The sequence below is a fragment of the Brachybacterium sp. AOP43-C2-M15 genome (genome assembly GCF_052446295.1).
Lineage (GTDB): Bacteria > Actinomycetota > Actinomycetes > Actinomycetales > Dermabacteraceae > Brachybacterium.
This window is the reverse complement of the sequence record NZ_JBQSWB010000016.1, coordinates 1-57671: the sequence shown is the minus strand read 5'-3', so window position 1 is coordinate 57671 and position 57671 is coordinate 1. Positions and strand designations below refer to the sequence as shown.

Below are 57671 nucleotides of genomic sequence, written 5' to 3'. Positions count from 1 at the left end.
GCCGTAGGTCTCGACGTCGAGATCCGGGTGATGGCGCACCTTGTACTGCAGCGGATCGGTGTCCGCCATCAGGTGCCCGCGCACGCGGTAGGCGTGGATCATGTCCATCACCCGGGCGAGCCGCTCGGAGTGGGTGTGCTTCAGGGGGTTGTCCGGCACCCAGCGCACCGGCTGGTAGGGCAGGCGCAGCGAGGCGAAGACCCGGTCGTAGAAGCCGTCCTTGCCCAGCAGCTTGTCGCCCATCTTCTTCAGGAACTCGCCGGAGGCGGCGCCCTGGATGATGCGATGGTCGTAGGTCGAGGTCAGGGTCATGACCTTCGAGATCGCCAGGTCGGCCAGGGTCTGGGAGCTGGCACCCTGGAACTGCGCGGGGTAGTCCATCGCGCCGACGCCGACGATCACGCCCTGGCCCTGCATGAGCCGGGGGATCGAGTGGACGGTGCCGATCCCGCCGGGATTGGTCAGCGACACGGTGGTGTGCGAGAAGTCGTCCATCGTGAGCTTGCCCGCGCGGGCCTTCCTCACGACCTCCTCGTACGCCTTCCAGAACCCGTGGAAGTCGAAGCGCTGGGCGGCCTTGATGTTGGGGACCACGAGGCCGCGCGATCCGTCCGGGCGCGGCATGTCGATGGCGAGGCCGAAGTTCACGTCCTCCCGCTTGAGCAGGAGGGGCTTGTCCTTCTCGTCGACGTCGAAGCCGTTGTTCAGATCCGGGACCTCGGTGATCGCCTCGATCATCGCCCAGCCGATGAGGTGGGTGAAGGACACCTTGCCGGCGCGGTGGCGCTGGAGGTGGTTGTTGATGACGATGCGGTTGTCGAACAGAAGCTTCACCGGCACGTCGCGCACCGAGGTGGCGGTGGGGACGGCGAGCGACTCGCCCATGTTGCGGACCACGGCGGCGGCCGGACCGCGCAGCTTGACCGCCTCGGGCTCCCTCAGCTCCACCGCCGGGATCTGCGCCGTCGTGGTGGGGACCTTCGCGGGGCGGTCGGAGGTGGTCGAGACGGCCGGCGCCCTGCCGGAGGAGGAGCTCCCGGCGGCGTCGGCGGAGCCCTTCGAGGAGCCGCTCTTCGAGGAACCGTTCTTCCCGGACCCGGAGGAGCTCTTCGCGGGAGCGGAGCTCTCCTTCTCGGGAGCAGGGGAGTCCTTCTCGGGGTCGGCGTTCACGGCAGAGGATTCCTTCGCGGGCTGGGAGTCGGCGGCAGGGGCGTCGGCCGACGAGGGGGAGGGGGAGGAGGCGGTGGAGGTCCCGTCATCCGCGGGCGTCGCCGTCGACGTCGCGGGGGGAGCCGTGGATGCCTCGGAGGAGGACGAGGAGGACGAGGAGGACGAGGAGGACGAGGAGGACGAGGAGGACGAGGAGGATGAGGCGGCCGAGGAGGCCTCGGAGGTCACCGCGCCGTCGGCGGAGAAGAACTCCGCCCAGCTGGGGTCGACGCTCCCAGGGTCCTCGCGCCACTGCTCGCGGAGTGCGTCCACGAGCCACTGATTCGGGCCGAACTCCGTGGAGTCGGAGTCCTGTGTCTGCTGTGACACTCTGAGATCGCCAGCCTTCTCACGGTCGAGAGATACGGAATGACCACAGCCTAGCGGCAGGACGTTCCGGGCGTGGGCGCTCGCCCGCGCCTCGACCTGTGAAGATGTCGTGAGGTGGGGGACGTCACGCCGAGCTCGGGGCCCCCGGCAGCACCACTCGGATGAGGGAGGAGCGCCCCGACTGCGCGTGCTCGCTGCGAGGGTCGTCCAGCACTTCGATGGTGCCCCCGTGCAGGCCCACGGCCCAGCGTGCGATCGCGAGCCCGAGTCCGGTGCCTCCGGAGGTGTCGGCGTAGCCGCCGCGCTGGAACCTCTCGAACACCCGCGAGCGGTCCTCGCGGGCGATTCCCGGCCCCTCGTCGTGCACGTCGATGCGCACCCCCTCGCCCTCCGCCGTGCTCGAGGCGGAGATGTGGATGCGCCCTCCCTGCGGGGAGTGACGGGCGGCGTTCTCGAGCAGGTTGTGGATGACCTGCTGGAGACGGGCGGCATCCGCGGGCACGGACAGGTCGGGGGGATCGACCTCGACGATCCAGCGCACGTCCCGGCCCCCGGAGGACAGCGCCGCGGCGTCGACCACCTCGTGGAGGAAGGGGGTGAGCTCGACCGGCTCGAGGTCCAGCTCGATCACTCCGGCGTCGAGCCTCGAGAGGTCCAGCAGATGGTCCACCAGCTGGGAGAGCCGCTCGGTCTCGGTGAGTGCGACCTCGAGAGCCGCCGGGTCCGGCTCGGTGACCCCGTCCACCAGGTTCTCGAGCTGGGCGCGCAGCCCGGCCACCGGGGTCCGCAGCTCATGGGAGACGTTCGCGACGAGGTCGCGGCGCATCCGGTCGGTCTGCTCGAGCTCGGAGGCCATGGTCGAGAAGGCCGACGCCAGCTGGCCCACCTCGTCCCGGCTGCTCGTGCGCACCGGGCGGCCGTAGTCTCCGCGGGCCATCGCGCGCGCGGCGCCGGTCATCTCCCGCAGAGGGGAGGTCATGCCGCGCGCCAGCAGCTGGGTGAAGACCAGCGCCGCGATCACGACCAGGGGCAGCGCCAGCAGCGGCTCGACGCCGGCCCGGATGCTCACCTGCGTCAGCAGGGCGGCGACCGCGACGCTCGCGGCGACCAGGATCCCGAGCTTGACCTTGAAGGAGCGGAAGCGGTCCAGCGGCCGGACATCGAGACGTTCGGGGACGCGCCGACGCGCCCCGGCCTGGCTGGCCGGGGAGGAGCTCACGAGTCCTCGGTCGGCAGGTTCGGGGTGGGCATCGAGGAGATCTCCGTCCCGTCAGGGACGGAGCCGTCGGTCTCCTCGTCGGGGTCCTCCGGGATCTCCAGCGCGTAGCCCACGCCGTGGACGGTGCGCACGAGGTCCGCGCCGAGCTTGCGGCGCAGAGCCTTGACGTGGGAGTCGACGGTGCGGGTGCCGGTCGCGTCCACCCAGTCCCAGACGTCGGCCAGCAGCTGCTCGCGCGTGAGCACGGTGCCGGGGGCGTTGGCGAGGCACAGCAGCAGGTCGAACTCGGTGGGTGTGAGGTGGGCCGGGACGCCCGCGCGCATCACCCGGCGACCCGCGCGGTCGATCAGCAGGTCACCGATCTGGAGCGCCTCCTGCTTCTCGGCCTCGCTGGGCGCGGGGACGCCCGTGCGCCGCACCCGTCGCAGCAGCGCCTTGAGGCGGGCGACCAGCTCGCGGATGGAGAAGGGCTTGGTCATGTAGTCGTCCGCCCCCACCCCCAGACCGACCAGCATGTCGGTCTCGTCGTCCCGGGCGGTGAGCATGAGCACCGGCACCGGCTCGTCGGCCTGGATGCGCCGGCACACCTCGAGGCCGTCGAAGCCGGGGAGCATCACGTCCAGGACCACGACGTCGGGACGGACCTCCGCGACCGTGCGCACGCCGGACGGGCCGTCGAGCGCGGTGGCGACCTCCCAGCCCTCGGCGGTGAGCCGGTCGGCGATCGCGCGGGTGATCGTCAGCTCGTCCTCGATCACCACCACGCGCACGGGCGGGGTGCCGGGGACTGCGTTCTGGTCCGGAGTCGACATGGCGCCACTCTAGACGTCGGTTCCTGGATCCTCCGGCGGCATGCCGTGGCCCGCCGCGGCGTCCGTGGGCGCGGCGGATGTGATCTGCGAGTCGTCCCCCGCCCCTCGGGCGTGACCTGGACCCCGCTGACGGGGCGCGCTCGTCAAGACCGAGCAACCTTTTGGGCAACTCGGCAAAAACTTGGCAATGACCCGGTGTGTGCCCTCGTCGTGCCTGGTGGCAGGCACATAGGTTGATCCAGGTTGTTCGGCGACGCGTACTTCCCCTGTCCTGCGTCGCGCTAGGACAGACGCATGGACGAGAACTACGCAGTCGCAATGGAAGAGGTCAGAACGTGGCGAATCATCGCTCTGGAGGACGTGCCGTCGTGCGCAAGCACCGCGCCGTCGGAGGCACCCACCGCGACTCCGCCGTCACCTCCGGTGCGCTGAAGGTCGGCGTCCTGGGCGTCCTCGCCACCGCGACGATCGCCGCCCCGCTCGCCGCCGCCGCGGCGGGTGTCGACGAGTCCGTCCCGCAGGGCGAGACTCTCGCCCAGGCCCAGCCCGCCGCGGCTCCGCAGCCGGCGGCCGCCCCCGCCCCCGTCGCGCTCCCGGCCGCCGAGGTCACGGACGAGGCCGAGCAGGCGTCCGAGACCCGCACCGACGACGACGCGAGCCGCTCGGAGGAGCGCACCTCGCCCGGCGACGCGAAGGACGCCGACGAGGCCGACGCGAAGGACGCCGACGCGAAGGGTGACGAGCAGGCCGAGGTCAACGAGCTCGAGGTCTCCGTCGAGGAGCCCGAGCCCGCTCCCGCCGCCGAGGGCGCGGAGAGCGCGGACGGCGAGGCCGCGCCCGCCGGCTCCTCCTCCGGCTACCTGCGCCCGGTCAGCGGACCCATCACCTCCGGCTTCGGCGGGCGCGTCCACCCCGTCCTCGGCTACTTCAAGGGGCACGACGGCGTGGACTTCGGCGCCGCCTGCGGCACCCCTGTGGCCGCCGCGCAGTCCGGCACCGTCGTCGCCGTCGAGTACAACAGCGCCTCCGGCAATCGGGTGAAGGTCGACCACGGCAACGGGGTCATCACCGGCTACTACCACCTGCAGAGCTTCAACACCTCGGTGGGCGCGACCGTCTCCCAGGGCGACACCGTCGGCTACGTCGGCACCACCGGCCGCTCCACCGGCTGCCACCTGCACTTCGCGAAGATGGACGAGGCGGGCAACTACTCCGACCCGATGTCGATCCTGCGGTGACGAGCTCGCGGACCCCGGTCGTCCTCGGGGTCGAGTCCTCCTGCGACGAGACGGGGTTCGGCCTCGTCTCCGAGGGCGTGCTGCTCGGGCAGGGCCTCGCCTCGAGCGCCTCGCAGCACGCCCAGTTCGGGGGAGTGGTCCCCGAGATCGCCGCACGCGCCCACCTCGAGGCCGTCGTCCCCACCCTGCGGATCGCCCTCGACGACGCCGGGGTGGCGCTTCCGGACATCACCCACGTCGCAGTCACCTCCGGTCCCGGGCTGGCCACCGCCGTCCACGTCGGCCTCGCCGCCGCGAAGTCGATCGCCTGGTCGCTGGACACGCCGCTCTACGGCGTCCACCACCTCGCCGGCCACGCCGCCGCCGACACCCTCGAGCACGGCCCGCTCCCCGACCGCAGCATCGTGCTGATCGTCTCGGGCGGCCACACCTCGATCCTCGCCGTGGGAGACCTCGTGCAGGACCCGATCGAGCATCTCGGGGACACTCTCGACGACGCCGCCGGAGAGGCCTTCGACAAGGTCTCCCGCCTGCTGGGTCTCGGCTACCCGGGCGGTCCGGCCATCTCCCGTGCGGCAGCGGACGGCGACCCCGCCGCCTTCACGTTCCCGCGTGCCATGCTGCGTCCCGGCGATGCGCCGTACACCTTCTCCTTCTCGGGACTCAAGACCGCCGTGGCCCGCACCGTGGAGACCCTCGAGCGGGCCGGCGAGCCGGTCCCCGTCGCGGACATCGCCGCCTCCTTCGAGCAGGCCGTGGTGGACGTGCTGGTCACCAAGGCGCTGCGCGCGGTGCGCGAGCGATCGCTGGACACGCTGGTGATCGTCGGCGGCGTCGCCGCCAACGCGAGGCTGCGCGAGCAGGCGCAGCGGAGGTGCGACGAGGCGGGCATCGCGCTGCGGGTCCCCCCGCCGCGGCTGTGCACGGACAACGGAGCGATGATCGCCGCGGTCGGTGACCTGCTGGTGCGCTCCGGCGCCGGGCCCAGCGGCCTGGGCATCGCGGCGGACCCCTCGGCAGTCCTCCACGGGGCTCAGCTGCCGCTGCCGCGGTGAGGTCCCGCTCACACCGGGCGTCCGCTCGCCCGTCGGGGGCGACCACCGCGCCGAGGTGTTGCTAGACTTCCGTGGTCGGCCCGCGTAGCTCAGTGGATAGAGCGTCTGCCTCCGGAGCAGAAGGTCGTAGGTTCGAATCCTGTCGCGGGCACCAATTACGAGGAAGCCCCTGGTCCACTGACCAGGGGTTTTCTCGTTCCTGCACGACACGTTCAACTTTCAATGGACTGTTACTACTGCTCTGTGGCCACACTCTGGCCATGCGAGCCACCGAGAGCCGCTTCTAGGGACGCTCCCAACTCGTCGATCTCGTCGTCATAGAGGTGGCCGTACCGGTCGATGGTCGTCGCGATCTCCCGATGACCGAGCACCTTCTGAAGCACATAGATGTCAGCACCGGATCGGCGGACCAAAGAGGCGTAGGTGTGACGCAGATCGTGCAACCTGACACGGCCAAGACCCAACGCATCGAGAGCAGCCTTCCACCCGGCATCACGCCGCCAGTTGTTCGGATTGAACCGAGCACCACGACGCGGACCCAACACCAACGGCGCATACGGGTGACGGTCCTCCTCGGGACGCTCAGCGATTCGCCGCTCAATGACCGACCTCGCTGCACCGATCACCGGAACGGTTCGCTTCCCTGCTTCCGTCTTCGGCTCACCAACCACAGCGCCACCACGAGGCCAGGAGACCGCCCGAATCACCGACAGACGCGACCGGGCAGCGTTATAGTCCCGAACCTCCAGACCTGCAAGCTCCCCAACCCTCAGGCCGGTGAAGGCCAGCAGCTCGACAACATCCCCATGCAAAGGGCCGATCTGAGCCGCAAGCGCCTGCACCTCCTCAACACTCAAAGCGCGCTGAGCGGTCTCAGGAGGCCGAGGAGACGGCATAGACACCGTGGCAGGCACAACCTCGTAGCCCAGCGACCGCGCATGCTTCACAGCCCCCTTCACAGCGTTCACAGCCTGCCGAGCCACATACGGACTCAACGACTCCACTGCCTCCCTAACTACCTCTGGAGTCAGACGATCCACCCGGACGGTAGCAATGCAGGCCAGTCGATCCGCCGCAGAAGCATTAACCACAGCAGTCTTCGACCGCCACCGATCTGCGTTGACCTCCTGCCAGAACCCCAGCGCCATGCCGAGCGTGAGGCGATCACCGGCACCACGAGGCCGACCCGCAGCACCCATCGCCTCAACCTTGGCACGGTACGCCCGAGCCTCACGCTGAGTTCCGAATGACCGGCTCCGCAGCTTCCCGGCAACGTCGTACCAGCGCACCTGCCACGACACACCCGAACGCAACTCACGCCGCCTCACCGATGCCATCACTGACCCCGCTTCTGCTCGATCCAGGCCACCACATCCGCCTTCGCCCAGACACGCTTACGGGGCGAGAGCTGGATATGCGGAGGACCGAACGCTGACCGACCACGATCCGCATCAGCAGCCCAGTTAGCCAGCGTCGACTTCGGCACCCGAGTAATCTCCGAGACTTCCTCGACGGTCAACAGCTCCGGTACTTCAACACGCACCACCGTCACAGCAGACCACCTCCTGTACTGTCGCCTACGGCGGGGCCACCCGGCAAAATACTCGTTCCTCGCATTTCACCGGCTATCGAGGAATGTCGCGCCACTAAAACGATGTCCAGAGACGACTCAGCCCTATGAAGCAACCGTTCGACTCGCACACGGTCGTCCTCCTCAACACATGCAGCCACCCACTCCCGCAGCGCAGCCACAACGTCACCCGCTTCCAAGTGCGTCAACGGGCAATAGTCATAATTTGATTCAGGCAGCAACACGATGCTTCACCCTTTCCAGATAAGTTTCGTAACTCGTGTAGTCGGCCCTGTAACGACGTTGACCGAAACCTGGGCGCTCAATGAGTCCCTGACCCGGCTCGAACGCCGCGACGATAGGTGCCCACTCTGTGCCGTTGTCGTGGAGCATCGAGACCGCATCCGCGTTGTCCACGCGCAAGGTATGACGGACACCAAAATTAGAGCGGCTATCGGTATCGAGTGCCTTTGAGGACAATCGCTGCCCCAGGAGAATGACCCGAATCCCAGATTTCGCGCCCTCAGCGACCAAACGGCCGACAGCAGCCTCGATCTTCGGGCCTACCCGCTCCGCTGCCTTACGGTTCTCAGCAGCGTCCTCAGATACAGCAGCCCTACTGATGCCAGGCCACTCCTCCAGCACGGTGACGAGGCACGGCAGCTCCGAGGAGAAGTCACCAGCATCGAGCTTGTCCTTACCATCAGCAGCCAGCTGCAATGTTCGCCGGTCCATTTCCGAGACAATGCCGGTCAATACGTCGAGAAAGTGCCTGTAGATCGGAGAATCGCCCGCATTCCCGGGGACACCAATGCGCCGGTTCCCCGCAGAGACAAATGGCCCGAGCAGAACGCCGGTCGGATCCAGGCCGCACACTTCCACATCCTCGCGGGCAGCGATCCCGGAAAGACGGGTGTACTCCTGAATGGACTTCCCGCTCCTCGTCATGCCTTGGACAGCCGTATGAGTCGCGTCGAACGGATCCCACATCACATCCTCGCCACGTTCATCGAGTCCGATTTGGACCGGAGAACGATCACCAGTCGGCTCCCGCGACGACCGTGAACCCGACAACGGGTCAGACCACAGCAGCCGGAAGATGGTGTGAGGCCCATCCACCTCTGAACGCAGGATCAGCGACCATGCACCAGTCAGTTCCTTGAACGTCTGGGCGAATCTCTGAACAGAATCAACTGAACCTACGTCCTCCGCCGTTGTACCCGCCTTACCACGCCGAACGCGCAACGTCATCGACGTAGTTGTTACCGACCAGGCCACGAGGCGAGGCGTATCGAAATAGCGCTCCGCGCGCTCCGCCCTAACAAGACCAGCGAGGAACAGCCCATACCGGACAAGACCGGTCCATGCGTCGTCGTCATCCTCAGTCAAATTCGGATTGCGCTCCAACCGTGCACGGCGCACTTCGTCCTCCGACTGCCCGTGGCCACTCCTCCAGGCGATATAGGGCCAGAGCGTCGAGATGCGAACCGCTGCCGATGCGACGTGCCACGGGACCCCAGTCAGCAACTTGACGTACAGGATGTGAACCACGGTCCGCATGGGCAGCGCTGCGAAGGCCCCAATCACCCAGAGCACCCATAGAAGTAAAGACAACGCAGAGGAGTCCACCAGACCAACGATGATCCCGGTGACCACCGCCGCAACCAGGCCGCGAGCCGCCCACGCGATCCACCGTGCAACTCGACGTAAACTGATCATGGTGCATCACCTCGGGCCGCTTGAAACTGCTCAGAGTGATGAACCTCCGGCGAGGGGCAGGCATGCTTACCAGGCTGAAGACCTGCCCCTCGCTCCTGAGATACCTGCATCCGTCTACGGGCACCGCCTCGGCGCGATCCCAGCGCGAACATGGACCACAACGCACCAATGACCGTTGCGCCAGCGATAAACCCTACGATCACGCAGTCCCACGCCCAGGGGGAGTTGAACAGCGTCATCAAGAGCTGATGCCCCGACGAACCTCCGGGAAGCATCGTCACTCACGACCCTTCGCGCTCTCCTGCTGCGGAGCTGCCTGGACCTTACTGGTAGTTCCCACAGGCTCCACCTCAGAAGCGCTCAGCGACACGCCGGATCGACCGCCTTCCATGGACCAGGCCATTGCAAGGAGCCCCTTAGGGAACCGAACTTCAGTGAACACCGGGATAGTCGGAGGGCTTGAAGTCGCCAGCTTGATCTTCGCCGTCGTGCCTTCGGCATTCTCGTCTGCCGGTTTGACGTAGCACTGAATCTCGTACACTGGGGTGTTATTTCGGTCGACACGCTGCACTCCATCTCTGTCGACTCTCGGGGCCGGGCCTTCAGTTAGGAAGAAGGCGCCTGTGCCTGCTTGATCCAGCATGAATCGGTTAAGCATTGTTACTCCTTAGAAAGATGTTTCGATCAGTCGGAACACATTCGTGTGCGATCCAGGGGCGACAACTCGCACCTGCTCCAGGTCTCCCGCAAGGAGAAGGTTCTGCACCGCCTCGACCGCGTCTACGCGCCTCATATCGCAGCCGCGCGCTAGAGCGCTGAGATTCACGGCTGTGAACTCCTCGGCATTGACATCGCTCCACATCTTCAGTTCGTCCAGAACCTTTGTCTCGTTCACTTGCCCTCCTCCGTTTCGGCAGCGATAGAGAGGAATTCCTCTGAGTAGCCTGCATAGTTGACTGGACGGCCTTCACGCACGACTTGCACCTTGATGACGCCGAATGCTGACAACCGATCCAGGCTATTGCGGGTCGTGATCCGCGACAGGCCGGATTCCCTTGCAATCTGGCTGAGATTTATCGCAGTCATATCTCCGGATGCGAGTAAGTAACCGGCCAGCACGTTCAGCAATCTCGTAGCTTGTCCCTCAACTGGCAGCGAGTCGTGTTTCTTCTCAAATTGCCGCAGGGTTCTCCATGCGGTGCCTACTGAAAGTCTCTTGGATTCCATCGGCTCAAACCTTTCGCTAGGTGGCGATCGCCCCCTATTGAGTGACGATGGTTCCACCGTAGCCAACTGGTACGAACCTTGTCAATAGGTACGATGCATATGATCCTTAGGGGTAGGAGCGTATCGGAGGGCCAGCTCACTCCCTCACCTCGTCCACCGATCGAGCCCGCTCAGGTGGCTCATCACCAGGCAGCAGAGCCTGCACGACCGGCCAGTTCTCACCCGCAGCAGCATCGAGGACTAGCGCCAGCAGCTCCGGGTCAGACCGCCTCAGCGCGTCATACGAGCGCCCGTCAGCCACCCACCGGACCGGCGCAGCCTCGGTCTCCTCGATGACCTCCTCATCCGACTTCTCGCCCACGTCATAACGTGCCTTCAGGCCGCGAGACCAGGTGATCGCCCGCCGGCCCTTGGTGCCTGTGTAGTACTCCACCCATAGCCGGCGGCGCTGGGGGAGGGGCAACGGGTGATCGAAGTCGAGCAGCTCGAACGGCACGAAGTTGTCACCACGGCCCCGCTTCACATCAGCACGAGCAAGCTCCGCCGCCGAATCCCACTTCTCCGTCTTACTGTTCCCCTCGTCTTGCACCTTCGCCAGGTACTTACCGAGCACCTGACCATTCTCATCAACCTGCTGCGCATCCGTCCCATGCTCACGAGTCGGCAACTTCCCGGTCGCCTTATGCGAGAACCGCGCCCAGCGGGTATGGAGTTCATCCCCAAAAGCCGCCACCTCAGTGCCAGATAGCTTGTCATCGGTGAAGAACAGCGCGTGAATGTGCGGATGCCACCCATTCGACCCATAAGTCACTTCGGTGCTGCGGATATAGCCCGAGACCCGGTAGCGATCCCGCGCCCCCTGCTTCGACTTCGAGCCGACCCAGGCGCTTCCCTGCAACAGCTTCCGCCACGACCCCAACACTGCATCCATGCTCTGCTTCAGCGAGTCAGCACGATCATGTCGAATCGTCAGAGTCACGAATAGGATCGACCCACCCGCTGCATGATGAGCCTCCACCGCTTGTGAAATCTCCCGAGCGCGCTCCGCCCGGATCACGGCTGAACACACTGGGCACGCCCACACAGACGAACACCGCTCAGTCCCCGAGAAGTGAGCAAACTGCCCATCCGAGTGCACAGCCACGTTCTCGCCAATCCGCCAACCGCACCGAGCCGGACGAGGCGGACGCACCCAATCCGAATCCAGCACCTCCCCGCTCGCGGTATCCACGAATAGACCATCACCTAGCTCCTCAATGGTCGAAGAGTCCACCGCGTCGGCAATGAGCCACTTCGAGGATCGGGAACGACGACCAAAACGCGACCGACGCAGCCCGTCAGATGTATGCCGTTGACCAGTGGGGAAACTCTGTCCGCGATGTACCAAGGGCGCCGCCTCTGGCGGCGCCTGCGGGCCAGCCGGGCGTGCGGCCTTCGGCCGTTCCGGGCCGGTCCTCAGCGCAGCCGACGTCGGCGCGTGGCCTCCGGCCACAGTGACCCCACCGGAGCCGGGCTGACTTAGAACTGCTTGACGGGTATGATTTACGGACACGAATCCCTCCCAGGGTTCCAACCGCCTCATGGGTCACTACCCCAGGGGCGGTTATTCGTGTCGTGGCCACAATCGGGCCATGCCAGCTCGTCAGATGTAGCTCTGACAACCGGATTTGAGCCTCAACTGACCCGTAGCTCCGTGGTAATCTGGGCACGTATGGGCCCGTCGCTATCTCCGGAGCAGAAGGTCGTAGGTTCGAATCCTGTCGCGGGCACCGAAGAGAATCCCCGGTCAGAGGCTCCAGGAGCCGCTGGCCGGGGATTCCGCCGTCGGGGTGACCTCTCGGTGAGACCTCTGCGGTCGGCCCGCTCAGCTCTGTTCGCCGCGCAGCTCGAGCAGCTGCTGCAGCACCTCGCGCACCGCGTCGGTGTCCGTGATCCGGTGGCCGGCCGCCGTGTCCCCGCCGCCCACCTTGAAGCCGAGGTCGTGCTCGCCCAGCTGGGCGAAGACCGACTCATCGGTCACATCGTCGCCCAGGTAGAGCGAGGCGTCGGCGGCGCTCGCCCGCGCCAGCGCGTCCATGGCGACGCCCTTCGAGGTGCGCACCACGGCGAACTCGACGACCTCCTTGCCCGGGGTCACCGTGACGTCCGGCAGGGTCCGGGCGAACTCCAGGGCGGACTCGGTCGCGTTGATCCCGCCGCGCCCCTTGGCGCTGCGGGTGTGCAGCACCGCCGCCGTCGGCTTGGTCTCGACCTCCGTGCCGGGGTGGGCCCGGGCGATCTTGCGCAGGGTCGCGGTGATCGAGGCGAGCAGCTCCTCCTTCTCGGGCGACATCACCAGAGCGGACTTGTCCAGCACCTCCGCCTGCATCCACGGCGGCAGCGCGCCGACCTCCGCGCCGTGCGAGCCCACCAGCACCACCGAGCTCGGCATCCGGGTGTGGGCGTCGAGGTCCGCGAGCGCGCGGCCCGAGACCAGGGCGACGGCCACGCCCGGCAGCTCCGAGAGCTCGCGCAGCGCGGCGAGCGCGGGAGCATCGGGCTCCACCGCATCGCGGTCCTCGACGATCGGGGCGAGCACCCCGTCGAAGTCCGAGGCGACCAGCAGGCGCGGCACCTCGCTGAAGCTGCGCAGCGCCTCGCGGACCTCGTCGGCATCGCTGGGCCGGTCCCCGGACAGGCGCACCGCGGGGGCGCCCTCGCCCTCGGGCGTTCCCGTGGACTCGAGGTGCTGCAGGAAGTCGTGCGCCCAGCTCTGCACGTCGTGCTCCATCACCTGGTGGCGCAGCGAGCGCATCGCGTCCTCCTGCTCCTCGACGGTCATCGCGAGAGCGCGCAGGATCGCGGCCTTGAGCTCGTCGATGTCGTGGGGGTTCACCAGCACCGCGGCGCGCAGCTCGTCGGCGGCGCCGGCGAACTCGCTGAGCACCAGCACGCCCTGCAGATCGGGGCGGGAGGCCACGTACTCCTTGGCGACCAGGTTCATGCCGTCGCGCAGCGCCGTCACCAGCACCACGTCGGCCGCCATGAACAGGGCGGTCATGTCTCGACGATCGAAGGAGTGGTGCTGGTAGGAGACGGCAGGGCGACCGATCGGGGCATGCTCGCCGTTGATGCGGCCGACGGTCAGCTCGACCTCGTCCCGCAGCTGCCGGTAGGCCTCCACCCGCTCCCGGGAGGGGGTCGCGACCTGGATCATCACCGCGTCGTGCGGATCGATCGAGCCGTCGTTCAGCAGCTCGCCCCAGGCCTTCAGCCGGTGCCGGATCCCCTTGGTGTAGTCCAGACGGTCCACGCCCAGCACGACCTTGTCCGGATCGCCCAGATCGCGGCGCAGCTGCGCCGCGCGCTCCCGGATCTCGGGATCCTCGGTGAGGGCGGAGACGGCGGCCGAGTCGATCGAGATCGGGAAGGTCCTCACCTCCACCTCGCGCACCGGCGCCGCGCCCAGCCCCGGCACCGAGATCGTCATCCCGTCCACGTGGTACCCCAGCAGCTTCCGCACCGCGGAGACGAAGTTCAGCGAGTCGCTCTCGCGCTGGAACCCGACCAGGTCGGAGCCCAGCAGACCCCGCAGGATCGAGTTGCGCTTGGGCAGCTGGGAGAACAGCTCGACGGAGGGGAAGGGGATGTGGTTGAAGAACCCGATCCGCACGTCGCTGCGCTTGTCCCGGATCATCTGCGGGACCAGCTGCAGCTGGTAGTCGTGCACCCAGATCGTCCCTCCGGCGGCGGCGACCGGGGCCGCGGCCTCGGCGAAGCGCCGGTTGGTGGCGAGATAGCTGTCCCACCATGTGCGGTGGAACTCCGGATCCACGATCACGTCGTGGTACAGGGGCCACAGGGTGGCGTTCGAGAATCCCTCGTAATAGCGTTCGACGTCCTCCGCCTCGAGCTTCACGGGATACAGGCTCATGCCGTCGGCGTCGAAGGGCGAGGGAGCCTCGCCGGGCGATCCGGCCCAGCCCACCCAGGCGCCCGAGTCGACGGTGCGCATCACCGATTCCATCGCGGTGACCAGGCCGCCGGGGCTGGTGACCCACTCGGTCGCGCCGTCGGGCAGCGTGCGGGAGTCCACCGGCAGGCGGTTGGCGACCACCACCAGCTCGTGCTCGCGGGAACCGTCCTGGGACGAGGATGCAGTGGGCACCGGATCTCCTTCACGTCGGGGTCAGCTCGGCGGCGTCGGGGAGCCTGCCCCTCGAGGGCGGGGGCGGTGGCCCGCGGCTCCCGCGCCGATACCTCGAGACTATCAAGTGCGATCGCTCACCCCGGTGCCGTCGGATCTCGGCACGGGCACTGAGCAGCACATCTGACCTGCGAGGACGGTCGTCGACCGGGTGGACGGGCGATGCGCGGCCCGACGTTCACGGGCCGGACGGGCCTGCGCCCCGCGCACCGCCCCGCCTACCCTCGGAGGGCGCCGCCGGCGCGACCGCCCGGCACCTGCGCCGGTGCGGCACGGTGCGAGACCAGGAGCACGACATGCGAGCCCACGAGGCCGGAGCACTCCACGGCAACGACGCGGCCCCGACCTGGCTGCCCTACCCCGCCGACGTCAACACCCTGATCGACGGGCTGTGGTCCCGGACCACCGCCCGCAACGCCGAGGGTGCCGTCGAGGTGGGCGGGGTGGACGTGCGCCGCATCGCCGAGGAGGTGGGCACGCCCGCCTTCGTCCTGGACGAGGCCGACTTCCGCCATCGCGCCCGCTCCTTCCGCGACGCGTTCGCCGCGGCCTTCGCGCCCCACGCCGGGGCCGAGGTGTACTACGCCGGCAAGGCCTTCCTGTGCGGCGCGGTGGCCCGCTGGGTCGAGGAGGACGGGCTGGGTCTGGACGTGTGCACCGGGGGCGAGCTCGCCGTGGCGCTGCGCGCCGGCTTCCCGGCCCCGCGCATCGCGCTGCACGGCAACAACAAGTCCGCCGGCGAGATCCGGCGCGCGCTCGAGGCCGGGGTGGGGCGCATCGTCATCGATGCGCTCGACGAGATCCCCCTGGTCGACGAGGTCGCCGCCGACCTCGGCCTGCGCGCCGCCGTCATGCTGCGCGTGACCACCGGCGTGGAGGCGCACACCCACGAGTTCATCGCCACCGCTCACGAGGACCAGAAGTTCGGGCTCTCCCTCACCGGCGGCGACGCGCTCGAGGCGGTGCGCGGCGTGCTCGAGGCCGAGCACCTCGACCTCGTCGGTCTCCACTCCCACATCGGGTCCCAGATCTTCGACACCGGCGGCTTCGAGGTCGCGGCCCGCCGGGTGCTGGGGCTCGTCGCGGACATCCGCGACGAGCTCGGCCACATCGTCGACCAGCTCGACCTCGGCGGCGGCTTCGGCGTCATGTACAACACCCAGCACACCCCGGCCACGCCCGAGGCGCTCGCGAGCGGCATCGCCGAGATCGTCGCGCGCCAGTGCCATGAGCTCGGCATCGACGTGCCGCACCTGTCCTTCGAGCCCGGCCGCGCGATCGCGGGCCCCTCCACCCAGACCCTCTACACCGTCGGCACCGTCAAGGACGTCCGCCTGGGCGGCCCCCATCACCGCGTCTACGTCTCGGTGGACGGCGGCATGAGCGACAACGTGCGCACGGCGCTGTACGACGCCGACTACTCCTGCCTGCTCACCGGTCGCGTCTCCGACGTCGCCCCCGAGGTGGTGCGCGTGGTCGGCAAGCACTGCGAGAGCGGCGACATCGTCGTCAAGGACGAGTACCTCCCCGGCGACGTGCGCCGCGGCGACCTGGTCTCGGTGCCCGTGACCGGCGCCTACTGCTACTCGCTGGCCTCGAACTACAACCACGTCCCGCGCCCCCCGGTGGTCGCGGTCCGCGACGGCGCGATCCGCACCCTGATCCGGCGCGAGACGGAGGAGGACCTGCTCGGCCTGGACCTCGGCTGACGCACTCCGGCGCCCCCGCGTCGCATTCGTTCATGCAGGGTCACACGGTGCCCTCACCCTCGGATACAGTGCGAGGGCCCGCCTCCGCCCGCTTCCTCGGACCATGTGGAAGGACCGCCTCGCACATGTCACAGCAGCACCCCGGCAGCCCGGTGCCCGCCGAGCGCACGGCGCTCACCGACCTGCCCTCCCTCCGCATCGCCGTGCTCGGGGCCGGGACCGTCGGCACCGAGGTCCTGCGCCTGATCTCCCAGCAGGGGGACGAGCTCGCCCACCGGGTGGGGGCGCGGCTCGAGGTGACCGGCGTGGCCGTCCGGGACCTCTCCCGCGACCGCGGGGAGCACGTGCCGGCCCCCCTGCTCACGGAGGACGCCGCCTCCCTGGTCCGCGAGGCGGATCTGGTGATCGAGGTGATGGGCGGCATCGAGCCCGCCCGCACCCTCCTGCTGGACGCGATGGCGCACGGCGCCGGCGTGGTGACGGCCAACAAGGCGCTGCTGGCCCAGGACGGCGTCGCGCTCTACGAGGCGGCCGATGCCCACGGCGTGGACCTCTCCTTCGAGGCCGCCGTCGCCGGGGCGATCCCGCTGGTGCGCCCGGTGCGCGAGTCCCTGGCCGGTGACCGCATCCAGCGCGTGCTCGGGATCGTCAACGGCACCACCAACTACATCCTCGACGCCATGACCCGCACCGGGGCGAGCTTCGAGGACGCGCTCGCCACGGCGCAGGAGCTCGGCTACGCCGAGGCGGACCCGACGGCCGACGTCGAGGGGCACGACGCCGCCGCCAAGGCCTCGATCCTGGCCTCCCTCGCCTTCCACAGCCGGGTGCGCCTGGCCGATGTGCACTGCGAGGGCATCACCGCCGTCTCCGCGCAGGACATCGCCGCGGCCGGTCGCATGGGGCGCACCATCAAGCTGCTCTCGATCGTCGAGCGCATCGAGGAGGAGGGCGGGGAGCGGATCTCCGCCCGCGTGTACCCGGCGCTGATCCCCGAGTCCCACCCGCTGGCCTCCGTCTCCGAGGCGTACAACGCCGTGTTCATCGAGGCCGACGCCGCGGGATCCCTCATGTTCTACGGGCAGGGCGCCGGCGGCGCCCCCACCGCTTCCGCGATCCTCGGCGACGTCGTCTCCGCCGCTCGCGCGCGCGTGCGCGGAGGGTTCGGTCCCCGCGAGTCGCGCTATGCCGAGCTCGAGTCGATCCCGCTCGAGGAGCTGCGCAGCGCCTTCTACGTCTCGCTGACCGTGCAGGACCGCCCCGGCGTTCTCGCCGAGATCGCCGGCACCCTCTCCGGGTACGGCATCTCCATCTCCACCATCCATCAGGAGCTCATCGACCAGGAGGGCGAGGAGGGGGAGCGGGCCCGTGCGCACATCGGGATCAGCACCCACCGCGCGCTGGAGTCCGCGATGACCGCCTCCCTGGACGTCTTCTCCGCCACCGCCACGGTGCTGAGCATCGATTCCGTCCTCCGCATCGAAGGAGAATGACCCATGGCCCATCAGTGGCGCGGCGTCCTCGCCGAGTACCGCGAGCACCTGCCCTTCGCCGAGTCCGACACCCTCCTGACGCTGGGGGAGGGCGGCACACCCCTCGTGCCCGCCCCCGCCCTGTCGCAGATCGTCGGCGCCGAGGTGCACATCAAGGTGGAGGGCATGAACCCCACCGGCTCGTTCAAGGACCGCGGCATGGTCTCGGCCATGACGAAGGCGAAGAACGACGGGGCCACCGCAGTGGTCTGCGCCTCCACGGGCAACACCAGCGCCTCCGCCGCGGCCTACGCCACCGCCGCGGGACTGACCTGCGCGGTGCTGCTGCCGCAGGGCAGGATCGCGGCGGGCAAGCTCGCCCAGGCCGTGGTGCACGGTGCGAAGCTGATCCAGGTCGACGGCAACTTCGACGACTGCCTCGAGATCGCGCGCAAGCTCGATGCGGAGCATCCCATCGAACTCGTGAACTCGGTGAACCCCTACCGCCTGCAGGGGCAGAAGACCGCCGCCTTCGAGGTGAGCGACGCGCTGGGCGGCGCCCCGGACATCCACGTGCTGCCCGTCGGCAACGCGGGGAACATCTCCGCCTACTGGATGGGCTATCGCGAGTACCGCGACGCGGGGGTCACCGACTCCCTGCCGCAGATGTGGGGTTTCCAGGCCGCGGGCGCCGCACCGTTCGTCGCGGGCCACCCGATCAAGGACCCCGAGACGGTCGCGACCGCGATCCGCATCGGCGCCCCCGCCTCCTGGCACCTCGCGATCGAAGCGCGCGACGAGTCCGGGGGCCTCATCGACGCCGTCACCGATCAGCAGATCCTCGATGCGCAGAAGCTGCTGGCGGGCGAGGTCGGGATCTTCGTCGAGCCGGCCTCCGCGGCCGGCGTGGCCGGTCTGCTCCAGCAGGCCGAGCGCGGGGCCGTCCCCGCCGGAGCGACGATCGCGATCACCGTCACGGGCAACGGGCTCAAGGACATCGACACCGCCCTGACCCAGCACGACCTCACCCCCACGGTGGTGCCCGTGGACATCGCGGCGGCGGCGGAGGCCATCGGCCTGTGAGGATCCAGAACACGCGGGTCTCCGTCCAGGTCCCCGCGACCTCCGCGAACCTCGGCCCGGGCTTCGACACCCTCGGCATGGCGCTGGACCTCTGCGACGAGCTGAGCGTCGAGGCGACCACCGGCGCGGTCGAGATCGAGGTCAGCGGCGAGGGCGCGGGCGCCGTGCCCACGGGGGAGGAGCATCTCGTGGTGCGCGCTCTGCGCCGCGGACTCGATCATGCCGGCGCGCCGCAGACGGGTCTGCGTCTGCAGGCCGCCAACCGCATCCCGCACGGCCGGGGCCTCGGCTCGAGCGCCGCGGCCACGGTCGCCGGCCTGCTGCTCGCCCGCGGCATGCTCTCGGACCCCCAGGCGCTGGACGACCGCGCCGTGCTGCAGCTGGCCACCGAGTTCGAGGGACATCCGGACAACGCCGCCCCGGCCCTGCTGGGCGGCGCCGTGCTGTCCTGGATGCAGGGCGGGCGGGCGCGCGCGGCGACGCTGACCCGTGCCGAGGGGGTGCTCGCCCCCGTGGTGCTGCTGCCGCGGGCGACGCTGTCCACCCACCGGGCCCGCGGCCTGCTGTCCGAGCAGGTGCCGCACGGGGACGCGGTCTTCAACGCCGGGCGCGCGGCCCTGCTGGTCCACGCCCTCGCCGGTGCGCCCGAGCTCCTGCTCGAGGCGACCGAGGACCGTCTCCACCAGGAGCAGCGTGCTCCCGGCATGCCCGAGAGCGTCGAGCTGATGCGGGTCCTGCGCCGTGAGGGGCATCCCGCGGTCGTCTCCGGCGCAGGGCCGTCGGTGCTGGTCCTGTCGGGTCGGCGCGGAGAGCTCGCCCCGCTGGTGCGGCGCTTCGTCACCGACCCCTCCGCGTGGCGGATCGCCGAGGTGCCGGTGCGCGAGATCCCTTCGGCCCCTGTGGTAGGTTGAGCCTGCGTCCAGGCGACATCGCACGACGCTGAACCCTGCAGCAGATCCCTGTGGATGCTGTGTGCAGAACTCCGCGTCCCGTTGTGCGCTCTGATCAGCGCCCCGCACGATCCTCACGCACCGTTCGACGTGCCCAGCAGGTCGATGTGCCCCGCAGGATCGAGCGCCGCCGCTGGCGCACCCCGAATCACACCGGCAGGCCCACCGCGGATGCCCTGCATCGTGGGGGAGAACCCTGCTCGGACCAGTCGCTGCAGCACCCGGAGACACGACGTTCCCGGTGCTGTGCGGCACCCAGACCAGAACAGAGCCGGCACTGCCGGCTCGACAGGAAGGAACCCGGGTGAACGACACCACCTCCGGCGCGGATCTCGCGGCGAAGAAGCTCCCCGAGCTGCAGGCCATCGCGGCCGAGCGCGGCATCAAAGGAGCCCGTCGGCTGCGCAAGGGCGAGCTGATCGAGGCGATCCGCGGGGGCGGATCGGTCTCCTCCTCCGACGCATCGTCGGCGGGCGGCGACGCCCCGGCGCGCACCGAGCGTCCCTCGCGCCAGAAGGCCGCTCGCGAGGACGCTCCTGCGCAGGATGCTCCGCAGAGCGCCACCACCGAGCAGCCGGCGCAGCAGTCCGCGCCGTCCGAGGGCGCGCCCGAGGGCCGTTCCCGCTCCCGTTCCCGCTCCCGCAGCGGCGGCGCCTCCGGTGCGCGTCAGGACGAGGCTGCGCCGGACCTGGGCATCGAGCTGCCCGATCGCGGTGGCGAGGCGCAGCAGGACGACGCCGGCCGTCCGGGCGGCGACTCCCGGGAGGGCGACGACTCGCGCGAAGGCGGCGGACGGCAGGAGGGCGGCCGCGGCCAGAACCGCGGCACCCGCGAGAGCCGGAACCGCGACGGACAGAACCGCGACGGACAGAGCCGCGACGGGCAGAACCGCGACGGACAGAACCGCGGGGATCAGGGGCGCGGCGGGGACAAGCGCCGCCGCCTGGAGGACATCGAGCTCCCGGACCGCTCCGGGGAGTCCGACGACGACCGTCAGGGCGGCGACTACGACGATGACCGTCGCGGCCGCTCCCGCAGCCGCAACCGCTCGCGCGATCGCAAGCGTCGAGGCCGTGGGGGCCAGAACGACCAGGGCGGTCAGGGCGGCCAGAACGACCAGGGCGGTCAGCAGCAGGACGATGGCGACGTCCGCGAGGGCGAGGAGCTGATGACCATCGCGGGCATCCTCGACATCCGCGACAACAACGCCTACGTGCGCACCACCGGCTATCTGCCCGGCCCCAGCGACGTGTACGTGACCATGAACCAGGTCAAGCGCGCTGGTCTCCGCAAGGGCGATGCCATCACCGGTCAGGTCAAGGCCCCGCGCGACGGCGAGGACCGCCACGTCGAGCAGCAGCACCACGGCGGCGGCGGTCGCAACCGGCGCGGCAAGGGCGGCGGCGGCAACCAGAACAAGTACGCCGCCCTGGTGCAGGTCGACACCGTCAACGGCATGCCCCAGGACCGTGCCCGGCAGCGGGTCGACTTCAGCAAGCTCACCCCGCTCTACCCGGACGACCGTCTGCGCCTGGAGACGGCGCCCACCGCCATCGCGCCGCGCGTGATCGACCTCGTCTCGCCGATCGGCAAGGGCCAGCGCGGCCTCATCGTCGCGCCCCCGAAGGCCGGCAAGACGATCATCATGCAGCAGATCGCCAACGCGATCACCACCAACAACCCCGAGGTCCACCTCATGGTCGTGCTCGTCGACGAGCGCCCCGAGGAGGTCACGGACATGCAGCGCACGGTGAAGGGCGAGGTCATCGCCTCGACCTTCGACCGTCCCGCCTCGGATCACACCATCGTCGCCGAGCTCGCCATCGAGCGCGCCAAGCGCCTGGTGGAGATGGGCCGGGACGTGGTCGTGCTGCTGGACTCGCTCACCCGGCTGTCCCGTGCGTACAACCTCGCAGCCCCGGCCTCCGGTCGCATCCTCTCCGGTGGCGTCGATGCGTCGGCCCTGTACCCGCCCAAGCGGTTCTTCGGCGCCGCCCGCAACATCGAGCACGGCGGTTCGCTGACGATCCTCGCCTCGGCGCTGGTGGAGACCGGCTCCAAGATGGACGAGGTCATCTTCGAGGAGTTCAAGGGCACCGGCAACATGGAGCTGCGCCTCTCGCGCCACCTCGCGGACAAGCGCATCTTCCCGGCCGTGGACGTCAACGCCTCCGGCACCCGCCGTGAGGAGGCGCTCATGGGCAAGGAGGAGCTGGCCATCATGTGGAAGCTCCGCCGGGTCCTGGGCTCCCTCGAGCAGCAGCAGGCGCTCGAGATGCTCATGGAGCGGGTCAAGAAGACCCAGTCGAACCCCGAGTTCCTGATGACGGTGCAGAAGAACACGCCGAGCGTGTCCGGACGTCCCGCCGACTGACTCCGTGCACCGCACCCGGTGACGGGCCGCTCCGCTCCATCTCTCGATGGGTGGGCGGCCCGTCCGGCTGTCGGACCGGTCTGGTCGCGGATCCTCAGCCCTTGATCGCCCCGGCGGCGATGTTCGCGATGAAGTGTCTCGATCCGATGATGAACACCCCGACCAGCGGGACCACGCTGATCAGTGCTCCCGCCATGACCATCCCGTAGTCCGTGAGGTACAGGGAGTTGAGGTTCTGCAGCGCGGTCTGCAGCGTCTGGCGCTCAGGATTCACCAGCACGATCAGCGGCCACACGTAGTCGTTCCAGGCGGTGATGAACGTGAAGATGCCCAGGAACGCCAGTCCGCCCCGCAGCAGCGGCACACCGACCCTCCAATAGGTGGTGAAGAACCCCGCTCCGTCGATGCGGGCGGACTCGATGAGCTCGTCGGGAATCGATCCCGCCGCCATCTGCCGCAGCAGGAAGATGCCGAAGGCGTTCGCCGCCCCGGGCACGATGAGCGCCTGCAGCGTCCCCACCCAGCCGATCTCGGACATGAGGATGAAGCTCGGCACCAGGGAGAGGCTTCCCGGGACCAGCATCGTGGCGATGAGCAGGACGAACAGGGCCTTCTTTCCCGGGAAGTCGAACTTCGCGAAGGCGAAGGCCGCCAGGGAGTCGAAGAACATCACCAGCACCGCACAGCTTCCCGAGACGATGATGGTGTTCAGCAGCGCCTGCAGCAGGTCGACGCTCTGGACGACGTTCCGCACGTTCTCGACGAAGCTGTTCCCGAAGGTCAGCTTCGGGGGGTACCCGAAGATCTCGGCGGTGGTCGACGTCGACATGACGATCAGCCAGTAGAACGGGAAGATCGACAGCAGGACGCCGATGAGCACGCACAGATGGGTGATGAGCTTCGAGAGCAGCGAGCGTGCCCCGTAGTGCTCCGAGATCGCGCGCTCGGGCGGCCGATCGGCCCGGGAAGCGGTGTCGGGCAGGGGAGGTGCGGTGGTCATCGGCGACCCTCCGTCCGTGCGGTGCGGCGACGTCGAGGCTGGTCGCCGCGTCCGGAGACGAGGCGCCAGTTGATGATGGCGAAGACTGCGGCGATGAGGAACAGTGCCCAGGCGATGGCCGATCCGTAGCCGAAGTCGAACTGGGTGAACGCCTGGTTGTACTGGTAGAGGACGATCGTCATGCCGGCCTCCCCGGCGCCGCCGCTGTCGCCGAGCAGCACCTGGGGTTCGGTGAACAGGCTCAGTCCGCCGATGGTCGACGTGATCACCGTGAACAGGATGATGGGACGCATCAGCGGGATCGTGATCCGGAAGAAGACCTGCACCAGGCTCGCGCCGTCCACCTTCGCGGCGTCGTACAGGTCCGTCGGGATCGACTGCAGACCGGCGAGGTAGATGATCGCGTTGTAGCCGGTGAATCGCCAGATCACCATCGCCGCGATGGTGACCTTGATGCCCCAGCTGCTGGAGAGCCAGGGCACCGCGTCGAGGCCCAGCGCGGTGAGCGCGGAGTTCACCAGGCCGAAGGTGTCGGAGAAGACGGAGCCGAACACGATCGCCATGGCGACCATCGAGGTGACGTTGGGCAGGAAGATCGCGACCCGGTAGAACCGCGTGAACCGGATGTTCTGATGCAGCAGGAACGCGATCACCATCGCGAGGAAGAGCATCGGGACGGTGGAGAGGAACCAGATGATGAACGTGTTCCCGACGGCGTTCCAGAACCGGCCGTCGGAGAGCAGGAACTCGTACTGGGCGAGCCCGACGAAGGAGACGTCGCCCATCCCGTCCCAGTCCGTGAAGGACAGCACGATGGAGAACAGGATCGGGAACAGCCCGAAGACCGCGAAGAGCACGTAGAACGGGGAGATCGCGAGATAGAGGGGCAGCGTCTCGCGCCGCCTGCGCCGGCGACGGGCACGGGGATCACGTGCTGCGGGCCCTGCATGGACGTCGGTGACCGGAGGTGCGGAGGTGGGACCGGTATCGGTCGTGGTCATGAGTCGACCCCCCGCTTGGTGAGCACGCGCTCCGCCTGGTCGAGGGCGTCGTTCCACGCGCGTTCGGGATCCTTGCCGCCGGTCTCGACGTTGGTGATCTCCAAGGTGAAGGAGCCGCCGATGACGGTCTCCCAGGTGCTGATGAAGGAGGTCGGAACCGATTCCGCGGCGGTGGAGAAGAAGTCCAGCGGGTCCTGGTCCCCGTAGAAGCTCCCCGAGTAGCTCAGGTCCGCGAAGGAGTCGGGGGTCGAGGGGAACAGCTGAACGTCCTGATAGGCGAGCGCCTGGTTCTCCGGGGAGGTGACCCAGGTGAGGAAGGCGATCGCTGCCTCGGGGTCCTTGCAGGTGTGGGGGAGTGCGGCGAAGGATCCGCCGTTGTTGCCCGCTCGCACGGGCTGGGACGCCAGCCGCCAGGCGCCGGCGGTGTCCGGGGCGGATTCCTCGAGGATCTGGGTCCACCACGCCGCGCCGATGTGTCCCGCGGTGCGTCCGCTGGACCAGGCCGCGTTCTGATCGGTGGAGCGATCCTGGGGGATCCTGGCGGTGATCCCCGCCTCGATCGCCGCGACCGCGACGTCCCAGGCCTCGCGCACCGCACTGCCCTGCGCGGTGTACAGCGCGTTGTCGTCGCTGTCGAAGTACCGTTCGGGGCTCGAGTTGAGGACGCCCTCGAACACCGTCTGGGCATCGTTCACCATGAACGCCTCCGCGCTCCCCTTGAGCTCGATCCCCAGATCGGTCCAGTCCTTCCAGGTGGTGATCGCGGCGGAGACCTCCTCGGGACTGCTGGGGAGTCCGGCCTGCTCGAACACGTCCTGGCGATAGAAGTAGCCGGTGGGGCCGATGTCCAGGGGGAAGAAGCAGAACCGGCCCGACGGCGTCGACCCGAGGTTCCACTTCCATTCGTAGAAGTCGCCCTTGACGGAGTCCGCGCCGAGCTCGCCGAGGTCGAGGAAGAGGTCCTCGTTGGTGAAGTAGAGGGCGTTGTTGGAGTTGATGTACGTGATGTCGGGGATGTAGGCGTTGCCGGCCAGGCTGGTGCGCAGCTTGGTGTCGAAGCTGGTGCCGATCACATCGGCCCTGAGGTGCCGACCGGTCCCGGGAATCTCCGCCGTGGCCTGCTCCAGGAGCTCGGGACTCGCCGACCGGTCCCAATACCACAGCACGAGCTCGTCGGGATCCTCGGAGATGCTGGCATCGGACCCGCACCCGGCCAGCGCGAGAGGGAGCAGTCCCGCGGCGCCCAGCATCAGGTGGCGGCGAGAGGGCGAGGCGTGCGCCGTTCTCGACAGAAGGCCTGGTCGTGGCGGCGACGGAGGCCTTCCATCGGGGCGTCGGGCGGTCCGAGCGGTCATGCGCACCCTCCTCGTCGAGCGGCGTTCCATGACCCGTGAACGTTCACGGGTGACGCAGATCATGACAGGGTGATGCGGAGTCGTCAACGGCTGCCGGTCCCGTCGAGCGCTCCCGCGGTGATCTCGCCGTGCGCGGCATCGTCGCCGAGACCACGCGCGGAGGAGGCGCCGCGGGAGGCGTGGTGCTTGTGAGCGGGAGACGAACGGGATAGCGTGACTCCTGCCGTGAACGTTCACGGATTCCGTCGGTCCCGACCTGAAGGACGAACCTCCCCATGAGCTCCTCCGCCACGCCGTTCCGCTGGGCCGTCCTCGGTCCCGGCGCGATCGCCCGCCGCTTCGCCTCCCAGCTGCCGGACTCCCAGGACGGCGTGCTGGTCGCCGTGGGCAGCAGCTCCGCGCAGCGCGCGCAGGACTTCGCCGACGAGTTCCCGCTGGACGGCCCCGCGCTGGTGGGGGACTACACGCAGGTCCTCGCCTCGGACCAGGTGGATGCCGTCTACATCTCCACCGTCCACACCGGCCACGCCCGCCTCGCCGCGCAGGCCCTCGACGCGGGCAAGCACGTGCTGTGCGAGAAGCCGCTGACCCCGAACTCCGGGACCTCGATGGCGCTGATCGACCTCGCGGCCCGCTCCGAGGGCGTGCTGCTCGAGGCCTACATGTACCGCTTCCACCCGCAGACCGCACGGGTCCTGGAGCTCGTGGCCGACGGCGCGATCGGCGAGGTCGCGCACGTCGACGCCTCCTTCGCCTTCGACACCGGCGGACGCAGCGGACGCCTCTTCGACACGTCGACCGCCGGGGGCGGCATCCTCGACGTGGGCTGCTACCCGATGTCGCTCGCACGCTTCGTCGCGGGTGCCGCTCAGGAGAAGGCCTTCGCCGATCCGCTCACGGTGCGCGGGAGCGGCACGCTGGGGGAGACCGGTGTCGACGAATGGGCGACCGCTCACCTCACCCTCCCGGGCGGCATCACCGCGAGCCTGCGCACCGGGGTGCGCCTGGCCGATCCGCAGTCCGCGACGATCACGGGCTCGCACGGCGTGATCCGGCTCGCGGATCCGTGGAGTCTCGGTCAGGAGCCCCAGGTCATCGAGCTCGACGTGGTCGGCCAGGAGCCCCAGCGCCTCACGGTCCCGGCCGCCTCGGCCTATGCGCTCGAGGCCGATGCCCTCGCCCGTGCGGCCCGCGAGGGCACCGAGGTCCCGGAGCTGACCGGCGAGAACTCCCTCGGCCAGGCCCGCGCCCTGGACCAGTGGCGCGAGCAGATCGGGCTGCGCTACCCCTTCGAGGCCGATGACACGGACATCCCGACCCTCACCGGCCGCCCCCTGACCGCGGGCGGCGTGCAGACCGGGCCGGCCATGACCTACGGCAGCATCCCCGGCGTCGACAAGCGGGTCTCCCGCCTGGTCATGGGCTGTGACAACCAGATGAACCTGGCGCACGCCTCAGCGATGTTCGACGCCTTCTACGAGATCGGCGGCACCACCTTCGACACCGCCTACATCTACGGCGGCGGCTACATCGAGAAGCTCTTCGGGCAGTGGGTCCGCAACCGCGGGGTGCGGGAGGACATCGTGGTGATCACGAAGGGCGCCCACACCCCCCACTGCGACCCGGAGTCCATCACCCGCCAGCTCGAGGAGTCGCTCGAGCGGCAGGGCACCGACCACGCGGACCTCTACATGATGCATCGCGACAACCCCGAGATCCCCGTCGGGGAGTTCGTCGACGTGATGGACGAGCACCTCCGCGCCGGGCGGATCAGCGCCTACGGCGGCTCCAACTGGACCCCCGCCAGGGTCGACGAGGCCAACGCCTATGCGCGGGCCAACGGCCGCACCGGATTCACCATCCTCTCCAACCACTTCGGCCTCGCCGAAGCGCTGGACGTGCCGTGGGCCGGCTGCGTCCATGCCACGGACCCGGACTCCAAGGCGTGGCTCGAGGAGCGCGGGATCGCCCTGCTGCCCTGGTCCTCCCAGGCCCGGGGCTTCTTCACCGGCCGCGCGCATCCCGAGGACCGCTCGGACGCCGAGCTCGTGCGCTGCTACTACAGCGACGAGAACTTCGAGCGCCTCGCCCGCGCGACGGAGCTCGGCGCAGAGCGGGGCGTGCCCGCCACCGCGATCGCCCTCGCCTTCGTGCTGCACCAGAAGTTCCCGACCTTCGCCCTGTTCGGTCCCCGCAGCATCGGCGAGATGAGGTCCTCGACGCTGGGCCTCGGAATCGAGCTCACCGAGGCCGAGATGGCGTGGCTGGATCTCAGGGCCTCTGCGCGATGAGCACCTCCGCGCGACGGGCGACGATCATCGACGTGGCCGCGCAGGCCGGGGTCTCCCGGCAGACCGTCTCGCGGGCGATGAACGATCTGCCCGGCATCAGCTCCGCGACCCGCGAGAGGGTGCTGGAGGCGGCGCGGCAGCTCAACTATCGTCCCTCCCGCTTCGGCCGCGGACTGGTCGAGCAGGGACCGATCACCCTCGGCCTGGTCGTGGTGGATCTGTCGAACACCTACTTCGCCGAGCTCGGAGCGGCCGTGGTGCGCGCCTGTGCGCAGCACGGCTGGAACGTGGTGCTCGCCGAGGCAGGGAACGCGCCGGACCCGGACCGGGTGGCCGAGGACCTCGCCCGGAGGGTCGATGCGATCGTCGGCTACGACGTGCTCACCGGGGACATCCGCGGTGGGCTCGGCATGCCGGTCGTCCAGCTGGACGGGAGCTCGGACCAGCTGGTCTCCGGCGGTGTCGTCGAGCTCGCGCGCCGCGAGGCCATGGACGACCTCGCCGCGCACCTGCGCGCCTCCGGCACCCGCCGGCCCGTCGTGCTCGACCTCGTCGGCAACGGCTCCTCGGCCCGCAGCCGCGTGCTCACGGAGGCGCTGGCCCCGCTGGTCGAGGACGGGCACGTGCCGGTGCGTGCGGTGGAGGGCCGCACCGGGCATGCGGAGGCGCTCGCCGAGATCCTGGCCGACGGTGCCGATGCGCTCATCGCCTTCAACGACGAGCTCGCCGTGCGCCTGCTGCGCGCCCTGCGCGAGATCGGCGTCGCGGTCCCCGAGCAGGTGCGCCTGGTCGGCGTCGACGGCCTCGAGATCGGCACCCTGGTCACCCCCGAGCTCACCACCCTCGCGATCGACATCGAGGCAGTGGCCCGTGAGACGGTCGAGCTCGTGGCGGGGATGCTCGACGGCTCCGTCCCGCTCACGGGGGAGGGGGCGCACCGCACGGTGCCCTACCGGCTCGAGGTGCGCGCCTCGAGCTGAGCCCGCAATCGCCGCAGCGCGATGTTGCGCACGCCGCACCGGGATCCCTCGCCGGGGACACCGGCGGCGTGGCAGACTGTGACGTCGGTTCTGGTTCACGGCGCCCGCCGGGCGCCGACCCAGCGACCCCGAGCAAGGAGAGACATGAAGGCTGAGATCCACCCCACCTACGTCGAGACCCAGGTGTCCTGCACCTGCGGCAACTCGTTCACCACTCGCAGCACCCAGTCCAGCGGCGCGATCCGCACCGAGGTCTGCTCCGAGTGCCACCCCTTCTACACCGGCAAGCAGAAGATCCTGGACACCGGCGGCCGCGTGGCCCGCTTCCAGGCCCGCTACGGCAAGAAGAGCGCCTGACCCTCTGCCTCCGACGCCGGTGCGCGCCCCAGGGCGTGCACCGGCGTCGTCGCATGTGAGGGTGCGGAGCAGGGTGCGGAGGAGGGAACTGCGATGAGCGAGCACGACGAGCACGACGGGGGAGACCGCCTCGCGCCGCTGCGTCGCGAGCATGCAGACCTGCAGGAGTCGATGGCGGACCCTACGCTGCACGACGACCCGGCCCGCGCGCGCCGGGTGGGGCGGCGCTACGCCGAGCTCGAGGGCGTGCTGGCCGCGGCCGCCCGTCGGGACTCCACCGCCGCGGACCTCGAGACCGCCCGCGAGCTCATCGCGCTCGGCGAGGCCGATGAGGAGCTGGCCGCCGAGGCCGAGCAGCTCGCCGCCCGGCTCGGCGCCGAGCGCGAGCACCTCGAGGACCTGCTGGCGCCGCGCGACCCCGATGATGCCCGCGACGTGATCCTCGAGATCAAGGCAGGTGCGGGCGGCGAGGAGTCCGCCCTCTTCGCCGCAGAGATGCTGCGCATGTACCGGGCCTTCGCCGAGGCCCGGGGCTGGCGCCTCGAGGTGCTCACCTCCGCCGAGTCCGACCTCGGCGGTCTGAAGGACGTCACCGTGGCGATCTCCGCCCGCGCCGCGACCGGCCCCGGCGAGGGCGTGTACGCCCACCTCAAGCACGAGGCCGGGGTGCACCGGGTCCAGCGGGTGCCGGTGACGGAGTCCCAGGGCCGCATCCACACCTCCGCCGTGGGTGTGCTGGTGCTCCCCGAGGCGGACGAGGCGGACGAGTCCGAGGTGCTGGCGGAGGCGATGGCGCCGTCGAACCTGCGCATCGACGTCTTCCGTTCGAGCGGACCGGGCGGGCAGAGCGTGAACACCACCGACTCGGCCGTGCGGATCACGCATCTGCCCACGGGGGTGGTGGTCTCCTGCCAGGACCAGAAGAGCCAGCTGCAGAACCGCGAGCAGGCCCTGCGGATCCTGCGCACGCGACTGCTCGACGCCCGCCGCGCCGAGCAGGAGGCGCAGTCCTCCGCCGCCCGTCGCTCGCAGGTGCGCACCGTGGACCGCAGCGAGCGCATCCGCACCTACAACTTCCCCGAGTCCCGCGTCGCCGATCACCGCACCGGGTACAAGGCCGGCAACCTCGCCCAGGTGCTCGCCGGCGATCTCGAGGAGCTCATCGCCTCCTCTCGGGACGTCGAGCGCGCGGCGCGCCTCGCCGACGCCGAGGCCGGGACCGCGCAGGAGGGCTCCTGATGGACGTCCCCGAGGTCCGTGTCCGGCTGCGGGAGTCTCTCGCCGCGACCACGCGCCGACTGGGGGAGGCCGGGGTGGCCTCCCCGAGCGTCGACGCCCGGGCCCTGATCGCCCGCGCCGCAGGGACCGAGGGCCCGCTGGTGATGCTCGACGACCTGCCTGCGCAGTTCGGGGCGCGGCTCGAGGAGCTCACGGTCCGGCGCGAACGCCACGAGCCGCTCCAGCTGATCCTCGGCCGGGCGCCGTTCCGCCGGCTCGAGCTGAGGATCCGTCCCGGCGTCTTCATCCCGCGCCCCGAGACCGAGCTGGCGCTGGACCTCCTGCGCGAGCGCTCGGAGGGGCCGCTCGCGAGCGTGGTCGATCTCTGCGCGGGCTCCGGCGCCCTGGGGGCCTCCGTGCTCGACGAGATCCCCGACGCCCGGGTGCTCGCCGTCGAGATCGACGCGGACGCCGCCGCGCTGACCGCGGAGAACCTCGAGCTCGCCGGGCGCGGTCGCGGCCGGGTGCTGCAGGCGGACCTGCGCGGCGAGGTGCCCGACCTGGCCGCCGCCGCCCCGGTGGACGCGATCCTCTCGAACCCTCCCTACATCCCCCTCGACGCCCGACCCCGGGAGCTCGAGGTGATCGAGCACGATCCGCACCGCGCCCTCTTCGGCGGCGGCGCCGACGGCCTCGAGGTCCCGCGCGCGGTCATCGCCTGGGCGGCGGTGCTGCTGCGGCCCGGGGGAGTGCTGATCATGGAGCACGCGGACGTCCAGGGCGCGGCGACCCGCGGTGCCGCGGCCGAGCACGGAGGCTTCGACCGGATCGAGACCGCCCCCGACCTCACCGGACGCGACCGCTTCCTGCTCGCGCGCCGAGTCCCGGGAGCACCCGCCCACGGAGATGAGAGACTGTCCCGGTGACCGTGCACGACACCCAGAACCCTGAGACCCGCGAGGACGCCCTCGCCGCCGCCGTCGACGCCGTGAGGGGCGGTCGACTGATCGTCCTGCCGACGGACACCGTCTACGGCATCGGTGCGGACGCCTTCACCCCGGACGCCGTCCAGGCGCTGCTCGAGGCGAAGGGGCGCGGCCGCGACACCCCGCCGCCCGTGCTGATCGGCGACCATGCGGTGCTGCTGGCGCTGGCCACGGACGTCCCGGACTACGTCGAGGACCTCACCGACGAGCTCTGGCCGGGCGCGCTCACCCTGATCCTCACCGCGCAGCCGTCCCTGACCTGGGACCTGGGGGAGACCCGCGGCACCGTCGCGCTGCGCATGCCCGACGACGAGGTCGCCCTCGAGCTGCTGCGCAGCACCGGCCCGCTGGCCGTCTCGAGCGCCAATCGCCACGCCCGCCCCGCAGCGCTGAGCGTGCTGGACGCCGCGACCCAGCTCGGCGACTCCGTCGAGATCTACCTCGACGGGGGACCGGCCCCCCTCGGGGAGAGCTCCACGATCCTGGACACCACGGTCACCCCGGCGGAGATCGTCCGGGAGGGCGCCATCTCCAAGGAGCGGATCATCGAGGTGGTGGGCGACATCTTCACCGCGCCCGAACCCGAGCCCGCCGAGGAGGACGACGAGTCCGCGGCCGACAGCGATACCGCCGACGACAGCACGGCCGGTGACGGCACGGCCGACGACAGCACGGATGACGGCAGCACGGCCGACGACAGCGCCGCCGGGGACACGGCAGTCGACGTCCGCAGCCCGGCCGACGACAGCGTCACCGACGGCACCGCCGAGGTCGCCGCCGCCGGAGGGGAGGGCGCGCACCTGCCCACCGCCCCGGACACCACGCAGGACTCGGCCCCGGAGCCCACGGCGACGCCCGCCGCGGAGGATCCGGCGGCGACCGCGCCCGTGCTCGATCTGCCCTCCGAGCCCGACACCACCGTGCCGCTCGAGCAGGCCCCGCCCGCCGAGACCCCGCTGGAGGGTCTCGGCGACGGCTCGGGGGCCTCCGCCGACGCGGGGGACGCCGCCGAGCGCTCGGAGAGCTCGCCCGGGTGAGGATCTACCTGTTCCTGCTGCTGCTCGCCGCGGCGATCGCCTATCTGGTGACCCCGGCCGTGCGGCTGCTGGCCCGGCGCGCCGGGGCGATGACGGCGGTGCGCGACCGCGACGTGCACGACGCGGTGACCCCGCGCCTCGGGGGGCTGGCGATGCTCGCCGCCGTCGTGGCCACGATGCTGGTGGCCAGCAACATCCCGTTCCTCGAGGGGCTGTTCCGCGACTCCCGGCAGCCCTGGGCGATCCTCGCCGCCGGGGCGCTGGTCTGCCTGCTCGGCGCCGCCGACGACAAATGGGACCTGGACTGGGTGACCAAGCTCGCCGGCCAGGTCCTCGCCGCCGTGCTGCTCGCCTGGCAGGGGGTGAGCCTGGTGACCCTGCCGATCAACGGCGTCACCGTCCTCTCGGGCCGCACCGCGCTGATCCTCACCGTGCTCGTGGTGGTCGTCGCCATGAACGCGGTGAACTTCGTGGACGGCCTGGACGGACTCGCGGCCGGCGTCATGGCCATCGGCGGGTCCGCCTTCTTCGCCTACGCCTACACCCTGACCCGCAGCTCCTCGGTCACCGACTACTCCTCGCTGGCCGCGCTGCTCACGGCGGTGATGATCGGGGCCTGTCTGGGCTTCCTGCCGCACAACCTCACGCGCGCCCGCATCTTCATGGGCGACTCCGGCTCGATGCTGCTGGGCCTGCTGCTCGCCGCGAGCACCATCGCCGTGACCGGGCAGGTCGATCCCGGGCGGCTCTCGGGTGCGGACTTCTTCGGGCAGTTCCTGCCGATCCTGCTGCCCATCGGCGTGATGGTGATCCCGATCCTGGACTTCGGCCTCGCCGTGGTGCGGCGCATCGGCGCGGGCAAGTCGCCGTTCCACGCCGACAAGGCCCATCTCCATCACCGTCTGCTCAGCCTCGGCCACAGCAAGCTCACCGCCGTGCTGATCATGTACACGTGGACGGTCGTGATCTCGGTGGGGCTCCTGCTGCCGATCGTGGCCGAGGTGCGCACCGTCGTGATCTTCTGGGTCATCGGACTGCTGTTCGCCGCCCTGCTCACCTTCGACCCCCTCAGATGGCGCACCAGCCGCCACCGGAAGGACTCCGATGTCCCCTCAGCCTGAGCCGTCCTCGACCCCGGAGGCCAGCGACCCGGCCCGCACGGCGCGGACACCGCGGGCCGCGGGCGACCTCGCGATGCAGCGCGCCACCCTGGTCGCGCTCGTCGTCGGCCTGGTGCTCGACGCCGTCGTGATCGCCGTGGCCGCGACCCGCGACGATCCCGCCGCCCTCGCGGGGGCGCTGGTCGGCACCGGACTGACCCTCGTGATCGTCCTGCCGACGGTGGTCATCACCTTCCTCGGCAGGCGGCTCACCCCCATCTCGATGGCGGCGACGGTGCTCGGCAGCTGGGCGGGCAAGATGCTGATTGTGATCCTCGTCCTGCTCGCGGTCCGAGACCTCGACGGGGTCTCCGCCCGCTGGATCGGTCTCGCATTGCTGGTCGGCGCGGTCTCGGCGGTCCTGATCGAGGGCCTGCTGTTCGCGCGCGCCCGCCGACCGCTCGACGTGGAGCCCGTCGACGACCCCGAGGAGGGCCCGGGAGCCCGAGCGCGTCCATGACTCTCTGTTATGCTTCCCAAGGCGCTCGACCGCTGATCACGGCCAAGAACCGTGAACGCGACGAGAGCTGATCGACCACCCGGGAACGCCATGGCGACGTCCACAGTCGTACGCACGGTGGCCGCTCCGCGAGTGGACTCGATCTGGCATGACCATCCAGGCCGTCCCCGACGGTCGCACGCACCTGGGAGATCGAGCTGAACACCGCAGACCTCAGTCCGCCACTGTACGCAGAGGACGACTCGTTCTTCCACATCCCCACGCTGGGCGAGTTCTTCCCCGAGGCGCTGCTCTTCGAGGGCACGATCTTCGAGTTCAACCGCGTCCAGCTGGTGCGGCTCCTCGTGATCGCCGTCGTGCTGATCTTCATGTGCATCGTCGCCTCCCGCGCCAAGCTGGTCCCGGGCCGCGTCCAGAGCGTCGTGGAGGTGATGATCGACTTCGTCAAGAACAACATCATCGCGAACACGCTCGGCCTCAAGGAGGGCGCGCGGTTCGCCCCGATGCTGATCACGATGTTCTTCTTCATCCTCACGATGAACCTCGCGGGCGTCGTGCCCGGGCTGAACCTGGCCGGCACCTCCGTGATCGGGCTGCCGCTGCTGCTGGCCCTGTGGACCTTCGTCACCTACGTCGGCGCAGGCATCAAGAAGCACGGCTTCCTCGGCTACCTCAAGTCCGAGACGATGCCGCCCGGGATCCCGTGGCCGATCTACATCCTGCTGATCCCGATCGAGCTGCTGCAGGTCGTCGTGATCCGGTGGGCCTCGCTGACGATCCGACTCCTCGCGAACATGGTCGCGGGCCACATGATGATCGTCGTGTTCATCGGCATGACCCACGCGCTGCTGTTCTCCGGCGACTGGCTGATCGCGATCAGCCCCTTCGCCGGCGCGATGGCTATCGGCATCTACGGATTCGAGATCTTCGTCGCCGCGCTGCAGGCCTTCATCTTCACGATGCTGACCGCCGTGTACATCCAGCTCGCCACCTCCGACGAGCACTGACCTCCGCCGCGGCGGAGGGCCCCGGGTCTCCGCCGAGCGGTTCCCCGACCATGCAGACCGTTACCTGCCCGACCCAGACCTGATCGTCGCCCCGACGCGGCACAACGAAAGGAAACACCCATGGAGCCCACGATCCTCGCCGAGGTGACCGGAAACATCGCGACCCTCGGCTACGGCCTCGCCGCCATCGGCCCGGGCATCGGCCTCGGCATCCTGGTCGGCAAGACCGCTGAGGCTCAGGCCCGCCAGCCCGAGATGCGCTCGCAGCTGCAGACCACCATGCTGATCGGTGTCGCGTTCACCGAGATCCTCGCGCTGCTGGCGATCGTCACCGGCCTGATCTTCTGAGGCCGGAGTCCATGATTCTGGCAGAAGGAGCAGACACCGTCCCCGGCTGGCGGCTGCTGATCCCGCTCCCTGAGGAGATCGTCTGGTCGGCGATCTTCCTGCTGATCTTCGCGCTCGTCTTCATCAAGTTCGTGCTGCCGCGCATGAACGCCGTGCTCGACGAGCGCAGCGAGAAGATCGAGGGCGGCATCCGCAACGCGGAGAAGGTCCAGGAGCAGGTCGACCAGCTGAAGTCCGATCAGGAGCAGGAGCTCGCCGCCGCCCGTCAGGAAGCGGCAGCGATCCGCGAGAAGGCCCGCGTCGATGGCCAGAAGATCATCGACGAGGCCCGTTCCCGCGCCGAGTCGGAGAACGAGCGCGTTCTCGCCTCCGGCCGCCAGCAGCTGAGCGCCGAGCGGATCGCCGCCTCGACCGAGCTGCGCGGAGAGGTCGGGACGCTCGCGAGCGATCTCGCCTCGAAGATCGTCGGCGAGTCCCTCACCGACGACGAGCGCTCCCGACGAGTGATCGACCGGTTCCTGGACGACCTCGAGTCGAGCCAGACCACCACCCGATAAGGAACCGTGATGCGAGGAACCTCCTCCACCTCCTTCGGTGAGGTGCTCCGGCAGGCCGAGTCCGCTTTCGCCGCGGACCCCGGCTCGCTGGAGACCTGCGCCCAGGAGCTGTTCTCGGTGGCGGACGCCATCGACTCCAGCAACCAGCTCGTCCGCGTCCTCTCCGACCCCGGCCGCCCCGCCGAGGTCAAGGAGGCCGCAGTGCGCTCGCTGTTCGGCGACCGGGTGAGCCCGCAGACCCTCGGCAGCGCGCTCGAGGTGGCCCGTCACCGGTGGTCCGAGCAGGAGGACATCCTCGATGCCCTCGAACTCCTCGGCGTCTCGGCGCTGCTGGACCTCGCCCACTCCGAGGGGGCGCTGGAGCAGGTCGAGGGGGAGCTCTTCGAGATCTCCCGGCTGATCGATGCCAGCGGTGATCTCACCGCGGCCCTCGACGGTCTGCGGGACGAGCCCTCCGAGCGCTCCGCGCTGCTGCGCAGGATGCTGGACGGACGCGCGCACCGTCTCGCCGTCGCTCTCGCCTCCCGCGCGGTGGGGCGTCGCACCGAGCTCAAGCCCGCCCGCCGGGTCGAGGAGCTCGCCCGGTTCGCCTCGGAGCGTCGCCGTCGGGCCTTCGCGGAGGTCTCCAGCGCCGTCCCGCTGAACGATGCGCAGCAGTCCCGCCTCTCGGCGGTGCTGTCCGGCATCTACGGCCGCGAGATCCAGGTGAACCTCCAGATCGATCCCGATGTCGTGGGTGGTCTCCGGATCCAGGTCGGCGACGACCTCTACGACGCCACCGTGCTGGCCCGGCTCTCCCGAGCCCGGTCGAAGCTCGTGGCCTGACTCAGACCCGACGCCCCGGCGTCCCCAGCATTGTTCAGACCATCCCCGTGACGGGGAGACCGAGAGGAAGCGAAGCAGCAGATGGCGGAGCTCACGATCAGCCCGGAGGACATCCGGAACGCCCTGGACACCGCGGTGTCCACCTACCAGGCCGGCGCCACCGAGCGCGAGGAGATCGGCCGCGTCAGCGAGGCCGCTGACGGCATCGCCCGCGTCGAGGGCCTCCCCAACGTCATGGCCAACGAGCTGGTCAGCTTCGAGGACGGCACCCTCGGCCTCGCCCTGAACCTCGAGCTGCGCGAGATCGGCGTCGTCGTGCTCGGCGAGTTCTCCGGGATCGAGGAGGGCCAGCAGGTCCGCCGCACCGGCCAGGTGCTCTCGGTCCCCGTCGGCGACGGCTACCTCGGCCGTGTCGTCGACCCCGTCGGCACCCCGATCGACGGGCTCGGCGAGATCGAGACCGTCGGCCGTCGCGCGCTCGAGCTGCAGGCGCCCGGCGTCATGCAGCGCAAGGCAGTCAAGGAGCCCATGCAGACGGGCCTCAAGGCGATCGACGCGATGACCCCGATCGGCCGCGGCCAGCGTCAGCTGATCATCGGCGACCGCCAGACCGGCAAGACCGCGATCGGCATCGACACCATCCTGAACCAGAAGGCCAACTGGGAGTCCGGCGACCCCGAGAAGCAGGTCCGCTGCATCTACGTCGCCGTCGGCCAGAAGGGCTCGACCATCGCCTCGGTGCGCGCGACGCTCGAGGAGAACGGCGCGATGGAGTACACCACCATCGTCGCGGCCCCGGCCTCCGACCCGGCCGGCTTCAAGTACATCGCCCCCTACACCGGCTCGGCCATCGGCCAGCACTGGATGTACGAGGGCAAGCACGTGCTGATCATCTTCGACGACCTGTCCAAGCAGGCCGAGGCCTACCGCGCCGTGTCGCTGCTGCTGCGCCGCCCGCCGGGCCGTGAGGCCTACCCGGGCGACGTCTTCTACCTGCACTCGCGCCTGCTCGAGCGCTGCGCGAAGCTGTCCGACGAGATGGGCGGCGGGTCGATGACCGGCCTGCCGATCATCGAGACCAAGGCCAACGACGTCTCGGCCTACATCCCGACCAACGTCATCTCGATCACCGACGGCCAGTGCTTCCTGCAGTCGGACCTGTTCAACGCGAACCAGCGCCCGGCGGTCGACGTCGGCATCTCGGTCTCCCGCGTCGGCGGCTCGGCGCAGACCAAGGCCATGAAGGCCGTCTCGGGAACCCTGAAGATCGACCTCGCGCAGTTCCGCGATCTCGAGGCCTTCGCCATGTTCGCCTCGGACCTCGACGCCGCCTCCAAGCAGCAGCTCAGCCGCGGCGCCCGTCTCATGGAGCTGCTCAAGCAGTCCCAGTACTCGCCGTTCCCGATGGAGGAGCAGGTCGTCTCCATCTGGGCCGGCACCAAGGGCAAGTTCGACGACGTCGAGGTCGAGGACGTCCGCGAGTTCGAGACGCAGCTGCTCGAGCACCTGCGCCACAACGGCGGCGTGCTCGAGGCCATCCGCACCACGGGCAAGTTCGAGTCCTCCACCGAGGAGGAGCTCTCGGGGATCCTCGACCAGGTCAAGCAGGACTTCCTGGCCGGCAAGGGGCAGGGCGCGGAGCGCACTGACGAGAGCGGGCGCCTGAACGCCGGCGAGATCGAGCAGGAGCAAATCGTCCGCGGCTGAGGAGTGAGGCCGCCGCCTCCCCGGAGGCGGCGGCACCGACCGGCCAGCACCGATCCCGCACGAGGAGAGCAATGGGAGCCCAGCAGAGGGTATACAAACAGAGGATCCGCTCCGCCCAGGGGATGAAGAAGATCTTCAAGGCCAAGGAGATGGTCGCGGCATCGCGCATCGCCAAGGCGCACGCCCGGGTGGAGGCGACGACGCCGTACGCCGAGGCGCTCACCCGCGCGATCGGCTCGGTGGCGACGCACTCGGACGAGATCTCGCATCCGTTCCTGGACAGCGAGCGCCACGAGACCGGCCGTGCCGGGATCCTCATGATCACCGCGGACCGCGGCATGACCGGGCCCTACTCCCACAACGTGATCCGGGCCGCCGAGCAGCTCGCGAACACGTTGCGCGACGAGGGCAAGGAGCCGGTGATGTACGTCGTCGGCCGCAAGGGCGAGTCGTACTACCGCTTCCGCAACCGGCCGCCGCAGCAGGCGTGGACCCCGTACAAGGAGAACGAGCTGCCGGACCTCGGCCGCGAGATCTCCTCGGTGCTCACCGAGGACCTCCTCTCCGAGGACCCGGCCGTGCACCTGGACGAGCTGTACGTCGTGGGCACGCGCTTCGAGAGCCGCTTCCTGCAGAACACCCGATCGGTCCGCATGGTGCCGATGGGGCTGGTCGAGTCCGATGCCGAGCAGGAGGGCCCCTCCTACCCGCTGTACGAGTTCGTGCCGGATGCGGACTCGGTCATCGAGGAGCTCCTGCCGCGCTACATCGAGTCGCGGATCATCAACATCCTGCTGCAGGCGATGGCCTCGGAGCACGCGTCCACCCAGCGTGCGATGAAGACCGCCACCGACAATGCGGAGACGCAGATCAACAAGTTCACCCGGCTGGCGAACTCCGCCCGCCAGGCGGAGATCACCCAGGAGATCACGGAGATCGTCGGCGGCGCCGACGCCCTCTCGGGATCCGGCCGCACCGAACGCTGACACAGGCCGACGACACATTGGCCGACGGCGCCCAGCGTCGGCACGACATGGAGAGAACGCACATGACCACCACCACTGACAGCCAGGCACCCGCCGCCGCGGCGCCCGCCGCCACCGGGCGCGTCGCGCGCGTCACCGGCGCCGTCGTCGACATCGAGTTCCCCCCGGGGAGCATCCCCGAGCTCTACAACGCGCTGACCATCGAGATCGAGGACACCGGCTCCGGCCTGGAGGCCTCGACGCTGACCCTCGAGACCGCCCAGCACCTCGGCGACGGCATGGTGCGCGGCATCGCGCTCAAGCCCACGGACGGTGTGGTGCGCGGCCAGGCCGTCACCGACTCCGGCGCTCCGATCTCGGTGCCCGTCGGCGACGTCACCCTCGGCACCGTCTTCGACGTGGTCGGCAACCCGCTGAACAAGCCCGCCGATCAGCTGGAGATCACCGACCGCTGGCCGATCCACCGCAAGGCCCCGAACTTCGACCAGCTCGAGTCGGCGACGCAGATGTTCGAGACCGGCATCAAGTCGATCGACCTGCTCACCCCGTACGTCAAGGGCGGCAAGATCGGCCTGTTCGGCGGCGCCGGCGTGGGCAAGACGGTGCTCATCCAGGAGATGATCTACCGCGTGGCCAACAACCACGACGGCGTGTCCGTCTTCGCGGGCGTCGGCGAGCGCACCCGTGAGGGCTGGGACCTCATCGAGGAGATGACCGAGTCGGGCGTCATCGAGAAGACCGCGCTGGTCTTCGGCCAGATGGACGAGCCGCCGGGCACCCGCCTGCGCGTCGCGCTGTCCGCACTGACCATGGCGGAGTACTTCCGCGACGAGCAGGCGCAGGACGTGCTGCTGTTCATCGACAACATCTTCCGCTTCACCCAGGCGGGCTCCGAGGTCTCCACGCTGCTGGGCCGCATGCCCTCGGCCGTGGGCTACCAGCCGAACCTGGCCGACGAGATGGGCGTGCTCCAGGAGCGCATCACCTCGACCCGCGGTCACTCGATCACCTCGATGCAGGCGATCTACGTCCCGGCCGACGACTACACCGACCCGGCTCCGGCGACCACCTTCGCCCACCTCGACGCCACCACCGAGCTCTCGCGTGAGATCGCCTCGCGCGGCCTCTACCCGGCCATCGACCCCCTGGCCTCGACCTCGCGGATCCTCGACCCGCGCTACGTGGGCCAGGACCACTACGACACCGCGGTGCGCGTCAAGCAGATCCTCCAGCGCAACAAGGAGCTGCAGGACATCATCGCGATGCTCGGTGTGGACGAGCTCTCCGAGGAGGACAAGGTGATCGTGTCGCGTGCGCGCCGCATCCAGCAGTTCCTCTCGCAGAACACCCACCTCGCGAAGCAGTTCACCGGCGTGGACGGCTCCGACGTCCCGATGCGGGACACCATCGAGGGCTTCAAGGGCATCTGCGACGGCGAGTTCGACCACATCACCGAGTCGGCCTTCTTCAACGTCGGCGGGATCGACATGGTGCTCGAGAACCAGCACCGCATCGACAAGGAGCTCGGCGCGTGAGTGCGCTCGAGGTCACCTTCGTCACCGCGGACCGCACGGTCTGGACCGGGCAGGCCGCGCAGGTCGTGGTGCCCGCGATCGACGGTTCGATGGGCATCCTGCCGCAGATGCAGCCGACCCTCGCGATCCTCGGCACCGGTTCGGTGCGGATCATCGACCAGGACGGCCACGTCGAGGAGCTGGTCGTCGAGGGCGGCTTCGTCTCTGTGGACGCCGACGTCGTGACCATCGGGGTCGACGACGCGCAGCCGGCACGAGCCGGCGAGTCCCGCCTCTGAGCCGGTCCGCGCAGACGGCATGAACGACTCGAGCATCCCGATCCTCCTGCTGGGGATCGGGATGCTCGTCGTTCTGGCGGCGCTGGCGCTGGTCCTGCGCCAGGTGGTGGTCTCCCGCACCCGGGGCTCCTTCGAGTGCACGCTGCGCCGACGGGGCCTGGTGGGCGGGACCAGCTGGCAGCACGGGCTGATGCGCTTCGGCACCGATCGTCTGCGCTGGTTCCGTGCCTTCTCGCTGCGGGTGAGGCCCGAGGTGGTGATCCGCCGCACGGACATCCGCGACGTGGTCCGGCGCCGTCTGCCCGCCCAGGTGGAGGGTGGGGAGGACACCTATCTCCTCGAGTTCAGCCTGCGGGGCGGCCGCGAGATCAGCGCGATCGTCGACCTCGTCTCCGGGGCGGCGCTGAACTCCTGGCTCGAGGCGGCCCCGACCGGCTCGGTCCTCGGCGATGCGGACTGAGACCCGCCGACCGAGGTTCCCGGACCGGGGATCTCCGACCAGGATCCTCAGCCGTCGACGCCGTGGACGGGCTCTCCGCTGCGGAGCACGGTCAGCGGGCGCAGCTGCGCGTCCACCAGCACCGCGTCGGCGCGGCGTCCGGCGGCGAGCACGCCGATCCGGTCCTGCATCCCCAGCACGGCCGCGGGGACGCTCGAGGCGGCGCGCACCGCGCGCACCAGGTCGATCCCGGCCTCGGTGACCGCGAAGCGCACCACGTCCAGCAGGTGCGCGGTGCCGCCCGCGATCGAGGAGCCTCCGGTGAGGGTCGCGACGCCGGCGTCGACGGTGACGTCGAGCGCGCCGAGGCGGTACTGGCCGTCCGGCATCCCCGCCGCCGCCATCGCATCGGTGACGAGCACGACGTTCCCCTCGGGCGCGATCGCGAACACGTGGGCGACGGTGCGCGCGTCGAGGTGCACGCCGTCGGCGATCACCTCGACCACGAGCTCCCCGCCGGCCGCGGCGTCGAGCGCCGCGAGCGCGGGGCCGGGATCGCGATGGTGGATCGGTCGCATCCCGTTGAACAGGTGCGTGGCGGTGGGCAGGGGCGAGCGCCCCTGCTCCCGGCGCAGGGCGGTGCGGGAGAGCGTGATCGCGTCGGTCATCTGCGCGCTGCCGGCGTCGGTGTGCCCGAGGGAGGGGACCGCGCCGACCTCGGCGAGGGCCTCGATGACCTCCTCGGCGTGCTCCACCTCGGGGGCGACGGTCATGGTCGCGAGAGCTCCGCCTGCGATCTGTGCGAGCTCGCGCACCAGGTCGGCGTCGCCGGCGGTGATGTGCTCGGGGTTCTGCGCCCCCCGTCGCTCGACGGAGACGAAGGGTCCCTCGAGGTGGATCGCGGCGATCTCGGCCTCCGCTGCGAGCTGCGCGAGGTCCCGCACCCGCTCCCGCAGGGTGGTGGGATCGGCGGTGACCAGGGAGGCGACCAGGGAGGTGGTGCCGTGACGGCGGTGCTCGCGGATCGCGGTGAGCATGTCCGCGGGAGAGCTCGCGTCGGGGAAGGAGGCGCCGCCCCCGCCGTGGCAGTGGAGGTCCACCAGTCCCGGCAGGATCAGGCCGTCGTGCTCGATGCTCCGTCGTGCAGTGTGCGCGGGAGATCCCGCTGCCGGGCCGGCCCAGAGGATGTCACCGTCGGCGACGAGCAGCAGCGCGTCGGGGACGAGCCCCTGCGCGAGCACGGCGGACCCGCGCAGCGCCAGATCGGCGGTGACGGCGGGGGCGGGGGGATGCTCGGTGGCGCTCAACGGGCTCTCTCCTGACGGTGCGGTCGGCGCAGGCGCCGGGTGCGTGCGGGACGGACGGGCGGGGACGGGCGCAGCAGGGACGGACGGGCAGGGAAGGACGGGCAGGGACGGACGGGTCACCTCAGAAGAGGCGCGACTCCGCGTCGTCGATGCCGCGCAGGGCGTCGTAGTCGAGGGTCACGCAGTCGATCCCGCGATCGGTCGCCAGAACCCGCGCCTGGGGCTTGATGACCTGGGCGGCGAACACGCCGCGCACCGGTGCGAGCAGGGGATCGCGGTTCATCAGCTCGAGATAGCGGGTGAGCTGCTCGACGCCGTCGATCTCGCCGCGGCGCTTGATCTCGATCGCGACCGATCCGCCGCTCTGGTCGCGGGCGAGGATGTCCACGGGCCCGATGGCGGTGAAGTACTCGCGTCGCACGAGGGACCAGCCCTCGCCCAGCGTGTCGATGTTCTCGGCCAGCAGCGCCTGCAGGTGGGCCTCGACGCCGTCCTTCTGCAGCCCCGGGTCGACGCCGAGCTCATGGGCGGAGTCCTCGAAGACCTCGTGCAGCCGCACCCGCAGCCGGTCACCGGACTTGTCGTGCACCACGTCCCACTGCTCGATCCACTCGCCCTCCGGATCCTCGGACGCCTCCTCGTCGCCGCGGCGCGAGGTCGTCAGGGTGCACGGAGGGCTCATCCAGTTCAGCGGCTTGTAGCTCCCGCCGTCGGAATGGACCAGGACGCTGCCGTCGGCCTTGATGATCAGGAGCCGAGGGGCCAGCGGCAGATGGGCGGTGAGACGACCGGTGTAGTCGACGGAACAGCGGGCAACGACGAGACGCACCCCGCCAGGGTACGGCACCGGCAGGCCGCGGACGAGACGCGGACGAGACGCGGACGAGACCGGGACGAGACGGGGGATGAGAACCCCATGAGGAGCGCTTTACCCAGGTGCAGATGCTCACTCGGGCCTGTTCCGCACCTCTCGCCGCTCGTATCGTGGGCGGGTCCCCGCCTGCGGCCTGTCCCGGGCCACCTCGAAGGAGCTATCCACCGTGCAACGACTCCTGGCCGTCCTGCTGGTCCTGATCGGGCTGATCGGACTCGCACTGGGCCGCCTGGGTGAGACCACCTGGGCCCCCGCGACCGAGACCACCGCCACGGTCGACCTCGCGGATCCCGGCGCCGCCGTGGTGATCGATCCGGGCGTGCTCTACGTGGGCGGTGCGGAGGGCGAGGTCGTCATCGAGGGCTCCTCCGACGTCTCCGTGATCACCGCGGCCAACGGCGACATCGAGGCCTACCTCGACGGCGTCAAGCACACGCGGATCACCGGGGCGAGCGACTGGACGACCCTCAGCACCCAGGAGGTCGATCCCGACGGCGCCGAGGAGCTGTCCGATCCCACCTCCTCGGATCTCTGGCGCTCGGTGGACACCGCTCCCAGCCCGTACACGATCGACGTCGCCGAGTTCTGGGCGGGGGAGAACGGGGACAACGAGCAGGTGTACCGCTCGATCCTGATCGTCACGGACGGCACCGCGGCGGGGGCGGACGAGGTCTCCATCACCTGGCCGGTCGACGACGAGAACGAGTGGGTGCCCTTCGCCTATGCCGGCGGCGCCGCGATCGCCGTGGTCGGTCTGGTCCTGCTGGTCGTCTCGCTCGGCGGCGGGCGCCGTCGTGACGAGGAGGAGGACGAGCAGCTCGAGGACGCCCCGGTCCAGGAAGCGGGTCAGGACCGCGACGAGGCGGTGGCCGGCGGTTCCGCTGCTGCTGCGGCCACCGGGACCGGCGCCGCGACCCCCGGGGACGCGACTGCCGACGACGCAGCCGAGCACGAGGCCGACGACCCGGCGACGGCCGATGGCTCGGCGCCCCTCGAGGGCTCCGCGGCGGACGCGGCGCCCCGCTCCGACCGGGATCCGCTCACCCCCCGCCCCGGCGCGGTGCGCGAGGAGAGCGTGTGGAGCTTCGGATCCGCTGCGGACGGTGGCTCCGCGGCTGCCGGCGACACCGCGTCGGCCGGCGACGCCGCGTCTCCCGGCGACACCGCGTCTCCCGGCGACACCGCGTCTCCCGGCGACACCGCGACGGCCGGGGAGCCGGCGACCACGGACGCGGCCGGAGTCCGCGAGGACCGGACCGAGGAGATCACCGGGATCTCCGACGACGGGACGGACGAGGAGCGGGACAGCACCGCCGGGGACGACGAGGAGCGCCGATGACCCGCCATGACCAGCGCGCGAGCGCACGGAAGGACCCCCAGATGAGCACCCGTCCCGTCGGCCGTCGCGGCCTCTTCCTCGGAGCGGGCTCCGTGCTCGCCACGGGACTGCTCGCCGCCTGCGGCTCGGAGCCGGCGCCGCCGGCGGACCCGCCGACGGGCAAGGAGCTCGCCGAGCCCACCCCGGTCCAGACCACGGAGCAGATCGGCGCGATCGTGCCCGAGGTGAGCGCCGCGGTCGTCGCGGCGGACGAGGCGCGCGACGTCGAGGAGCTCTCGCCCCGCGTCACCGGCTCCGCGGTGGACTTCCGCAAGGCCGCCTACACGATGATCGAGGAGGCGGAGGAGTGGGCCGACTACCTCGACGTGCCCGGCACCGAGCTGATCGTCCCCATGACCTCGGTGACGGCCGACTTCCCGCGCACGGCGATCGCCCTGGTGGAGGACTCCGTGGAGGAGGACGGGGTGCCCTACTTCCTCGCGCTGCACCAGGAGGACGCGAAATCGCCCTACACCTCGTGGGGCTGGGCGCAGCAGGCCGTGGGCATCGACATGCCGATGGTCGCCAACGAGCTGGTGGGCGCCGAGCAGGTCGCCCGCGACGACGACGCGCTGGTGATGACTCCGGACGAGGCGCTCTCGCTGTACGCGAAGGTGCTCACCGGCGGCGACGGCGCCGATCCGGACGACCAGCTCGCCGACGACCCCTTCACGAGCTCGCGCCACGAGGACATCCAGAGCGAGCGCTCGATGCTCAACGAGGGCGTGGACCGGGACGAGGCCGCCACCATCCGCGAGGAGTACACCGTCTCCGAGGACGAGTTCGTGGGCCTGCGCACCGATGACGGCGGCGCGATCATCATGGGCACCCTGACCTCCACCCGAAAGGTCTCCGTGAAGGAGCGCGCCACGGTGAGCGTCTCGGAGGACAACCTCTACGCCAAGGTGATCGGCAAGCACGAGTTCACCTCCGAGTACATCCGGAAGTACGGCACCCATGTCACGCTCTACGTCCCCTCCGCGGAGGACGGCGGGCAGGTGCAGCCCATCGGGGCCACCCTCACGACGCTCTCCGCCACCGGGGAGTGACGGGCGCGTCACTGCACGGGCCCGGCGGGACTCCTTAGACTGGGTCGGTCCCGACCTCGTCGAAGGAGTTCTCCCGTGACCGATCCGTACGGAATCATCGACCTCGCTGCGCTGAAGCAGCCCGCCGGCGGTGCCGCCGGAGGCTCCGGCACCGGCGGCACGCCCTCGGCGCACGAGATCGCCGTCACCGAGCAGGGGCTCGAGCAGCTGATCGGCGACTCCCAGCAGATCCCGACCCTGCTGCTGGTCACGAGCGCCCGGGTGCCCGAGGGCGAGAAGTTCCTCGCCTCGCTGCGTCGCGGGGTCGACGCCAAGGGCGGCTCGGTGCGCCTCGGCGTCGTCGACGCCGACACCGAGCAGCGGGTCGCCGGCGCCCTGCGCGTGCAGAAGCTGCCCACCCTTCTGCTGCTGATCATGGGTCAGCTGCAGCCGATCGTCGAGGCGGTGCTGCCCGATTCCGAGATCGACACCCTCCTGACCCAGGTCCTCGAGGTCGCCCGCCAGCAGGGCATGGAGCTTCCCGAGGCCGAGGCGGAGTCCGAGGAGGGGGCCGAGGCCGAGGAGCCGCTGCCGCCCCTGATCGCCGAGGCCTACGAGGCGATCGAGAGGGGCGACCTGGACGCCGCCGTCGCCGCCTATCAGAAGCAGCTGCAGGAGACCCCCGCGGATGCCGAGGCGAAGGCCGGGCTCGCCGCGGTCTCGCTCATGCGGCGCACCCGGGAGACGGACCCGACCGCCGCGCGGGACGCGGCGGCCCAGCGCCCAGACGATCTCGATGCGCAGCTGCTCGTGGCCGATCTCGACATGCTCGGCGGTCACGTCGAGGACGCCTTCGCCCGCCTCCTCGACCTCCTCCGCGGAGCCGATCAGGAGACCAAGGACGCCGTCCGCGCGCGCCTGCTCGAGCTGTTCGAGGTCGCCGGCCCCGAGGACCCGCGCGTCGGCCCCGCCCGCAAGCGCCTGGCGAACCTCCTGTACTGAGGCCCTGACCGCGAGGGAGTCCTCTCCCTCGTCCTCCCCGCTCCCGGGCTCAGCCCTCGCGCAGCCGGGCGGGGACCAGCAGCACGGCGCCGAGCGGCGGGACCGACAGGCGCACGGAGTGGTCCCGGCCGTGCTGCGACAGCGGCTCCGCGTGCACCCGGCCCAGGTTGCCGACCCCGCTGCCGCCGTAGACGGGGGCGTCGGTGTTGAGCACCTCGAGCCAGTCCCCGCCCTCGGGCAGGGGGATGCGGTGGTCGTGCCAGGGCTGTGCGGAGAAGTTCACGACCACGACCACCGGGTCGCCCTCCTCGCTGCGGCGCACGAAGGCGAGCGTGTTGTGCACGCCGTCGTCGCCGACCAGCCACTCGAAGCCGCCCGGGTCCTGGTCGCGCTGGTAGAGCGCGGGGAACTCCGCCTGCACGGCGTTGAGGTCCTTGACCAGCTGCTGGGCGCCGCGATGCAGGGGGTACTCCAGCAGCCACCAGGGCAGACCGGCCTGCTCGGACCACTCGGTGCCCTGGGCGAACTCGATGCCCATGAACACCAGCTGCTTGCCGGGATGGCTCCACTGGAAGGCCAGGTACGCGCGCAGCGTCGCCGCCTGCTGCCAGTCGTCGCCGGGTGCCTTGCGCAGCAGGGACCCCTTGCCGTGCACGACCTCGTCGTGGCTCAGCGGCAGCACGAAGTTCTCCGAGTACTGGTAGACCATCGAGAAGGTCAGCTCGCCGTGGTGGTACTGGCGGTGGATCGGATCCTGACCCAGGTACTCGAGGGTGTCGTGCATCCAGCCCATGTTCCACTTGAAGCCGAAGCCGAGCCCGCCGCTGTCGGTGGGGCGGGTGACCCCCGGGAACGAGGTGGACTCCTCGGCGATCATCACGATGCCCGGAGCGCGCTTGTACGCGGTCGCGGTGGTCTCCTGGAGGAACGCGATGTTCTCGAGGTCCTCCCGGCCGCCGTGGCGGTTGGCCACCCACTGGCCGTCCTCGCGCGAGTAGTCCAGGTACAGCATCGAGGCGACCGCGTCGACCCGCAGCCCGTCCACGTGGAACTCCTCGAGCCAGTAGCAGGCGTTGGCCACCAGGAAGTTGCGCACCTCGTTGCGGCCGGTGTCGAAGACGTAGGTGCCCCAGTCGGGATGCTCGCCGCGGCGCGGATCCGCGTGCTCGTACAGCGGGGTGCCGTCGAAGCGGGCCAGGGCGAACTCGTCCTTGGGGAAGTGCGCCGGGACCCAGTCCAGGATCACGCCGATGCCGGCGTTGTGCAGGGTGTCGATGAGATGGCGCAGCTCGTCCGGGGTGCCCAGGCGCGAGGTGGGGGCGTAGTAGCCGGTGACCTGGTAGCCCCAGGACCCTCCGAAGGGATGCTCCGCCACCGGCATGAACTCCACATGGGTGAATCCCAGATCGGTCACGTACTCGGTGAGCTCGGTGGCCAGCTCCCGGTAGCCGAGGCCCGGGCGCCAGCTGCCCAGATGCACCTCGTAGATCGACATCCGCGAGGAGATCGGCTGGTGCGAGGCGCGCTCGGCCAGCCAGTGCTCGTCGCTCCACTCGAAGTCGCTGCTGGTGACGACCGAGCCGGTCGCGGGCGGCACCTCCGCGAAGCGGGCCATCGGATCCGCCTTCTCCCGCCAGGCTCCGTCGGCACCGAGGATCCGGTACTTGTAGGTCTCGCCGACGCCGATGCCGGGGACGAACAGCTCCCACACCCCGGAGGCGCCCAGGGAGCGCATCGAGTGCAGCCGGCCCTCCCAGCCGTTGAAGGACCCCACCACCTGCACGGCCCGCGCGTTCGGGGCCCACACGGCGAAGGAGGTGCCGGGCACGTCCTGGATCGTGCGCACGTGGGAGCCCAGCACCTGCCACAGCTCCTCGTGGCGTCCCTCGCGGATCAGGTGCAGGTCGAACTCGCCGACGGTGGGCAGGAAGCGGTACGGCTCCTCGATCTCCACCGGCTCCTCCCCGGCGGACCAGGTGACCCTGATCCGGTAGGAGTGCAGGTCGGGGAGCGCGAGCGCCGCCACCCAGATGCCGTCGTGCTCGTGCTCCATGGGGTGCGCCGTCCCGTCGGGAAGCAGCACCGCGACCTCGTGCGCGAAGGGCTTGAGGGTGCGCACGGTGACGCCTCCCTCGTACTCGTGCGCCCCGAGCACCGAATGGGGCTCGTGGTGGCTGCCGGTCGCGGTGGCGCCCAGCTCGTGCTCGCCCAGCGTCATCACCGCGGCGGCGGTGTCGGGAGTCTCGGTCATGTCAGCTCTCCTCGGGGTGGATGATCCGCAGGACGTGCGCGGGCCGGTCGCTCGCGCTCAGGATCACGGAGGGGGCGCGGCCCCAGCTGTACCGCTCTCCGGTCAGCAGGTCCTCGACCTCGAAGGACTCGCCGACGGCGAGGGCGTCGAGGTCCAGGTGCAGCGTGGTGGTGGCGTCGCGGTCGTGCGCGGTCAGGGAGACCACCAGCACGGTGTCCGGCGAGCCGGTGCCGCTCGCGGCCGCGTCGAGGTGCTTGGAGAAGACCAGCACCTGCTCGTCCTCGGCCTCGTGGAAGCGGATCGTGGTGAGGGTCTGCAGCGCGGGGTGCTCGCGGCGGATCCGGTTCAGGGTGCCCAGCAGCGGCTCGAGGCTCTCGCCGCGGGCGAGCGCTCCGGTGAAGTCACGGGGCTTGAACTCGTACTTCTCGTTGTCGATCTGCTCCTGGGCGCCCGGGCGGGGGACGTCCTCCACCAGCTCGTAGCCGCTGTAGATCCCCCAGGTGGGGACCAGGGTGGCGGCGAGGATCGCCCGCAGAGCGAAGGCTCGACGGCCGCCCGCGCTCATGTACGGGGTGAGGATGTCATGCGTGGTGGGCCAGAAGCTCGGGCGCATGTACGGCGCCGACTCCACCAGCTCCTCGAGGTACTCGCGCAGCTCCCCGGCGCTCTCGCGCCAGGTGAAGTAGGTGTAGGACTGGTGGTAGCCGACCTTGCCCAGGGTGTGCATCATGGTGGGTCGCGTGAACGCCTCGGCGAGGAAGACCACCTCGGGATGCTTCTCGTCGAACTCCGCCAGCAGCTCCTCCCAGAAGCGCACCGGCTTGGTGTGGGGATTGTCGACGCGGAACAGCGTGACGCCGTGCTCGACCCAGAGCTCGAGCACGTCGCGGATCGCCGCGTAGAGCCCCTCGTAGTCCGTGTCGAAGCTCAGCGGGTAGATGTCCTGGTACTTCTTCGGCGGGTTCTCCGCGTAGGCGATGGTGCCGTCGGCCCGCACGGTGAACCACTCCGGATGCTCGCTCACCCACGGGTGATCGGGGGAGCACTGCAGGGCGATGTCGAGGGCGACCTCGAGGTCGAGCTCCTTCGCTCGGGCCACGAAGGCGTCGAAGTCCTCCATGGTGCCCAGCTCGGGATGGATCGCGTCGTGGCCCCCGTCGGCCGAGCCGATCGCATAGGGCGAGCCCGGGTCGCCGGGCTGCGGGTCCAGCGTGTTGTTGCGCCCCTTGCGGAACGTGGAGCCGATGGGGTGGATGGGGGTGAGGTAGGCGACGTCGAAGCCCATCGCCGCGATCCTGTCCAGGGAGCGGGCGGCGGTGCGGAGCGTGCCCGAGGCCCAGCCGTGCTCGGGATCGAAGTGCGCCCCCTCGGAGCGGGGGAAGAACTCGTACCAGGAGCCGAACAGGGCGCGCGGCCGCTGGACGATCAGCGGATAGGGCCCGTCCACGGTCACTCCCTCGCGCAGGGGCCGCTCGGCGAGCATGCCGCGCAGGTCCGCGGCCAGGGCCGGGGCGACGCGCGCGGCGGCGGGCAGGCCCGGTGCGCGCAGGCTCTCCAGAGCGGCCCGGACCACCGGAGCGTCGGACGCCGGCCGGCTGCCGTCCTCGACCTCGGCGAGCACCTTGCCCAGCACCACCGCGCCCTCGGCGCAGACCAGGTCGGGATCGATCCCGGCAGGGATCTTCACCTCCGCCGTGTGCGCCCAGCTCTCGTACGGCGCGGAGTAGGCCTCGATCCGGAAGCTCCAGTGCCCCTGGACGTCGGGGCGGACGGTGGTCTCCCAGAGATCCAGGCCCGGGTTGGTCGAGCGCAGCGACCGCCGGCTCTCGTGCCCCTCGGGGGAGGTGAGCACGAGCTGGACGCCCATCGCGTCGTGCCCTTCGCGGAAGGCGTTGGCGCAGAAGCGCACCGTCTCGCCCTCGACGCAGCGGGCGGGGAAGCGTCCACCGTCGACGACGGGCCGGACCCCCATGATCGGGATCCGCCCGATCCCGTCGTCCAGGCCCGTGCGGCCAGTGCCCGTGCTGTCAGCACCCGTGCGGTCAGTAGTGGTCTTCGACATGGCCTCTCCTGCCTGAGCCCTCGCCGTGGCGGGATGCTCTGCGACGGTCGCGGTGATGGTCCTCACGATAGCCGTTCCGGCGCCTCCTCCGGGGCGTCGGGGGAGATCCCGAGGACGACCACGCTCGCGGGGGCCACCAGGACCGCGCGGTCGGCGACCGGACCGGGCGGAAGGTCCTGCGGGCTCTCCCGAGAGGTGTCCAGCAGGACCCGGGCGCTGCCCTGGGGCCACGGGGCCGCGGGCAGGCGCACCGTGGTCTCCTCGGCGGCGGTGGAGAGGATCACCAGCAGGTGCTCCGCCCCTTCGCTGCCGTGCACCGCGGGCCGCAGCATGGCCAGCAGATGCTGCGAGGGATCCATCCACTGCTCGTGGTCCATCACCTCGCCGTCGGCGTCGAACCAGGCGACCTGACCTGCATCCAGCGCGGCGGGGTCCGCGGGCCGCAGGAAGTGCGGGGCGCGCAGCTGCGGGTGCTCCCCCCTCAGCTGCAGCAGCCGGGTCACCGTCTCCTGCAGCGCCTGCCCGTGACGGTTCCGGCCCCAGTCCGTCCAGGAGATCTCGTTGTCCTGGCAGTAGGCGTTGTTGTTGCCCTGCTGGGTGCGCATCCGCTCGTCGCCCGCGGTGAGCAGCGGGGTCCCGGAGGCCAGCAGCAGGGTCGCCAGGATGCTGCGCGCGCTGCGCCGACGGGCCGCCTCGATCTGCGCGGCCCCGTCCGCGCCGACGGGCATCTCTCCCTCGTGACCGTGGTGGAAGGAGCGGTTGTCGGAGGTGCCGTCGCGGTTGTCCTCGCCGTTGGCGAGATTGTGCTTGGACTCGTAGACCGTGAGGTCGCGCAGGGTGAAGCCGTCATGGGCGGTGACGTAGTTGATCGAGGCCCAGGGGGCGCGCAGGCTGCGCCCCTCGGGCAGCTCGAGCGGATCCTGGGAGGTGAGCAGGTCGCTCGAACCGGCCAGACGGGTGGCGAGGTCCCGCACCCCGCCGATCGCGTCCTCGCCCGTGCGCTCGCGCATCGCCCGGTCGGAGAGCCAGAAGGCCCGCACGTCGTCGCGGAAGGCGTCGTTCCACTCGGCGAAGGGCGCCGGGAAGCTCCCCGTCTGCCAGCCGCCGGTGCCCACGTCCCAGGGCTCGGCGATGAGCTTGACCCCGCGCAGCACGGGGTCGGTCGCGATCGCCCGCAGCAGCGGATGATCGGGCCGGAAGCCGGTGTGGTCGCGGCCCAGCGTCGCGGCCAGGTCGAAGCGGAACCCGTCCACGTGGACCTCCTGCACCCAGTAGCGCAGGGAGCCCAGGACCAGGTCCATCACGTGCACGGAGCGCGGGTCGAGGGTGCCGCCGGTCCCGGTGACGTCGAAGAAGGTGCCGTGGTCGATCCAGTAGTACTCGAGGTTGTCCAGCCCGCGCAGCGAGAGCGAGGGCCCGTCGGCGCCGCCCTCGGCGGTGTGGTTGTAGACGACGTCGAGGATGACCTCGAACCCGGCCGCGTGCAGCTGCCGCACCATGGTCTTGACCTCGTCGAGCACGGCCTGCGCGCCGGCGTGCTGGGCGGCGGTCGTGGCCAGGGAGGGGTCCGGCGCGAAGTACGACTGGGTCGAGTATCCCCAGTAGTTGGTCAGCCCCAGCCGGGTCAGGTGCGGCTCGTCCATCGCGGCGTGGATGGGCAGCAGCTCGATGCTGGTGACCCCCAGGCTGCGCAGGTAGCCGGTCACCGCCGGGTGGCCCAGGCCCGCATAGGTGCCGCGCTGCTCGGGCGGCAGCTCGGGATGCAGCTCGGTGAAGCCCTTGACGTGCAGCTCGTAGAGCACGGTGGACTCCCAGTCGACCATCGGCCGCAGATCGTCCTGCCAGTCGAAGGCGTCGGAGACCACCTCCGACCACACCGCGTCCTCGCCGTTGTCCACCTCGCTGCGCACAGGATGATCCCCGACGCGGTCGAGCATCGCGTCGACCTCGAAGGGGAAGAAGGAGCTCAGCAGGGGGGAGGAGTGGGAGACCCCGCGCCCCCAGGGATCCTGCAGCAGCTTGCGCGGGTTGCACAGCAGGCCGGCCGACGGGTCCCAGGGGCCGTCGACCCGCAGCCCGTACCGGGTGCCGGGAGTCATCCCGGTGACCTGGTCCCAGTGCAGCCCGCCGTCGACATGGCGCAGGCGCCGACGGTGCTCGGTCGCACCCCGACGGATGCACAGGTCCACGGACTCGGCGCGGGGCGCGGCGACCGCGAAGGTCCCGCGACCCTGGTCGTCGACCACGAGGCCGGGGGCGGTGGGGGCGGCGGGCGGTGTCGCCCGGTCGGAGCGCTCTGCTGGCATCCGCGCATCATCCCACCGCCGCTCCCCGAGAGCCTCCGGCGAGCGGACGGAATGGCCCCCGAGGTGACCCATGCCGCTAGGATCGTCGCGGCGGTCCTCGATCCGTTCCCGGATCGCCCGCGATCCACCGCACGACCATCCGCACGGCCACGGCCGGTCCGGCCTCCGGGCACCTCGGGGGAGGGCGGAGGACGCGGTCGGCATCGAGGACGCACGAGCAGGACCAGCCGCACGAGTCGAACGCATGACGGGGGAGCCGTACCGCATGAGCCATCCACCCAGCCAGCAGCCCGGGTTCCAGGGGCCGCCCTCCGCTCCTGCGGCGCCGCCGATCTCCTCCGGCCCCGTCGCCTCCTCGGGTCCGTCGGCGGCCCCGGCCCCGGCCGGCTCCGCGGGGCCTCCCTCGCGCCGCCCCGGCGAGTTCGCGCCCACGAGCGCCGCGATCCAGGCCGGCGACCTCGAGCGCAGCGCGGCGATCATCAGCACCATCACGGGGGTGTTCCAGTCCCGCGTGGTCGGCCAGGAGAACCTGCGCCTGACCCTGCTGGCCGCGCTCGCCGCGGGAGGGCACGTGCTGCTGGAGTCCGTGCCGGGCCTGGCGAAGACGACCGCGGCCAGTGCGCTCGCCTCGTCGATCACCGGTTCCTTCGCCCGCATCCAGTGCACGCCGGACCTGATGCCCAACGACATCATCGGCACCCAGATCTTCAACTACGGCTCGGGCACCTTCACCACCCAGCTGGGTCCCGTGCACGCGAACGTCGTGCTGCTCGACGAGATCAACCGCTCGAGCGCGAAGACGCAGTCGGCGATGCTCGAGGCGATGCAGGAGCGGCAGACCTCCATCGGCGGCGAGGTGTACCGGCTGCCGGAGCCGTTCATGGTGCTCGCCACGCAGAACCCGATCGAGGAGGAGGGCACCTACGTCCTCCCCGAGGCGCAGATGGACCGCTTCCTGATGAAGGAGATCCTCACCTACCCCCGCCCGGGCGAGGAGCACGAGATCCTGGACCGCTCGACCTCGGGCAGCCTCACCGGGCCCCGGCAGGCGACCGGGTCGGTGACCCTCGAGGACGTGCGCTTCCTGCAGGCCATGGTCGACCAGGTCTACGTGGACCCGGCCGTCAAGCGCTACATCATCGACCTGGTGTTCACCACGCGCGGCTCCGGGCCCCGCCCCGTCCCGAACCTCACCCAGTCGGTGCGGGTGGGCGCGAGCCCTCGCGGCTCCCTCGCCCTGATGCGGGTCGGGCAGGCGCACGCCCTGCTGAACGGTCGCGACTACGTCACACCGGACGACGTGCGGGCGATGCGGTACGGCGTGCTGCGCCACCGCCTCGTCCTCACCTTCGATGCGCTGGCCAGCGGCATCAAGCCCGAGCAGATCATCGACGCGGTGTTCCACGCCGTGCCGATGCCCTGAGCGGCCCCGCAGGACCAGCAGGACCAGCAGGACGAGCAGGACGACGAGAAGGACGGAGCGCGAGCACCCTCATGGCGACCTCCCTGATGACCCGTGTCAAGGCGCGGGTGGACCTGCACACGTCCAACCGTGCGCGGGGACTCATCCAGGGCCGGGGCCGTTCGCTGTTCAAGGGCAGCGGAGAGGACTTCGACGACCTGAAGTACTACCAGCCCGGGGACAAGATCTCCGACATCGACTGGAAGGCCACCGCCCGCTCCGGGGAGCCGCTGATCCGGCAGTTCAACGAGGAGAGGGTGCGGCACCTGTCGATCGTCGCGGACACCTCCTCGGCGATGGCGGCGACCGCGGCCGACGGCACCTCCAAGCGCGACGCCATGATCCTCGCCGCGGGCATGATCTGCTTCCTCGCCCAGAAGAACGGAGACCTGGTGGGAATGGTCGCCGGGGACGAGGACCGCCCGGTGCAGCTGCCCTCCCGGTCGAGCGACGGGCACCTGGAGCTCCTGCTGCGCACCGCCCAGCAGACGACCACCACCGCGTCCCCTCCGGCCGACAGCTCGTGGCTGCTCGAGCGCGCCTTCCGGGTCACCACCCATTCCACCCTGATGACGATCATCACCGACGAGGCGCACCCGACGGTCGAGGACTTCACCCTGCTGCGTCGCCTGAAGACCCGCCACGACCTGCTGGTGATCCGCATCGCCGACGCCGATCCGCTGCAGGGCGGCGCGCTCGACCACGACGTGGTCGATGTCGGATCGCCGCGGGAGATCGCCTCCCTGGCCCGGACCTCCAAGCGGGTCGCGCACGATGTCGAGAGCTACCGCCGCGCTCGCCGGGAGGGCATCGCCGAGATGCTGGACCGCCTGCACATCAGTCACATGCTCACCCAGGGTGAGACGACCGTGGTGGACGACATGATCGCGCTGCTGCGGGCGAGGGAGTACCGCCATGCCTCGTCCTGAGCTGCTGCGCGGCGCTCCCGGTCGGCTGCTGGCCGAGCCCGCGCCGCCGGAGATCATCGACCCGCCCCAGTACTCGATCGCCTGGGTGATCCTGGCGGTGCTGTGCATCCTGGTGATCACCGCGCTGATCGTGGGGACCCTGAAGATCACCCGAGCCGTGGAGAAGCGGATCGCGTACCGACGGCGCCCCGGGGACGTGGAGGCGCTCAAGGCCGAGTTCCTGCGCGCCGTGAACGACGTCGCGGATCGCCACGAGGACGGCGCGCTCGAGGTCCGCGAGGGGCATCACGAGCTCACCGGGGTGATGCGGCGCTTCGTGCGGCGCACCACCGGGCACGACGTGAGCAGCCAGGACCTCGCGACCCTGCTGGCCGATCCGCGGACCCGTGCCGTGGGCGAGCTGATCGGCGATCTCTACGAGCCGGACTTCGCGATGTCCACGGATCGCGACCTGCGCGAGTCCGTGCGCCGCGCGCGGGAGGTGATCCGATCGTGGTCATGATCTTCTGGTGGGTCACCGGGCTTCTCCTGCTGGCCGGGATCGCGGTCTGGGCCATCACCTTCTGGAACCGTCGGGCGATGCGCCGCGCGCCGGTGCTGGTCGCGAACTCCCAGTACATGGAGCGCATCCCCAGCTTCGTGCGGGCGCAGCGGACCGCACGGGTGGTGCGCGTGCTGCAGGTCGCGATCGCGGTGCTCGCCGTGGTCTCGGCCTCCGTGCTGTCCGGGAGGATCGCGAGCGAGCGCATCGAGACGCCCGAGTTCTCCTCCCGCGACATCGTGCTGTGCCTGGACGTGTCCGGCTCGATGTACGAGTACGACACCGAGATCCTCTCGACCTTCGCGGAGCTCGTGGACGGGTTCGAGGGCGAGCGGGTGGCGCTGTCGATCTTCAACTCCACCAGCCGCACCGTCTTCCCGCTGACCAACGACTACGACCTCATCAAGCGCGAGCTCGAGGAGGGAGCCGAGGCGATCGACTTCGACGAGTTCGGGTACCGCCTGGGCAGCAGGGACTACGACGAGGACAAGGTGCGCCAGTACGTCGAGTTCGTCGAGGGCACGCGCGGCATCGCCGACGAGGCCTCGATCGTGCCGGACGGCCTGGCCTCGTGCGCCCAGGTCTTCGACCAGGCCGAGGAGGACCGCTCGCGCTCGATCATCTTCGCGACCGACAACGAGGTCAACGGCGAGCCGATCTTCTCGCTCCAGGAGGCGACCGAGCGCGTCGCCTCCCGCGACATCGACCTGTACACCTTCTACCCCGGCGCCTACGAGTGCGGGCCCCAGTGCTTCGAGGAGCTCAAGACGACCACCGAGGACCAGGACGGCGAGCTGTACGAGTCCTCGGACCCCGAGGCGATCCCCTCGATCATCAACCAGATCCAGAAG

At 70.2% G+C, this 57671-nt stretch carries 49 protein-coding genes and 1 tRNA gene (1 of these 50 running past the window's edge); 32 read left to right on the top strand and 18 right to left on the bottom strand.

Annotated features, from left to right (window positions below):
- From ACT3SP_RS15675 to ACT3SP_RS15665, 3 genes are all read right to left on the bottom strand, one after another.
- Positions 1 to 1539, bottom strand: the start of a protein-coding gene (locus ACT3SP_RS15675; RefSeq protein ID WP_444588236.1) for a multifunctional oxoglutarate decarboxylase/oxoglutarate dehydrogenase thiamine pyrophosphate-binding subunit/dihydrolipoyllysine-residue succinyltransferase subunit. 2418 nt of this gene lie to the left of the window's left edge; the window shows 1539 of its 3957 coding nt (coding positions 1–1539); it begins with the start codon at positions 1537 to 1539; its stop codon lies beyond the left edge, outside the window.
- A 124-nt stretch (positions 1540 to 1663) separates the two neighbouring features.
- A complete protein-coding gene (locus tag ACT3SP_RS15670) occupies positions 1664 to 2758 on the bottom strand; it encodes a HAMP domain-containing sensor histidine kinase (protein ID WP_444588235.1) in 1095 nt (364 codons plus the stop codon).
- The gene (locus ACT3SP_RS15665) at positions 2755 to 3570 is read right to left on the bottom strand and encodes a response regulator transcription factor (protein ID WP_444588234.1); all 816 of its coding nucleotides are present in this window, start codon (positions 3568 to 3570) and stop codon (positions 2755 to 2757) included. Before ACT3SP_RS15665 ends, ACT3SP_RS15670 begins: the two co-directional genes overlap by 4 nt.
- Positions 3571 to 3938: 368 nt before the next feature.
- On the opposite strand from ACT3SP_RS15665, the gene ACT3SP_RS15660 reads away from it, so the two are divergent.
- The 3 genes from ACT3SP_RS15660 to ACT3SP_RS15650 all read left to right on the top strand — a co-directional run bounded on the left by ACT3SP_RS15660 (position 3939) and on the right by ACT3SP_RS15650 (position 6017).
- Positions 3939 to 4808 carry a M23 family metallopeptidase gene (locus tag ACT3SP_RS15660; protein ID WP_444588233.1) on the top strand — a complete coding sequence of 290 codons (870 nt, stop codon included), beginning with the start codon at positions 3939 to 3941 and terminating at the stop codon, positions 4806 to 4808.
- Positions 4805 to 5863: a tRNA (adenosine(37)-N6)-threonylcarbamoyltransferase complex transferase subunit TsaD gene (gene tsaD / locus ACT3SP_RS15655; RefSeq protein WP_444588232.1), complete on the top strand. Its 1059-nt coding sequence runs from the start codon at positions 4805 to 4807 to the stop codon at positions 5861 to 5863. Before ACT3SP_RS15660 ends, tsaD begins: the two co-directional genes overlap by 4 nt.
- Before the next feature lie 78 nt (positions 5864 to 5941).
- Positions 5942 to 6017, top strand: a tRNA-Arg gene (locus ACT3SP_RS15650).
- 79 nt (positions 6018 to 6096) lie between these two features.
- Here ACT3SP_RS15650 and ACT3SP_RS15645 read toward each other — a convergent pair.
- From ACT3SP_RS15645 to ACT3SP_RS15615, 7 genes are all read right to left on the bottom strand, one after another.
- Positions 6097 to 7011 (bottom strand): tyrosine-type recombinase/integrase, encoded by a 915-nt coding sequence (locus ACT3SP_RS15645; protein WP_444588231.1) that lies wholly within the window; start codon positions 7009 to 7011, stop codon positions 6097 to 6099.
- Positions 7012 to 7199: 188 nt separating this feature from the next.
- Positions 7200 to 7406, bottom strand: a complete 207-nt coding sequence (locus ACT3SP_RS15640; RefSeq protein WP_444588249.1) for a helix-turn-helix transcriptional regulator — start codon at positions 7404 to 7406, stop codon at positions 7200 to 7202.
- Between the two features lie 258 nt (positions 7407 to 7664).
- Positions 7665 to 9152, bottom strand: coding sequence for a hypothetical protein (locus tag ACT3SP_RS15635; protein WP_444588230.1), 1488 nt, complete (start codon positions 9150 to 9152; stop codon positions 7665 to 7667).
- Between the two features lie 667 nt (positions 9153 to 9819).
- On the bottom strand, positions 9820 to 10047 hold the full coding sequence (locus ACT3SP_RS15630; RefSeq protein WP_198392985.1) for a hypothetical protein: 228 nt from the start codon (positions 10045 to 10047) through the stop codon (positions 9820 to 9822).
- Positions 10044 to 10379: a hypothetical protein gene (locus tag ACT3SP_RS15625; protein ID WP_198392986.1), complete on the bottom strand. Its 336-nt coding sequence runs from the start codon at positions 10377 to 10379 to the stop codon at positions 10044 to 10046. The genes ACT3SP_RS15630 and ACT3SP_RS15625 overlap by 4 nt, the downstream gene beginning before the upstream one ends.
- Positions 10380 to 10515: 136 nt before the next feature.
- Positions 10516 to 11961: a protein rep gene (locus ACT3SP_RS15620; protein WP_444588229.1), complete on the bottom strand. Its 1446-nt coding sequence runs from the start codon at positions 11959 to 11961 to the stop codon at positions 10516 to 10518.
- Positions 11962 to 12243: 282 nt separating this feature from the next.
- Positions 12244 to 14526 (bottom strand): bifunctional alpha,alpha-trehalose-phosphate synthase (UDP-forming)/trehalose-phosphatase, encoded by a 2283-nt coding sequence (locus tag ACT3SP_RS15615; RefSeq protein ID WP_444588228.1) that lies wholly within the window; start codon positions 14524 to 14526, stop codon positions 12244 to 12246.
- A 335-nt stretch (positions 14527 to 14861) separates the two neighbouring features.
- On the opposite strand from ACT3SP_RS15615, the gene lysA reads away from it, so the two are divergent.
- From lysA to rho, 5 genes are all read left to right on the top strand, one after another.
- Positions 14862 to 16274 carry a diaminopimelate decarboxylase gene (lysA, locus tag ACT3SP_RS15610; RefSeq protein WP_444588227.1) on the top strand — a complete coding sequence of 471 codons (1413 nt, stop codon included), beginning with the start codon at positions 14862 to 14864 and terminating at the stop codon, positions 16272 to 16274.
- 125 nt (positions 16275 to 16399) lie between these two features.
- Positions 16400 to 17767 carry a homoserine dehydrogenase gene (locus ACT3SP_RS15605; RefSeq protein ID WP_444588226.1) on the top strand — a complete coding sequence of 456 codons (1368 nt, stop codon included), beginning with the start codon at positions 16400 to 16402 and terminating at the stop codon, positions 17765 to 17767.
- A 3-nt stretch (positions 17768 to 17770) separates the two neighbouring features.
- Positions 17771 to 18829 (top strand): threonine synthase, encoded by a 1059-nt coding sequence (gene thrC / locus ACT3SP_RS15600; protein WP_444588225.1) that lies wholly within the window; start codon positions 17771 to 17773, stop codon positions 18827 to 18829.
- On the top strand, positions 18826 to 19740 hold the full coding sequence (gene thrB, locus ACT3SP_RS15595) for a homoserine kinase (protein ID WP_444588224.1): 915 nt from the start codon (positions 18826 to 18828) through the stop codon (positions 19738 to 19740). The genes thrC and thrB overlap by 4 nt, the downstream gene beginning before the upstream one ends.
- Before the next feature lie 343 nt (positions 19741 to 20083).
- Positions 20084 to 22153: a transcription termination factor Rho gene (gene rho / locus ACT3SP_RS15590; RefSeq protein WP_444588223.1), complete on the top strand. Its 2070-nt coding sequence runs from the start codon at positions 20084 to 20086 to the stop codon at positions 22151 to 22153.
- A gap of 94 nt (positions 22154 to 22247) precedes the next feature.
- On the opposite strand, the gene ACT3SP_RS15585 is transcribed toward rho, so the two are convergent.
- The 3 genes from ACT3SP_RS15585 to ACT3SP_RS15575 are packed head-to-tail and all read right to left on the bottom strand — an operon-like array spanning position 22248 to position 25404.
- Positions 22248 to 23153 carry a carbohydrate ABC transporter permease gene (locus tag ACT3SP_RS15585; RefSeq protein WP_444588222.1) on the bottom strand — a complete coding sequence of 302 codons (906 nt, stop codon included), beginning with the start codon at positions 23151 to 23153 and terminating at the stop codon, positions 22248 to 22250.
- Positions 23150 to 24154 (bottom strand): carbohydrate ABC transporter permease, encoded by a 1005-nt coding sequence (locus ACT3SP_RS15580; protein WP_444588221.1) that lies wholly within the window; start codon positions 24152 to 24154, stop codon positions 23150 to 23152. Before ACT3SP_RS15580 ends, ACT3SP_RS15585 begins: the two co-directional genes overlap by 4 nt.
- Positions 24151 to 25404: an ABC transporter substrate-binding protein gene (locus tag ACT3SP_RS15575; protein ID WP_444588220.1), complete on the bottom strand. Its 1254-nt coding sequence runs from the start codon at positions 25402 to 25404 to the stop codon at positions 24151 to 24153. Before ACT3SP_RS15575 ends, ACT3SP_RS15580 begins: the two co-directional genes overlap by 4 nt.
- 380 nt (positions 25405 to 25784) lie before the next feature.
- Between ACT3SP_RS15575 and ACT3SP_RS15570 the strand changes: the two genes are divergently transcribed.
- From ACT3SP_RS15570 to ACT3SP_RS15490, 17 genes are all read left to right on the top strand, one after another.
- Complete coding sequence (locus ACT3SP_RS15570; protein WP_444588219.1) at positions 25785 to 27800, top strand: aldo/keto reductase; 2016 nt, start codon at positions 25785 to 25787, stop codon at positions 27798 to 27800.
- Positions 27797 to 28780 carry a LacI family DNA-binding transcriptional regulator gene (locus ACT3SP_RS15565; protein WP_444588218.1) on the top strand — a complete coding sequence of 328 codons (984 nt, stop codon included), beginning with the start codon at positions 27797 to 27799 and terminating at the stop codon, positions 28778 to 28780. Before ACT3SP_RS15570 ends, ACT3SP_RS15565 begins: the two co-directional genes overlap by 4 nt.
- Positions 28781 to 28924: 144 nt before the next feature.
- On the top strand, positions 28925 to 29137 hold the full coding sequence (gene rpmE / locus ACT3SP_RS15560; RefSeq protein WP_444588217.1) for a 50S ribosomal protein L31: 213 nt from the start codon (positions 28925 to 28927) through the stop codon (positions 29135 to 29137).
- Between the two features lie 93 nt (positions 29138 to 29230).
- Positions 29231 to 30376, top strand: coding sequence for a peptide chain release factor 1 (gene prfA / locus ACT3SP_RS15555; protein ID WP_444588216.1), 1146 nt, complete (start codon positions 29231 to 29233; stop codon positions 30374 to 30376).
- Positions 30376 to 31281 (top strand): N5-glutamine methyltransferase family protein, encoded by a 906-nt coding sequence (locus tag ACT3SP_RS15550; RefSeq protein WP_444588215.1) that lies wholly within the window; start codon positions 30376 to 30378, stop codon positions 31279 to 31281. Before prfA ends, ACT3SP_RS15550 begins: the two co-directional genes overlap by 1 nt.
- Positions 31278 to 32378, top strand: coding sequence for an L-threonylcarbamoyladenylate synthase (locus ACT3SP_RS15545; RefSeq protein WP_444588214.1), 1101 nt, complete (start codon positions 31278 to 31280; stop codon positions 32376 to 32378). Before ACT3SP_RS15550 ends, ACT3SP_RS15545 begins: the two co-directional genes overlap by 4 nt.
- Complete coding sequence (locus ACT3SP_RS15540) at positions 32375 to 33499, top strand: MraY family glycosyltransferase (RefSeq protein ID WP_444588213.1); 1125 nt, start codon at positions 32375 to 32377, stop codon at positions 33497 to 33499. Before ACT3SP_RS15545 ends, ACT3SP_RS15540 begins: the two co-directional genes overlap by 4 nt.
- Complete coding sequence (locus tag ACT3SP_RS15535; protein WP_444588212.1) at positions 33483 to 33998, top strand: hypothetical protein; 516 nt, start codon at positions 33483 to 33485, stop codon at positions 33996 to 33998. Before ACT3SP_RS15540 ends, ACT3SP_RS15535 begins: the two co-directional genes overlap by 17 nt.
- Positions 33999 to 34189: 191 nt before the next feature.
- Positions 34190 to 35005, top strand: a complete 816-nt coding sequence (atpB, locus tag ACT3SP_RS15530; RefSeq protein WP_444588248.1) for a F0F1 ATP synthase subunit A — start codon at positions 34190 to 34192, stop codon at positions 35003 to 35005.
- Between the two features lie 120 nt (positions 35006 to 35125).
- Positions 35126 to 35353: an ATP synthase F0 subunit C gene (atpE, locus tag ACT3SP_RS15525; RefSeq protein ID WP_184324624.1), complete on the top strand. Its 228-nt coding sequence runs from the start codon at positions 35126 to 35128 to the stop codon at positions 35351 to 35353.
- A gap of 11 nt (positions 35354 to 35364) precedes the next feature.
- Complete coding sequence (locus tag ACT3SP_RS15520; protein WP_444588211.1) at positions 35365 to 35910, top strand: F0F1 ATP synthase subunit B; 546 nt, start codon at positions 35365 to 35367, stop codon at positions 35908 to 35910.
- A 9-nt stretch (positions 35911 to 35919) separates the two neighbouring features.
- The gene (locus tag ACT3SP_RS15515; RefSeq protein WP_444588210.1) at positions 35920 to 36735 is read left to right on the top strand and encodes a F0F1 ATP synthase subunit delta; all 816 of its coding nucleotides are present in this window, start codon (positions 35920 to 35922) and stop codon (positions 36733 to 36735) included.
- Between the two features lie 81 nt (positions 36736 to 36816).
- Positions 36817 to 38442, top strand: coding sequence for a F0F1 ATP synthase subunit alpha (atpA, locus tag ACT3SP_RS15510; RefSeq protein ID WP_444588209.1), 1626 nt, complete (start codon positions 36817 to 36819; stop codon positions 38440 to 38442).
- Between the two features lie 71 nt (positions 38443 to 38513).
- On the top strand, positions 38514 to 39428 hold the full coding sequence (locus tag ACT3SP_RS15505) for a F0F1 ATP synthase subunit gamma (protein ID WP_444588208.1): 915 nt from the start codon (positions 38514 to 38516) through the stop codon (positions 39426 to 39428).
- A gap of 62 nt (positions 39429 to 39490) precedes the next feature.
- Positions 39491 to 40963 carry a F0F1 ATP synthase subunit beta gene (atpD, locus tag ACT3SP_RS15500; RefSeq protein WP_444588207.1) on the top strand — a complete coding sequence of 491 codons (1473 nt, stop codon included), beginning with the start codon at positions 39491 to 39493 and terminating at the stop codon, positions 40961 to 40963.
- Positions 40960 to 41241 (top strand): F0F1 ATP synthase subunit epsilon, encoded by a 282-nt coding sequence (locus ACT3SP_RS15495; protein WP_444588206.1) that lies wholly within the window; start codon positions 40960 to 40962, stop codon positions 41239 to 41241. Before atpD ends, ACT3SP_RS15495 begins: the two co-directional genes overlap by 4 nt.
- 19 nt (positions 41242 to 41260) lie before the next feature.
- Positions 41261 to 41701: a DUF2550 family protein gene (locus ACT3SP_RS15490; RefSeq protein WP_444588205.1), complete on the top strand. Its 441-nt coding sequence runs from the start codon at positions 41261 to 41263 to the stop codon at positions 41699 to 41701.
- Positions 41702 to 41748: 47 nt separating this feature from the next.
- Here ACT3SP_RS15490 and ACT3SP_RS15485 read toward each other — a convergent pair whose 3' ends face one another.
- Complete coding sequence (locus ACT3SP_RS15485; protein ID WP_444588204.1) at positions 41749 to 42987, bottom strand: N-acetylglucosamine-6-phosphate deacetylase; 1239 nt, start codon at positions 42985 to 42987, stop codon at positions 41749 to 41751.
- A gap of 121 nt (positions 42988 to 43108) precedes the next feature.
- On the bottom strand, positions 43109 to 43816 hold the full coding sequence (nucS, locus tag ACT3SP_RS15480; RefSeq protein WP_444588203.1) for an endonuclease NucS: 708 nt from the start codon (positions 43814 to 43816) through the stop codon (positions 43109 to 43111).
- A gap of 211 nt (positions 43817 to 44027) precedes the next feature.
- Here nucS and ACT3SP_RS15475 point away from each other — a divergent pair, with 211 nt between their 5' ends.
- The 3 genes from ACT3SP_RS15475 to ACT3SP_RS15465 all read left to right on the top strand — a co-directional run bounded on the left by ACT3SP_RS15475 (position 44028) and on the right by ACT3SP_RS15465 (position 47269).
- Positions 44028 to 45200, top strand: a complete 1173-nt coding sequence (locus ACT3SP_RS15475; protein WP_444588202.1) for a hypothetical protein — start codon at positions 44028 to 44030, stop codon at positions 45198 to 45200.
- The gene (locus ACT3SP_RS15470) at positions 45197 to 46288 is read left to right on the top strand and encodes a hypothetical protein (protein WP_444588201.1); all 1092 of its coding nucleotides are present in this window, start codon (positions 45197 to 45199) and stop codon (positions 46286 to 46288) included. The genes ACT3SP_RS15475 and ACT3SP_RS15470 overlap by 4 nt, the downstream gene beginning before the upstream one ends.
- Before the next feature lie 75 nt (positions 46289 to 46363).
- On the top strand, positions 46364 to 47269 hold the full coding sequence (locus ACT3SP_RS15465; RefSeq protein ID WP_444588200.1) for a co-chaperone YbbN: 906 nt from the start codon (positions 46364 to 46366) through the stop codon (positions 47267 to 47269).
- 49 nt (positions 47270 to 47318) lie between these two features.
- Here the strand turns inward: ACT3SP_RS15465 and glgB are convergent, their stop codons facing one another.
- The 3 genes from glgB to glgX form a co-directional block, all read right to left on the bottom strand.
- The gene (glgB, locus tag ACT3SP_RS15460) at positions 47319 to 49520 is read right to left on the bottom strand and encodes a 1,4-alpha-glucan branching protein GlgB (protein ID WP_444588199.1); all 2202 of its coding nucleotides are present in this window, start codon (positions 49518 to 49520) and stop codon (positions 47319 to 47321) included.
- A 1-nt stretch (position 49521) separates the two neighbouring features.
- Positions 49522 to 51582 carry an alpha-1,4-glucan--maltose-1-phosphate maltosyltransferase gene (locus ACT3SP_RS15455; protein ID WP_444588198.1) on the bottom strand — a complete coding sequence of 687 codons (2061 nt, stop codon included), beginning with the start codon at positions 51580 to 51582 and terminating at the stop codon, positions 49522 to 49524.
- A 62-nt stretch (positions 51583 to 51644) separates the two neighbouring features.
- On the bottom strand, positions 51645 to 53888 hold the full coding sequence (gene glgX, locus ACT3SP_RS15450) for a glycogen debranching protein GlgX (protein ID WP_444588197.1): 2244 nt from the start codon (positions 53886 to 53888) through the stop codon (positions 51645 to 51647).
- Between the two features lie 265 nt (positions 53889 to 54153).
- Here glgX and ACT3SP_RS15445 point away from each other — a divergent pair, with 265 nt between their 5' ends.
- The 4 genes from ACT3SP_RS15445 to ACT3SP_RS15430 all read left to right on the top strand — a co-directional run.
- Positions 54154 to 55311, top strand: coding sequence for an AAA family ATPase (locus ACT3SP_RS15445; RefSeq protein WP_444588196.1), 1158 nt, complete (start codon positions 54154 to 54156; stop codon positions 55309 to 55311).
- Positions 55312 to 55382: 71 nt separating this feature from the next.
- Positions 55383 to 56279 carry a DUF58 domain-containing protein gene (locus tag ACT3SP_RS15440; RefSeq protein ID WP_444588195.1) on the top strand — a complete coding sequence of 299 codons (897 nt, stop codon included), beginning with the start codon at positions 55383 to 55385 and terminating at the stop codon, positions 56277 to 56279.
- Positions 56266 to 56781 (top strand): hypothetical protein, encoded by a 516-nt coding sequence (locus tag ACT3SP_RS15435; RefSeq protein WP_444588194.1) that lies wholly within the window; start codon positions 56266 to 56268, stop codon positions 56779 to 56781. The genes ACT3SP_RS15440 and ACT3SP_RS15435 overlap by 14 nt, the downstream gene beginning before the upstream one ends.
- A partial coding sequence (locus ACT3SP_RS15430; RefSeq protein ID WP_444588193.1) for a vWA domain-containing protein occupies positions 56778 to 57671 on the top strand: 894 nt, incomplete at its 3' end. The genes ACT3SP_RS15435 and ACT3SP_RS15430, both read left to right, overlap by 4 nt.

Bases quoted from the DNA above. Each gene is read 5' to 3' on its own strand.
- ACT3SP_RS15435 (WP_444588194.1), top strand. From the start codon at position 56,266: ATGCCTCGTCCTGAGCTGCTGCGCGGCGCTCCCGGTCGGCTGCTGGCC.
- ACT3SP_RS15440 (WP_444588195.1), top strand. From the start codon at position 55,383: ATGGCGACCTCCCTGATGACCCGTGTCAAGGCGCGGGTGGACCTGCAC.
- atpD (WP_444588207.1), top strand. From the start codon at position 39,491: ATGACCACCACCACTGACAGCCAGGCACCCGCCGCCGCGGCGCCCGCC.
- lysA (WP_444588227.1), top strand. From the start codon at position 14,862: ATGCGAGCCCACGAGGCCGGAGCACTCCACGGCAACGACGCGGCCCCG.
- ACT3SP_RS15605 (WP_444588226.1), top strand. From the start codon at position 16,400: ATGTCACAGCAGCACCCCGGCAGCCCGGTGCCCGCCGAGCGCACGGCG.
- glgX (WP_444588197.1), bottom strand. From the start codon at position 53,888: ATGCCAGCAGAGCGCTCCGACCGGGCGACACCGCCCGCCGCCCCCACC.
- atpA (WP_444588209.1), top strand. From the start codon at position 36,817: ATGGCGGAGCTCACGATCAGCCCGGAGGACATCCGGAACGCCCTGGAC.
- ACT3SP_RS15520 (WP_444588211.1), top strand. From the start codon at position 35,365: ATGATTCTGGCAGAAGGAGCAGACACCGTCCCCGGCTGGCGGCTGCTG.
- ACT3SP_RS15620 (WP_444588229.1), bottom strand. From the start codon at position 11,961: ATGAGGCGGTTGGAACCCTGGGAGGGATTCGTGTCCGTAAATCATACC.
- ACT3SP_RS15505 (WP_444588208.1), top strand. From the start codon at position 38,514: ATGGGAGCCCAGCAGAGGGTATACAAACAGAGGATCCGCTCCGCCCAG.
- ACT3SP_RS15535 (WP_444588212.1), top strand. From the start codon at position 33,483: ATGTCCCCTCAGCCTGAGCCGTCCTCGACCCCGGAGGCCAGCGACCCG.
- thrC (WP_444588225.1), top strand. From the start codon at position 17,771: ATGGCCCATCAGTGGCGCGGCGTCCTCGCCGAGTACCGCGAGCACCTG.
- atpE (WP_184324624.1), top strand. From the start codon at position 35,126: ATGGAGCCCACGATCCTCGCCGAGGTGACCGGAAACATCGCGACCCTC.
- ACT3SP_RS15470 (WP_444588201.1), top strand. From the start codon at position 45,197: ATGACCCGCCATGACCAGCGCGCGAGCGCACGGAAGGACCCCCAGATG.
- ACT3SP_RS15625 (WP_198392986.1), bottom strand. From the start codon at position 10,379: ATGGAATCCAAGAGACTTTCAGTAGGCACCGCATGGAGAACCCTGCGG.
- ACT3SP_RS15490 (WP_444588205.1), top strand. From the start codon at position 41,261: ATGAACGACTCGAGCATCCCGATCCTCCTGCTGGGGATCGGGATGCTC.
- ACT3SP_RS15550 (WP_444588215.1), top strand. From the start codon at position 30,376: ATGGACGTCCCCGAGGTCCGTGTCCGGCTGCGGGAGTCTCTCGCCGCG.
- ACT3SP_RS15645 (WP_444588231.1), bottom strand. From the start codon at position 7,011: ATGGCGCTGGGGTTCTGGCAGGAGGTCAACGCAGATCGGTGGCGGTCG.
- ACT3SP_RS15585 (WP_444588222.1), bottom strand. From the start codon at position 23,153: ATGACCACCGCACCTCCCCTGCCCGACACCGCTTCCCGGGCCGATCGG.
- rpmE (WP_444588217.1), top strand. From the start codon at position 28,925: ATGAAGGCTGAGATCCACCCCACCTACGTCGAGACCCAGGTGTCCTGC.
- prfA (WP_444588216.1), top strand. From the start codon at position 29,231: ATGAGCGAGCACGACGAGCACGACGGGGGAGACCGCCTCGCGCCGCTG.
- ACT3SP_RS15515 (WP_444588210.1), top strand. From the start codon at position 35,920: ATGCGAGGAACCTCCTCCACCTCCTTCGGTGAGGTGCTCCGGCAGGCC.
- ACT3SP_RS15455 (WP_444588198.1), bottom strand. From the start codon at position 51,582: ATGTCGAAGACCACTACTGACCGCACGGGTGCTGACAGCACGGGCACT.
- glgB (WP_444588199.1), bottom strand. From the start codon at position 49,520: ATGACCGAGACTCCCGACACCGCCGCCGCGGTGATGACGCTGGGCGAG.
- ACT3SP_RS15445 (WP_444588196.1), top strand. From the start codon at position 54,154: ATGAGCCATCCACCCAGCCAGCAGCCCGGGTTCCAGGGGCCGCCCTCC.
- ACT3SP_RS15565 (WP_444588218.1), top strand. From the start codon at position 27,797: ATGAGCACCTCCGCGCGACGGGCGACGATCATCGACGTGGCCGCGCAG.
- ACT3SP_RS15575 (WP_444588220.1), bottom strand. From the start codon at position 25,404: ATGCTGGGCGCCGCGGGACTGCTCCCTCTCGCGCTGGCCGGGTGCGGG.
- ACT3SP_RS15635 (WP_444588230.1), bottom strand. From the start codon at position 9,152: ATGATCAGTTTACGTCGAGTTGCACGGTGGATCGCGTGGGCGGCTCGC.
- ACT3SP_RS15570 (WP_444588219.1), top strand. From the start codon at position 25,785: ATGAGCTCCTCCGCCACGCCGTTCCGCTGGGCCGTCCTCGGTCCCGGC.
- ACT3SP_RS15665 (WP_444588234.1), bottom strand. From the start codon at position 3,570: ATGTCGACTCCGGACCAGAACGCAGTCCCCGGCACCCCGCCCGTGCGC.
- ACT3SP_RS15580 (WP_444588221.1), bottom strand. From the start codon at position 24,154: ATGACCACGACCGATACCGGTCCCACCTCCGCACCTCCGGTCACCGAC.